Source organism: Planomonospora sp. ID67723 (assembly GCF_015711605.1).
GTDB lineage: Bacteria > Actinomycetota > Actinomycetes > Streptosporangiales > Streptosporangiaceae > Planomonospora_A.
The window spans coordinates 400,001-456,505 of record NZ_JABTEZ010000001.1 but is presented as its reverse complement, the minus strand read 5'-3'; the positions used below and the strand labels follow the sequence as shown (position 1 = coordinate 456,505).

The following is a 56,505-nucleotide window of genomic DNA, read 5'->3' as shown; positions in this document are numbered from 1 at the left end:
CCAGGTCCTCGTTGACCCCCCGGTCGTTCGCGCCGATGGTCGTGGTCTCCAGGACCTTGGTGATCAGTAGTCCGACGCCGATCGTCAGTGCGGCCATGAGGGCCAGCGGCACCAGGATCAGGCGGACGGCGCCCTTGAGATCAACCGGCATTCTCGACATGGAGCGCCAGCTACCCCAAATGCCGCTCAAGGAACGCCTTTCGAGAAGTATGTGCCGCATGCCATGACCTGAGGGTCCGAGAGCGTTTCCGTAAACGACCGGGAGCGCCGTCCCGCCCGGCCCCGGACGTCCGCGCGAGAGCCGCCTCGCGGGGAGGTTCCACCGCGTGCCGGGAGCGGGCCGCAGGCGCGGTGGCCTCACGACGCCTCGGAGGGCGGTGCGAGACGCGGCGGTCTCACGACGCCTCGGGCTCCACGCCCTCCTCGTACGGCACGGCCGGCCTGCGGCCCTCGTCGCGGCGCCAGGTCTCGTACCCCGAGGCGGTCGCCGCGACCATCGCGAAGCCCAGAGCCACACCGGCGACCACGTCGCTGACCCAGTGGACGCCGAGCGCGACCCTGCTGTAGGCGACGAAGACGGTGATGACGAGGGCGACCGCCCAGGCGATCAGGCGCGGGCCCCGGCGCTTGAGGACCGGCAGCAGGAGAAGCACGAGCATGCTCGTCCCCGTCGCCGCCGCCATCGCGTGGCCGGAGGGGAACGAGGCCCCCGGCGCCCACGTCACCGGGTCGGGCAGGATGGGGCGGGCCCGGTCGACGAGCTCCTTGACCGCCAGGTTCAGCAGGCCGCTGGCGGTGATCGTGACGACCGACCAGATCGCCAGGCGCGGCCACCCCCGCGCCCAGAGCAGGACCGCTGCCAGCACCGCCAGGACGCGCCAGGTCCACGGGCCGAACACCTCGGTCGCCACGCTGAGGAAGTCCGTGTAGCCGGGGATGGACAGCGCGTGCGCGAAGAAGCGTTCGGCCATGCTCTGGTCGAAGTCGTTCAGCGGCGTGAAGGAGGACATGACCAGCACCAGCAGCACGACGAACGGCACCGAGAACAGCGCGACGGCGACCGTGGCCAGGGTGAGCCGCACTCCCAGGCGGCGATCTGAGTGCTGACGATCGAGCATGGTGACCATTACTGATGGCTACCCGAAACCACGCATTCATGCGTCGGAGGATGAAAGTGCCGTGCGTTCACGCGCCTGGCAGGCGACCGGTGCGACGGTTCGGACGTCCCGGGCGGTGACGCGAGGGTTCCGGGCGGATGCGCGGACGCTCCGGGGAGCTCCTTCCCGGCCGGCGGCGCGGGCCTCTCAGGCGGCCGGGCGGCACTCGCGGCGGGCGGTCCAGCGCAGCACGTCGCAGTGGCGCCGCTCCGCCTCGGCGAGCGCGGGTGAGCCGGCGTAGGAGTCGAGCACGGCCCGCAGCTGCGGCAGCTGCTCGCTCAGGTCGCGCCATGCCTGGCTGGGGCCGCCCGAACCGAGCTCGATCAGCGCATCCAGGTGCGCGGCGTAGGCCGTCCACCACTGGCGGCTCAGTTCGGCCAGGAATCCGTCCAGCCCGCCGAACTCCCGCTCGATCTCCGGCTCCCACCAGGACGGGACGGTGGTGTGCCCGGTCTCAGCGAGGTCGCGGAGTACGACGTGCGCCAGGGTGCGACGGCGCCGGACGGCGGTGGAACGGGAAGGAGTGTCCATGACGGCAGCTTGCCGATCTTCGCTTGACGAATGTTTAACAAGGTATTGACGGTGATATGCGAACTTCGTGAGACCACCCGCTCCGGGAACCGCTTGGCGGAGCCACCGGGCAGCACTACGCTCTCCATACAGATGATTCCGCCCTGTGTCCGCGGAGCTGCCCCCTCATGGAGGAAGCCCGTTATGACCCACGGCGCCCATTTCACCCATGTCGTCGACCGTACCCTGAACGCTCTCGCCGAGGTCCTCGGCGCCGACGGGGCGGCCCTCATGCTCATCGACGACCACGACCGGCCGCGCGCGGTCGGCGGCACCGACGCCGACGGCCGGCGGCTGGAGCTGGCCCAGGAACGGAGCGGTTCGGGCCCCTCGATCGAGAGTCTCGCGCGAGACGAGGACGTCTTGATCAACGATCTGTACGCGGAGCGGCCCTCGGGCTTCCCCGGCGTGGCCGCGCAAACCTACGGGGTACGGGCGGTGCTCTCGGTGCCGCTGCGCGCAGACGATCGGGTGATCGGCTCCCTGGACTTCTACGACCGCGTCAGCCATGAGTGGCAACCCGCGGAGGTCCGGGCCGGAGGACGGCTTGCGGAGCTGATGGTCATGGTCCTGAAGGCCCTCGCCCATAAGTCCCCGTTCTCAGGGCAGTCGTAGATCCTAGGTCAGCAATCGGGTAGACGCTGTGAAAGGCGCCACACATATGACGCACATTGACCAGGAAGCGCTGGTCGCCAGTCTCAGAGGACTTCAGATGACTGTCCCGGCCACGGGGATCGTCCACCAGCTCGAGCGGGCGGTCGAGGTCGTGGACACGTTGTTCGGCTACGCGGGAGCGGGCCTGATGTTCGTCGGAGAGAGCGGAGAATTGCGCTATCTGGTCGCCACCGACGACGCGGGCCGGAGCCTTGAGGGGGCCCAGCTCCATGTCGGTCAGGGGCCGTGCATGTCCACCTACGAAAACGACTCCGCGGTGACCTCGTTCGACGTTCAGACCGACCCGCGCTGGCCGAAACTGGCCGAGCTGCTCCACCCCGAGGTGCGCGCGGTCGCCGGCGTGCCCGTACGGCTCGGCGGAGAGCCCGTCGGCACGCTGAACGTCTACCAGTCCGCCCCCTACCACTGGAACGAGTCCGACGTCCGGACGCTGCAGGCCTACGCCCACGTCATCGAGCAGATCCTCACCGCCGCGATGGCGGCCGAGGAGAAGAGCGCTCTGGCCGACCAGCTCCAGTACGCCCTGGACTACCGCGTGGTCATCGAGCGCGCGATCGGCTACCTGATGGGCAAGCACGATCTCACCGCCGCGCAGGCCTTCACCGGCCTGCGAAAGAAGGCCAGGGACAGCCGTCGAAGGGTCTCCGACCTGGCGGCCGAGGTGCTCGCCGAAGGAGCGGGCGAGCCGGGGTGATCACCGTCTTTTCGGAGGAGACCCGTCCGCGCGTCGTGAGGATCACCGCCGAAGGCGACCTCGACGCCGCGACCTCCGGCGTGCTGCGACGCGCGCTGGACGAGACCTGCGCGGCCAGGGTGGAGCTCGACCTCTCCCGGGTGGCCTTCCTCGACTGCGCGGGCGCCCGGAGCCTGCTCTGGGCCGACACGCGCGTGCGGAAGAGAGGCGGGACGTTCGCCGTCGTGGACCCTTCCACCCCGGTGGTGCGGCTGCTCGGGCTGCTCGGTCTCGACCGGTACCTATCGATCGAAGGGGTGGTCGGCGCGGGCCGCGCCGGCCAGGGGGACTAACCTGGCCGGTGATGTATCGATTCGTTTTCACGCAGATCCTCAGCCGCCTCGACGCGGAGGACGTGCACCACCTGACGGTCCGCGGACTCCGCCTCCTGTCGGTGACGCCGGTGGTCAAGAAGCTGCTCCACCGGCGCCTCGCTCCGCGCGACCCGGCGCTCCGGGTGCAGGCCTTCGGCGTGCACTTCCCCAGCCCGTTCGGGCTCGCGGCCGGCTTCGACAAGGACGCCGGATGCGTGGAGGCGATGTCCGCGCTCGGCTTCGGCCACGTCGAGGTGGGCACGATCACCGCCCACGCGCAGCCCGGCAACGCCAGGCCCCGGCTGTTCCGGCTGCCCGGGGACAGGGCGGTCATCAACCGGATGGGATTCAACAACGCGGGCGCCGCCGCGGCGGCCAGGACACTGGCCAGGACCCGCGGCGTTCCGGCGATCGTCGGGATCAACATCGGCAAGACCAAGGTGGTGCCCGAGTCCGAGGCGGTTCACGACTACGTGGCCAGCGCCAAGGAGCTGGCCCCGCTCGCCGACTACCTGGTCGTCAACGTCAGCTCGCCGAACACCCCCGGCCTGCGCGACCTCCAGGCCGTGGAACTGCTGCGCCCGCTGCTCCAGGCGGTCAAGGAGGTCGCCGACGGCACCCCGAGGCGCACCCCGCTGCTGGTCAAGATCGCTCCGGACCTGGCCGACGAGGACGTGGACGCCGTCGCCGACCTGGCCCTGGAGCTCGGACTCGACGGCGTCATCGCGACCAACACCACGATCAGCCGCGAGGGCGTGGCCAGCACCGAGACCGGCGGCCTGTCCGGGCGCCCGGTGAAGGCGCGCTCGCTGCAGGTGCTCCGCCGGCTGCGCGCCCGGGTCGGCGACCGGCTCACCCTCGTCTCCGTCGGCGGCGTCGAGGACGTCGACGACGTCTGGGAGCGCCTGCTCGCCGGGGCCACGCTGGTCCAGGGCTACACCGCTCTGATCTACGAGGGGCCGTTCTGGGCCCACCGCGTCAATCGGCGGCTCGCCCGGCGCATGCGCCGCCACGGCGTCACCGATCTGCGCCAGATCATCGGCCGCACCGCGAACTGAGTAATACCCTGGGTGGGTAACTCAGGGACATTGGAGGGGCACGATGAGCGTGACCACATACACCGTCACCGGCATGACCTGCGGCCACTGCGTGAGCTCGGTCAAGGAGGAGGTCGGCGAGGTCGCCGGCGTCACCGCTGTCGAGGTGGACCTGGAGTCCGGCCGCGTCGACGTGACCGGCGACTCCCTCGACGACGCGGCCATCCGTGCGGCCATCGAGGAGGCCGGCTACGCGGTCGCGGGCTGACCCGCCCGTACGGCTCCGCCCCGGTCGTCGCCACCCGCCGACCGGGGCGCGGCCCGTCACCCCACGCTCCCCGGCCGCGACGGCCCCCCGCCGCCACGCCGCCCGGCGAACCGGTCCCACCCGTTCACGGCCGCGGGAGTCAGAGGCTGGGACGGGTGGAGTCGGCCGTGAGGGCCAGTTCCTCCACGTGCTTCATGGCCTCGTCGACCCTGACGACTCCCGGGCGGTGACGGCGCCATCCGGTCCCGCCGCGCTGCCAGGGCCGTGGCCCGTCCAGCGGGCGGTACTCCACGCCCAGTGCGTCCAGCCGCCGCAGGTGCCGCTCCAGCCGTACGGCGAACGAGGCGTCGGCGGAGCCCGACCAGGCGACCTCCGCCAGCGCGCACCCGCGCGGCCAGGCCCGGTAGTCGACGGCCCGCCCGTCGGGCAGGCGCTCGCTCCAGAGCTGGAACTGCGCGCCCAGCACGTGCCCGCGCTCCTCCTCCGTCCACGCCCCGGGCACCGGCTCGAACCCCGCCACGTCGGCCAGCGTGATCGCGTCGCCGATGGCGACCGGCTCCTCCGCCGAGGACGCCTCGGCGTAGTCGAAGTAGAGCGGGAAGATCGGCGTCTGCACCACGTCGTGCCCGGCCCCGGCGGCACGCCTGGCCACGTCCATCCCGCGCCACGGCATCACGATCGTGTCGGGCCGCAGCATGCCGCTGACGAACGCCTCGTCCCAGACGACCGCCCTGCTGCCCCGCTCGGCCAGCACGTCCGCGAGCCGCCGCAGGAACCACGCGTGCACCTCGGGCAGGCTCGACAGCCCCAGCTCGGCCTGGAAGGCGGTGATCTCCGGCGAGGCGGCCCAGTCGTCGAGCACGCACTCGTCGCCGCCGACGTGCACGTACGGTGCCTCGCCCAGTGCCCCGAGCAGCTCGTCGATCACGACGGTCAGGAAGCCGACCGTCGGCGGCAGCGGGGAGAGGATCGCCGGGGAGATGCCCCACCGTTCCAGCACGGGGAACGGCTCCGGCGTCCGCCCGCCGGTCGCCCGCGCGTCGAACTCGGGATAGGCGGCGAGGACGGCCGAGGCGTGCCCGGGAACGTCGATCTCCGGCACGATCGTCACGGCCCGCGCCCTGCCGTAGGCGGCGATCTCCGCCAGGTCGTCCAGCGTGTAGTAGCCGCCGTGCGGGACGCCGTCGTAGGCCGGTTCCTCCTTGTAGTAGGTGGTGATCGTCTGCGGCCGGTGCGAGGCCACCTCGTGCAACCGGGGGTAGGCCCTGCTCTCGAACCGCCATCCCTGGTCGTCCACCAGGTGCAGGTGGAGCCGGTTGAGCTTGTGCGCCGCCATGAGGTCGATCATCCGCAGCACCTCCCGCTTGGGCAGGAAGTGCCGCGCCACGTCCAGGTGCACCCCGCGCCAGGAGAACCTCGGCGCGTCCTCCACCCGTACCAGCGGCACGCTCCCCCCTGCCGGGACGCTCCGGAACGCCGCGTCGGGAAGGAGCTGCCGCAGCGTCTGCCCGGCGTAGAACGCGCCGGACCGGTCCGCCGCCGCGATCCGCACGCCCTCGGCGGACACCTCCAGCCGGTAGGCCTCCGCACCCAGCGAGGCGTCGGCTTCGACCTGAACGGTTCCGGACGCGGCGGGCCGCAGGTCGAGTGCGGCGAGCGCCCGCCGTACGGCCTCCACCAGTCCGGCGGGGCCGGAGATCGTGTCTCCGGGGGAGAGAGCGAGGGAACCGGGCCCGGTGGAGACGGCGGACAGGGGCCGGGGCAGGAGGTCGTTCATGGGCAAATCATCCCAAACCATCCCGGAAACCCCTCGGGAACATCCCAAGTGTTGTGCATACCGGAACCGCTCCGCCGTCCCCGCGTACCGTGACTCCTGCGCGGGTCCCCCTGCTCCTGCCGGAGCCCCGATGCCGGGCGACGGCCTACCGGAGGTAGTCCTGCACCCCGTTGGCCAGGGCGAGCGCGATCCGCTGCCGGAAGTTCGCGTCCTGGAACTTCGCCGCCTCGGTGGGGTTCTTCATGTTCCCGCACTCGATGAAGACCTTGGGCACCGCCGAGAGGTTGAGCCCGCCCAGATCGTCGCGGAAGTTCAGCGCCCGGTCGCCGATGTAGGTGGAGTACGGCAGGCCGGTGCCCTTGCGGAAGGCGTCCCGTACGGCGAGGCCGAGCTTCCTGGACTCGGTCACCATCCGGCTCGTCTGGCTCCTGATCTTCTTCGGCATGATCACATGGAAGCCGTGCTCGCCGGCGCCCGCACCGTCGGCGTGCACGGAGACCGCGGCGTCCGCCGGGGGCCGGTTGCCGATCGCGGCGCGCTCGGTGATGCACGGGCCGTACGGGGTGTTCCTGTCGCGGGTCAGCTTCACCGTCGCGCCCCTGGCCCGCAGGATCGCGGCCATGCGCCTGGAGACGTCGGTGGCGAACGCGGCCTCGGTGTAGCCGTCGGCGGTGGTCGTGCCGGTGGTGTCGCAGGCCTTCTTCTGGGTCAGGACGTCGACCTGCTTGTTGATCTCCGCGGTGTGCCGGTAGTTGCGCTCGTTGTGCCCCGGGTCGATGACCACGAGCTTGCCCTGCAGGGGCTTGGCCCCGGGGGCTCCGCCCGTCGCGGGCGTCTCGCCGGCGCCGGAGGCGGTGGCCGTCGAGGGGTCCGTGGGGGTGGCCTCCGGGGAGCCCTCAGCGGTGTCGGGGGCCGGAGAACCCTCGGGATCCGGGGGGCCCTCGGGGTCCGGGGGGCCGGGGGAGGTCACCGCCGGAGCCGGCGCGGACCCGGTCGTCTGGTCCGGGCCCGCGCCGACGTCGTCCGGGGAGCCGCCGCAGGCCGCGGCGGTCAGGCCGCACAGGACAAGGGCCGCCGCGAGTGCTCTGCCAGTCACGTTCATTCCCCCCGTGGTAACCGTCGGCCCCCAATTTACGCGTCCGGCGGCGGGCCCGGGGTCAGGTCACCAGACGTGTTCCCCGATGTCCTGCCGCTGCAGGAGCGCGGCCAGTTCACGGGCGTCCTCGGCGTCCACGCCGAGGACCACGCGCGGGCGTCCCCACGGATGGTCGATCGAATGGGCCACGTAACTGGCCACGGACTCGGCCGTGGCTTCTTCGCTCCGGCCGCGGAAGGCGCGCCACTGAGCCCACGCCCGCTCCAGCTCGGAGGCGGCGCGCTGAGCGCATGACACCAGTTCTGGATCACGCATAGTTACCCCCTTATCACGACCAGAGTCAACACCTGCGACCCACCGCGCCAGAGGGGGTTTGCCCAAGCCTTGGCGCCCGCCTGGAAACGGTGTAACGCTCCAGGCGGGCCGTTTACGCTTCGATGGGGCCGCTGCTGCGCCGTACGACGAGCTGGGGGGTCACCTGGCGCAGCCGGGAGGCCTTGCCGGGCTCGCCGATCCGGTCGCTGAGCAGCGCCGCGGCCGAGCGGCCCATGGCCCGGCGGGGCTGGTCGACGGTGGTCAGCGAGATCGGGGCGGTCCCCGACAGCCGGGAGTTGTCGTAGCCGACCACCGACAGGTCCTCGGGCACCCGCAGGCCGAGTTCGGCCGCGGCGGACAGCACGCCCACGGCCACCCGGTCGTTGACGGCGAAGATCGCGGTGGGCCGGGGGTCGCGGGTCAGCAGACTCCGCGCCGCCCTCGCGCCGCCCTCCTCGGTGGCCTCGCCCTGCTCGACCGTGATGTACGGCGCCAGCGCATGCCTGCGCATCGCGACCAGGTAGCCCTCGCACCGGAACCTTCCGGAGGAGGAGCAGGAGCTCTCGATGTGGGCGATCCTGCGGTGGCCGAGCTCCACGAGGTGGTCGACGGCCAGGCGGGAGCCGAGCTGGTCGTCGTCGACGACGATGTCCACGCCGCCCAGGAGGGCGCTGTCGATGTCGCGCTCGCCCACGACCACGGTCGGGGTGTACGCGGTCGCCTCGATCAGGGTCTCGCTGGTGGGCGGGATGCCGAGCAGGACGAGCCCGTCCACCCGGAGCTCCAGGAACGCCTCGACCGCCTCGTCCTCGAAGGCGGGGTCCCACTGGCTGTTGCCGATGAGCAGCCGGAGCCCGTCGCCGTGCAGGCTCTCCTGCAGACCGTCGAGGAACTCGGCGTAGAAGGGGTTGTGCAGGTCGGCGACGAGCGCCCCGACCAGGTGGGTGCGGCCCTCGACCAGGCTCCGCGCGACCGCGTTGGGCCGGTAGCCGAGGTCTCTGGCCGCCTCCAGCACGGCCTGCCTGCGGTGCTCGCTGACGTGCGGTGATCCGCGCAGGACCAGCGAGACCAGCGATTTGGAGACGCCTGCTCGCTCGGCGACGTTGCGGATCGTGGGCCGTGGTCGCGGCCCGGAACCGTCCGGCGGGACGGTGACGGCGAGCTCGCGGGCCCGGGTGACGGTGGTCTTGACCGGCGGTCCTGACATGGCCTCTCCCCCGTGGATGGTGGGTGGGCACCGGTGCGGGTGTCTGGATGCCCTCTCACTCAAAACGATCGAGTTCCGAATGGGGTACGGCTTCGGCGGAACGGACCTCAAGATCTTGACGGGCGGCTCCCGGGGCTTGACGCGCGTGTCTCGGACCGCCGCGCCGACGTTATTGGGCACCGACTCCGATAGTGTGCGAGGCGTGGGTTCGACATCGGGAGCCGCCAAGCAGGAGAAACCTGCGGCGGGTGACGCGCGGCCGGCGCGGCGCAGACTCAGCGTGGACCGGCGTCGCGAGGAGCTGATGGCGGCCGCGCTCGAGCTGTTCAGCAAGCACGACGCCGAAGACGTCTCCATCGACGATGTCGCCTCGGCCGCCGGGGCGTCGCGCGCGCTGGTCTACCACTACTTCGGCGGCAAGCAGGAGCTCTATGTCGCCGCGCTGAAGAGCGCCGCGACCCAGTTGGAGGCGCGGCTGAGGCCGCAGGGCAACGGCCGCCCGCTGGACGAGCTGGCTCTGGGGCTCGGACGTTACTTCGACTTCGTCGAGGAGCACGCGGCCGGATTCGCCGCGCTGCTCAAGGGGGGCCCGGCCAACCGCAGCGGCGAGATCGGGGAGATCGTCGACAGCGTCCGGCACCGCCTGTTCAACCTCATAACCAAGCAGATGCGGGTCGAGGAGCCCTGTCCCAGCCTCCGCATCACGCTGCGTTCGTGGATCGCCTCCGTCGAGACGGCCGGTCTCGACTGGCTGGAGCATCGCGACATCGAGCGGCCCGTGCTGGAGCGCATGCTGGTCGACCACATGGTGGCACTGCTCGGAGTGGCCGCGAACCACGATCCGCAGGTCGAGAGCCTGCTTGAGGACCTCGTCCGCGATCAGCTGCTGTAGCGCGGCCGGAGCCGCACGGGAACTGCGGGAACCCGGTGGGGCGGCGCCGGGCGGGCGGCGCCGCTCCCCACACAAGTCGTCTGACCTGCGCGCTCGCGCGGAACGCGCATCTGGCTCCCCCGGGGATCGGCGTGGCGATCCCGACTCACTCGGAGCGCTGCTGCGGAATACCCGCGAGCAGCGCGCGAACCTCGGTCTCCCGGTAGCGGCGGTGTCCACCCAGCGTGCGGATGGACGTCAACTTGCCGGCCTTCGCCCACCGGGTGACGGTCTTGGGGTCGACGCGGAACATGGTTGCGACCTCCGCCGGGGTGAGCAGCGGCTCGGCCTCAGGTGTACGAGCTGACATTTGTGCGGCCTCTCCTCCGTGTGGACCGGCGACAGCGATCCTGCGACTTGACGCTTGTCACGGATGTCCTTCTATGGCCCTTTGCGTGCGGCTGTTGGGACCATATGCGGCATCACCCGATGTGACCATACAGCCACGCAGAGCGATTGGCGAGTCTTTGTGCGACTCATCTCTCTTGTGTACGCGCTGTAGTCACGCTCGGTGATTCTAGCGACACGTTTCGTGGTATCGCAGTGAAAACGGCAAACTACTCAGTTCGCAGATGCGTCACCGGACGTTGACAGCCCCACTTATGCAGGTCAGAGGGGTGATATGCGACTCAGTTTGCTGATTCGAGAAGTTGTATTGACTTCCAGCGGAGGGTCACCCGCTGATACATGGCGAACGCGAGCTCTTCCTGGCCCGTCTCCAGACCGGTCAGCGCCGCCGCCAGCTCCGCCACGGACTGGTCGGCCCGGAGCTTCTCGTCGTCCATGAGGTGGACGATGCCGCCGTAGTCCAGCTCGACCAGCGAGTGGGGGTGGAACTCCTCCAGCCACCGTGCGACGTCCTCGACCTCGATGGTCACCCCGGCGTCGCCCATCTGGCGGCGGATGATCTGCAGCGCGCGGGCGGTGCGGCGCCGGGCGTGTCCCATCGAGGTGACGTAGATGAGGTTGCGGGTGGTGGTCGCGCCCGCGGGGGTGGGGTCGCCGTCCAGGACCAGCCAGCGCTCGTTGCCGTCGAAGGGGACGAACCAGGAGGCCGGAACGTGCCAGGTCGAGGTGCGGATGTGGGTGCGCAGGGCGGCAGAGCTGCTGCGCCGCTTGAACCGGTCGAAGTCGTCGGCGGTCTGCTCGACGACGGAGATCGGCACGAACCGCTCCACCAGCCTGGCGGGGGTCGTCCCCCGGAACCGCGAGAAGGCCAGCCACGAGCGCAGCCTGCTCTGCCAGGGGCAGACGTAGAGCACGTCCTCCACGCGCCTGAGATAGGCGTTGGGGCTCTCGTGCGCGGGCGCCGGAGCCGGGGGGACCCCCAGCAGCCGCGCGACGGCCTCCCCGTGCTCGGCGTGCAGCGCGCTCGCCCGGCGCGGCCGGTCACGTGTTTCGGCGTAGGCCTCCCAGGAGACGCGCTCCGAGGGGCTGAAGGCGGCCAGAGGTTCGTAGACGCGGAGATACGCGGCATAGGGCAGCACGCACGCATCGTGCCACGAAGAGCCCTTCCCTGTCCGGTATGGCCCCCGTTTTCCCTCACCGGTGGCACGTTCCCGGGTCCCGGTGCGGCCGGCCCGAGGTGTGGCGCGCCGGTTCGTACGGCGGCCGCGCCCGGCGTGTCGCGACGCGCCGGATACGGCGTTGTGTCCCAGCAGGTGAGAAGGGAGATTATCCCTCCTCCGCACCGGCGGGTTGTGGCTACCCTGAGAGTGATCTCCGCCGCGACGGCGCGGCGGACCTGACGACCAGGAGTCACCACCGTGACGGACGTCTTCGGGCTCTCCCACAAGGACGACAGCCCAGTGAGCGGTCAGGCCAGGCACGAGCAGGTCATCTTCTGCTCCGACGAGCGCAGCGGCCTCCACGCGATCATCGCGATCCACAACACCGCCCTCGGCCCCGGCCTCGGCGGCACCAGGTTCTATCCCTACGAGAGCGAGCAGGCCGCCCTGGCGGACGTGCTCAACCTCTCGCGGGCGATGGCCTACAAGAACGCCCTCGCCGGCCTCGACCTCGGCGGCGGCAAGGCCGTGATCATCGGCGATCCGGAGAAGGACAAGAACGAGGCGATGCTCCGGGCCTACGGCCGGTTCATCCAGTCCCTCGGCGGGCGCTACGTCACCGCGTGCGACGTCGGCACCTACAGCGAGGACATGGACATCGTCGCCCGCGAGACCTCCTACGTGACCGGGCGGACCCTCGCCCAGGGCGGCGCGGGCGACTCCTCGATCCTGACCGCCTTCGGCGTGTTCCAGGGCATGCGCGCCGCGGCCGAGCACGCCTTCGGCACGCCCTCGCTGCACGGCAGGCGGATCGGCGTCGAGGGTGTGGGCAAGGTGGGTCACCGGCTGGTCGACCACCTCATAGAGGACGGCGCCGAAGTCGTGATCTGCGACGTCAGCGAGCAGGCGGTCGAGCGCGTGCGGCAGCGCCACCCCCAGGTGGAGGTCGTCGCCGACAAGGCCGAGCTCACCGCGGCGGAGGTCGACGTCTACGCGCCGTGCGCCCTCGGCGGGGCGCTGGACGACGAGACGGTCGCCCGGCTGCGGGCCACGATCGTCTGCGGCGGGGCCAACAACCAGCTCGCCCACCCGGGTGTGGAGAAGCAGCTCGCCGACCGGGGGATCCTGTACGCGCCCGACTACGTGGTCAACTCCGGCGGAGTGATCCAGGTCGCCGACGAGATCCAGGGATTCGACATGGAGCGGGCGAGGGCAAAGGCCGCCAAGATCTACGCCACGACTCTCAAGATTTTCGCCACGGCGGCGGAGGATGGCGTCCCTCCGGCGGTCGCAGCGGATAGGCTAGCCGAGCGCAGAATGTCGGAAGTCGGGCGAATTAGGGGCATTTGGCTAGGCCAGTAGCTCCGCACGACCATACGACGTACCGAGCCGGGCGCAAAACAGGTACGGTTGTAGTCGAACGAGAGCTGACGCCTCAAGTCAGGCGGCGTCAGTGCGTGGTGCGTTAGCGACGAGGGGTCAAAGCGACCCCACACGAGGGGGTCGAGCCAATGGGGCGCGGCCGAGCAAAGGCCAAGCAGGTCAAGGTTGCTCGCCAGCTGAAGTACAACAGCGGTGGCACTGATCTTGAGCGTCTTCGTGACGAGCTGGGGGTCAGGGATGACCCCAACCACAATGACGACGCCGACGACTCCTACGACGAGCTGGCGGATCGCTATGCCGATTACGCCGACGACTTCGGTTCCGACGAGGACCGGGACGAGGGCCCGCCCGGCCGCCGCTAGGCCGGTTTCAGCTTCGACGTGAAAAGGACACCCGGGGGCCGTGAGCCTCCGGGTGTCCTATCCGTATGCCTGGATTCTTCGTACGGGCTCCGAACGCCCCGAGGCCCTCTCCACACGTGCCCGGCGGCTGGTCCTCCGTCGCCGGGCACGGTGGGCGGACCTACCGGTAGCGGGCCCGGCCGGTGCCGGCGACGACCTCGCCCAGCACCCAGGCGGGCAGGTTCCGCTCCTTGAGCAGGGCCAGGGCCGGGTCGACCGCGTCCGGGGGAACGATCGCCGCCATGCCCACACCCAGGTTGAAGGTGCGGTCCATGTCGGCCTGCTCGACCTCGCCGTGCCGGGCGAGCACCCCGAAGACGGCGGGCGGGGTCCAGGACGAGCGGTCCAGCAGCGCGTCCAGCGTGGGCGGGAGCGAGCGGGACAGGTTGCCCTCCAGGCCGCCGCCGGTGATGTGCGCGTAGGCGTGCACCTCGACCGAGCGGGCCAGCTCCAGGCAGTCCAGCGAGTAGATCCTGGTCGGCTCCAGCAGCTCCTCGCCCAGGGTCCGGCCGAACTCGGCGACTTCCTGCTCAAGGGAGAGTCCGGCGAGCTTGATGATGTGCCTGACCAGCGAGTAACCGTTGGAGTGCACGCCCGAGGAGGCCAGCGCCAGCACCACGTCGCCCTCGCGGACCCGGTCCCGGCCGAGCAGCTCGTCGGCCTCGACCACACCGGTGGCGGCGCCCGCGAGGTCGTACTCGTCGGCGCCCATGGCACCCGGGTGCTCGGCCGTCTCGCCGCCGATCAGCGCGGCGCCCGCCAGGCGGCAGCCCTCGGCGACCCCGCCCACGATCTCGGCGATCCGCTCGGGGACGACCTTGCCGCAGGCGATGTAGTCGGTCATGAACAGCGGCTCAGCGCCGCAGACCACCAGGTCGTCCACGACCATGCCGACCAGGTCGATGCCGATCGTGTCGTGCTTGCCCAGCTTCTGGGCCAGCATGACCTTGGTCCCGACGCCGTCGGTCGAGGTGGTGAGCAGCGGCCGGCGGTAGCTCAGCAGCGCCGAGGCGTCGAACAGGCCGGCGAACCCGCTGGGGTCGTCGACGACCTCGGGCCGCCGGGACCGGGCGACCTTCGACTTCATCAGCTCGACGGCGCGCTCGCCCGCGTCGATGTCCACGCCCGCGGCGGCGTAACTGCTCATGCCTGTGCCTCCAGGACGTACTTGCCCACGTTGTCGCGGTCGATGGCGATCGGGTACTCACCGTCGAAGCAGGCCCGGCAGAGCCGTTCGGAGGGGATCGTGGTGGCCTCGACCAGGCCCTCCTGGGAGATGTAGCCGAGTGAGTCGGCGCCCAGGGAGTCGCGGATCTCCTCCACGCTGAGCGAGCCCGCGATCAGCTCGGCCCGGGTGGCGAAGTCGATGCCGTAGAAGCACGGCCAGGCGACCGGAGGAGAGGAGATCCTGACGTGGACCTCACGCGCGCCCGCCTCGCGCAGCATCTTGACGATCGCCCGCTGGGTGTTGCCGCGCACGATCGAGTCGTCCACGACGACCAGGCGCTTGCCGGCGACGACCTCCTTGAGCGGGTTCAGCTTGAGCCGGATGCCGAGCTGGCGGATGGTCTGCGACGGCTGGATGAAGGTCCGGCCGACGTAGGAGTTCTTCACCAGGCCCTGGCCGTACGGGATCCCGCTCGCCTCGGCGTAGCCGACGGCGGCCGGGGTGCCCGACTCCGGCGTGGGGATGACCAGGTCGGCCTCCACCGGGTGCTCGCGGGCCAGCACGCGGCCGACCTCGACGCGGGTGGACTGCACGCTGCGCCCGGCGATCGTGGTGTCGGGACGGGCGAGGTAGACGTATTCGAACAGGCAGCCCTTGGGCTCGGCCAGCGCGAACCTGCGGGACCGCACGCCGCGCTCGTCGATGGTGATCAGCTCGCCGGGCTCGATCTCGCGGACGAACGCGGCGCCCACGATGTCCAGCGCGGCGGTCTCGGAGGCGACCACCCAGCCGCTCTTCGTCTCGCCGTGGCTGTGCCCCTCCGCCCCCGGCAGCCGGCCGAGGACCAGCGGGCGGATGCCCTGCGGGTCACGGGCGGCGTAGAGGGTCCGCTCGTCCATGAAGACGAGGGAGTAGGCGCCCTTGACCTGGGGCAGGAGCTCGGCGGCCGCGTCGTCGATGGGCTGGCTGCGGTCCTGGGCCAGCAGCGAGGTCAGCACCTCGGTGTCGGTGGTCGCCCGGGTGACACCGGGCGCGAGGCGCTGGGCCAGCTCCCTGGTGTTGATCAGGTTGCCGTTGTGGGCGAGCGCGAGCCCGCCGACCTCGGTCGAGCTCAGCGTCGGCTGGGCGTTCTCCCAGACGCTCGACCCGGTGGTCGAGTAGCGGCAGTGCCCGATGGCCAGGTGGCCGCGGAGGGTGCCCAGCACCGACTCGTCGAAGACCTGGGCCACCAGGCCCATGTCCTTGTAGACGAGGATGCGGCTGCCTTCGCTCACCGCGATACCCGCGGATTCCTGGCCACGGTGCTGTAACGCGTACAGCCCGTAGTAGGTGAGTTTGGAGACTTCCTCCCCTGGGGCCCATACGCCGAAGACGCCACAGGCGTCCTTCGGGGGTCGGTCGTGGGGGTCAAGGTCATGGCTCAGCTGGCCGTCGCCCTTCAGCACGGCTTCAGTGTAGGTCGGCCCCTGTGCTGCTCGTACCCCGGGTCGGGAGTCTTCCTCGTGACGGCAGGCTGACCGAACATTCATCGGCGTTTTGCCGTGGCCTCCCCGTTTCGTTGGGGAGGGTCGGGGGATGGTGGGGTATCCGGCATATCGACCCGTCGGGAGAGCAGACGTGACCTCACCTGTTGACCCATCCCAGCCTGGCCCGTGGCGGGAACCGGGGGGCCGGCCGTCCGAGCCGGAGGAGCCCGCTCCGCGTCCGCGGGACACCGCGGACCCCTCCGGCCCCGGGGAGGCGCCGCCCGTCGCGGACCCCTCCGGGCCGGGGGAGATGCCGCCGCCCGTCGTGGAGCCCTCCGGGCCCGGGGAGGCGCCGCCGGGTGGTCCCGGTCCCGAACCGGGGGAGACGCCGCCGAGCCCGCCCGAGCCGGCTCCGAAGGAGCCGGTGCCGCCTCACCCGGACCTGCCGAAGGCGCCGGAGGTACCCCGGCCGGTCCAGGCGGAACCGCCGTCCCACCCCCTGCCCGGGGCCGCGCCGCCGGTCTATCCGGGGTGGGAGGGCGCCGCGGAGCAGTCCGCGGACGAGCAGGAGGTCCCGCCGGGCGCCTCCCAGCCCTCGCGGTACGACCCGCCGACCCCCGGGGGCGCCACCACCGTCCCGCCCCGGGCCACCGAACCCGTCGCCGGAGGGTTCCCGCCGGACCCGCCGCCGCCCGGCGTCCCGCACGGGGCGCCCGTGCCGGGAGACTTGTACGGCGCCCCCGGCCCGGGCGGTCCGCACGGCGCGTCCGCCCCGGGCGGTCCGTACGGCGGGCCGCCCCCCGGTGCGTACGCCGGGCAGGGCCCGGAGCCCGGCGGAGCGCATCCCCACGGGGCGCCAGGAGCGCCCGGAGGCCAGCCGTACGGGGGGCAGCCGTACGGAGGCCAGCCCTACGGGCAGCAGCAGGCGCAGCCGTCTCCCGCGGGCGGTCCCGCCTACCCGGGACCGGCGGGCTACCCGGCGCCGCCCCAGGGGGACTGGCCCAAACGCGGGCAGGGCGGCGGGCTCGGCACCGCGGCCCTCGTGCTCGGCATCGTCAGCCTCGTCCTGCTCTTCGCCTGCGGAGCCGGCGTGCTGACGGCGATCGTCGGCGTGGTCATCGGCATCGTCGCGGTGGTCAAGGACTCCAACCGCGGCCGGGCCTGGGTGGGACTGCTCCTGAGCGCCCTTGCGCTGATCATCGCCGCGGTCTTCCTGGCCTGGTTCGTCAACAAGGTGGGCGGTTGCCTGGAACTGCCCCGCGACCTCCAGCAGCGCTGCGTCGAGGAGAGGTTCGGCATCGACATCCGGCCCCCGGGCTGACGCGGCGGTTCACGCGAGCGGCAGGTACTCCGCCAGGTCGGCCCGGGCGCCGCTCGCCGCGACGCTTCCGGCCGCCATCGCCTCGGCCCACGCCAGCCGCCCGGTGGCCAGCTCCAGCCAGGTCCGGGCATCGGTCTCCACCACGTTCGGCGGGGTGCCCCGCGTGTGCCGGGGGCCCTCCACGCACTGCACGGCCGCATACGGCGGGACCCGCACCTCGACGGTCCGTCCCGGAGCCGCCGTGGCGAGCCGGTCCAGCAGGTGCCGTACGGCGAAGCGCGCCGCCTCCCGCTCCGGCCGGAGTCCTCGCTCGTAGGCCCGCAGGACCACCGTGACGCAGGCCCCCAGCAGCGAGCCGAGGGCCTCGGGACCGTCGTAGGGCGGCTCGCCGAGGGCGGTCAGCTGGGCGTCCAGGGCGGCCTGGACCTTGGCGGCGTCAGGTTTGTACGGCGGCACGCGTCCCATCATGCCCGCCCGTGCCGTACCGGCGGACGGGGCGCCCCGGTGAGGGGATCGGCTCGCGCCCTCCCGCGCCGGCGGACGGGGAGGACGCCACCGGACCGGACCCGGCCGATCCCGCCGCCCCGTGCCGGTGGAGCGGCTGATCGGTCATTGGCGACGAACGGTTCATCGGCTGGGCAAACCTCGTTCACCTCCGGTTCGGCCGGCCTCCGTAGCGTCCCGGCCGGAACATCTGTGCACCACCTTGGAGGCCCCTGTGGCGAACCCGTCGCCGCGCCGAACGCTCCCGCTGCTCACGAGCCCTCACAAGGGCGGGCGCTCCGCGCTGACCTGTGAATTCCGCTGCGGTAACGCCTGCGCCCACGACGTCTCGAACACCAGCGACAACGCCTACTTCGGCGACGTGGTCGCCTCGGCCCTCTCCCGCCGCGGAATGCTGCGCGCCGGTGCGCTCGGCGTGCTGGCCGCCGGTGCCGGGGTGGCAGGGGTGGCCGGGGCCGTGCCCGCCGCGGCCGACCCCGACCCGCAGGTCCAGTCCTTCGGCCACGGGAACCGCGGCGGCCGGGGCGGGCTCCGCTTCGCCGCGGTCGCCCCGAACAGGGAAGACCGCGTCATCGTCCCCGAGGGGTACGCGTCGGCGCCCGTCGTGCGCTGGGGCGACCCGGTCCTGCCCGACGCCCCGGCGTTCGACTTCGAGAACCAGACCGCCGCGGCGCAGGCCAAGCAGTTCGGCTACAACTGCGACTACGTGTCGTTCTTCCCGCTCGGCGGCCGCCGCGGCCTGCTCTGGGTCAACCACGAGTACTCCGACGAGGCGCTGATGTTCCGCGGCTACACCGGGGGGGCCGCCGCGACCGAGGAGCAGATCCGGATCGGCCTGGCCGCGCACGGCGGCTCGGTCGTCGAGATCGAGCGGGTCGGGGGCTCCGGCCAGTGGAAGCTGGTCACCACCGGCCGTCGCCGCTACAACCGGCGCATCACCGCGCAGACCCCCATCAAGCTCACCGGCCCGGCCGCGGGCAGCGACCTGCTGAAGACCGCCGCCGACCCGGCCGGCACCACCGTCCTCGGCATGCTCAACAACTGCGCCGGAGGCACCACCCCGTGGGGAACCGTGCTGAGCGGCGAGGAGAACTTCAACCAGTACTTCGCCATGGGCGGCGGCGCCCCCGCCGATCAGAAGGCCGCCCTCGCCCGGTACGGCATCGACACCGCCTCCACCGCCCCGAGCGGGCGCGGGTGGGAGCGCGTCGAGGAGCGCTTCGACCTGTCCAAGCACCCGCACGAGGCCAACCGCTTCGGCTGGATCGTGGAGATCGACCCGTTCGACCCCGACTCCACCCCGGTCAAGCGCACCGCCCTGGGCCGTCTCGCCCACGAGGGCGCCACGACCACCCTGGCCAGGGACGGCCGGGTCGTGGCCTACATGGGCGACGACTCCCGCTTCGAGTACGTCTACAAGTTCGTCTCCAAGAAGCGCTACATCCCCGGCTTCGACCGCCACAACCGCACCCTCATGGACGAGGGCACGCTGTACGTGGCGAAGTTCACCGGCGACAGCCCGGCCACCGAGATCGACGGCTCGGGCAGGCTCCCCGCCGACGGGCGGTTCGACGGCTCCGGCGAGTGGATCCCGCTGGTCACCGGGAACGTCTCGCACGTGCCCGGCATGACCGCCGCCGAGGTCCTCGTGCACACCCGGCTGGCCGCCGACAAGGTCGGGGCGACCAAGATGGACCGCCCCGAGGACATCGAGCGCAACCCCGTCACCGGCGGCGTGTACCTGGCGCTGACCAACAACACCCGCCGCGCCCCGGCCCAGGTGGACGAGGCCAACCCGCGCCCGGCCAACAAGCACGGCCACGTCCTGGAGATCGCCGAGCAGCGCAACGACGCCGCGGCCACGGCCTTCGCCTGGTCGCTCCCGCTGGTCTGCGGCGACCCGAACGACTCCGCCACCTACTTCGCCGGATTCGACAAGACCAAGGTCTCGCCGATCTCCTGCCCGGACAACGTCGCCTTCGACCGCGACGGCAACCTGTGGATCTCCACCGACGGCAACGCCCTCACCTCCGGCGGCGAGCGCCTGAACGACGGCCTGTTCGTCATGCCGGTCACCGGTCCGGAGCGCGGCTACCTCCGTCAGTTCCTCACCGTGCCGATCGGCGCGGAGACCTGCGGCCCGCTGATCACCCAGGACCAGCGCAGCGTCTTCGTCGCCGTCCAGCACCCGGGTGAGGTCGACGGCGCCTCGCCCGAGGCCCCCGCCAGCCACTGGCCCGACGGCGGCGCCGGCCAGCCGCGGCCCTCGGTCGCGGTGGCCTGGCACACGCAGGGCAAGAAGATCGGTTCCTGAGCCCGGCTGCGGCCTGCGTCCCCTTCGGGGAGGCCCTGGGCGGGGCCCGAGGGGGAACGCAGGCCGCAACCGCCTCCCTGGGACACCGGCACGGCGGGGCGTCCGGCGGCGGACTCCGGCACCTCCGCGTCGATCATCGGCTCCCGGCTCCGGATTCCGGCCGCCGCGGACGCCGGCTGCGGGCGAGCGCGGCCAGCAGGGCGCCGGCCAGGGCGACCGCGAACAGCATGCCGTACGTCTTCTGGAATCCGTTCATGAGCTGCTCCACCGCCACCGGGGACATGCGCGACAGGGTGCCGGCGTAGACCTGGGCGCGCAGCGCCGGGCTGACCGCGCTGGTGAGCACGCTCAGGGTGAGGGCGACGCTGAGCACGATGCCGACGTTCATCACCATGAGCCGGAAGCCGTTCACCACGCCGAGGCTCCCGGCGGGCAGGGCCTTCATCACCTGGGTGGTGTTGCCGGTCAGGAACGTCCCGCTGCCGCAGCCGCACAGGAACAGCCCGACCCCGATGACCCAGTACGGCGTGGCGGGGGCGGTGTTCAGCATCAGGACCCCCAGCCCGGAGGCGCTCAGGAGGGAGCCGCCGACGGACAGGGCGTAGGGGGAGATCCGCCGGCCGAGGGCGCCGGCGATCGGGGAGGCTAGGGCCATGCCGATCGGGACCGGCAGCACGCCCAGGGCGGCGGTGACGGCGTCGACGCCCCTGGCGGCCTGGAAGTAGAGGGCGACCAGGAGGATCAGCGCCGCACGGGCCAGCGCGTTGCAGAACGAGGCGAGGTTGGCGAAGGCCAGCATGCGCTCGCCGAACAGCCGCACGTCGAGCACCGGATGCGCGGCTCGGCGCTCCACGACGATCAGCACCGGGACCAGGACCGCCGTGACCGCCGCGCCGGCGATCACGGCAGGGCTGCCCAGGCCGCGCGAGCCCGCCTCGGAGAGAGCGACGAGGGCGGCCGACAGGGCGGCGAAGACGATGAGGTTGCCCAGGGCGTCCACCGGCTTACGGGGGCCCCGTGCGACCTTCCGCAGGGTGAACGCCCCCCAGACGAGGGCGATCAGCCCGGCGGGCACGTTCACCCAGAAGATCCACTGCCAGCCGGCCGTATCGGCGACCAGGCCGCCCAGCGTGGGCCCGGCGAGCTGGGCGACCGAGAGCGTGCCGATGTAGACGCCCATGCCCTGGCTGAGCCGGTCGGGCGGGAAGGCGTCGGTGATGATCACGGTTCCGTTGGCGAGGATCATCGCCGCGCCGACCGCCTGCACCGCCCGCATCGCGATCAGGAACCAGACGTTCGGGGAGAGCCCGGCGAGCAACGAGGCGGCGGTGAAGAGGGCGAATCCGGCCAGGTACACCTCCCGGCGGCCGAGGAGGTCGGCCACCCGGCCGAAGAACACCAGGGTCGCGGTGTTGACCAGCAGGAACGACAGGAGGATCCAGCCCGAGGCGAACGCGTCGGCGCGGAAGTGCCTGACCACCTCCGGCAGGGCCACGTTCAGCGTGCTCCCGGAGATGCCGATCAGCACCAGGCCGAGGCTGGTGACCGAGCAGACCCGCCAGGCGTAGCGGAGCCTGGAGGCGTACTCCGGCGAGCCGGGCAGGTCCTGAGGGATCGCGACCATGGGGTCCAGTCTGACGTACGGCGTACGCCCGTTCTGTCCGGGGTGCTCGGCGCCGGTCCGGGACGCCGCGCCGGTCCGGAGCCCACGCGGCGGCTCGCCCGGCCGCCGAGACCGGAGCACGGACTCCCGGTCACCTGGCCCGCTTGCGCAGGCCCTCCAGGTCGTGGACGATCACGCGGCGGCGGCCGGTCTCGATCAGGCCCCGGTCCCGGAGCGAGCGCAGGGCCTTGCTGACCGCCTCGCGTGAGGCGCCGGTCCACCCGGCCAGCTCGTCCTGGGAGAGCGGCAGCTCCACCCGGATCCCTCCGTTGGAGGGCTTGCCGTACCGCTCGGCCAGCTCCACCAGCCGGGTCGCCACCCGCCCGGTGGTGTCGAACGCGCCGTACTCGATCCGCTTGCGGTCGGCGTCGCGCACCCTGCTCGTCACCATCTCCAGCAGCAGCACCGCGACCCGGCCGTTCTCCTGCAGGAACGCGGTGAAGTCGCGGACGGCGATGCCCTCGACCGGCTCCAGCGCGGTGACCGTGGCCGACCGGGGCAGCCCGTCGATGACCGAGAACTCGCCGAGCAGCGCGCCGGGCCCGCGCACGGCGAGCACGACCTCGGTCCCGCTCTCGGTGTGCGAGGAGACCTTGACCCGGCCGGAGGTCAGGACCAGGACCCAGTCCGACACGTCGCCCTCGGTCATCAGGGTCGCCCCCCGGTCCCAGCGCCGGATCCGGCCCGCCGCCCGCAGTGCGGCGATCTCGTCGTCGGTGAGCAGGGCGAGGAACTCCCCGGGTTCGGACACAGGACTCACAGGAACCTCCAGGCGGTGCGGCGCCGTGCGGATGCGCTGTCGATTATGTCGGTCCTGTCCTCGGACGAGAACGGATTCGTCCTCTCGCGGATCCGCAGACCGTACGGCGGGTGCGGATCCGCGAGGGCCGTCACGCCAGCGCGGTGAGCACGTAGGCGTGGACGGGCTTCTCCTTGCCCTTGAGGCTCAGCTCGCCCAGGGAGCGCGCGTCGGCACGTGGGCCGATCAGGTCGAGGGTGCTCTGCCCGATCACGACGGTGCCGGGCTCGGCGACGCCCTCCAGGCGGGCGGCCACGTTCACGCAGTCGCCCATCGCGTTGAACCCGCGCAACTGGGGACTGCCGATGTTGCCGACCAGAGCGGGCCCGGTGTTGATCCCGATCCTGAACAGGGGGTAGCCGGGCGTCTCGGCGGCGATCCGCGCGGCGGCCTCCTGCATGGCCAGGGCCGCGCGGGCCGCGGCCTCGGCATGGTCGGCCTGCCGGGCCGGGGCGTTGAACAGCGCCAGCAGGGCGTCGCCGACGAACTGCACGATCGTGCCGCCGTTGCCGAGGATGATCGGCACGGCCGCCGTGTGGTAGCGGTTCAGCATCTCCACGATCTCCCCGGGCTGGACCCGCTCGGAGAAGCTCGTGAAGCCCTTCAGGTCGGCGAAGAGCGCGGTGAGCTCGACCAGCTCGCCGCCGAGCTCGGCCGTCCTGGGGTCGGCCAGCAGCGACTTGGCCACGTCCGGGGACATGTACTGCCGGAACAGCGTCTCCAGCTCCCGGTAGAGCCGGGCGTTCTCCAGCGAGATGGAGAGCTGCCCGGCCAGCGTGGCCGCGAGCGCCTCGTCCTGCGGGGTCGTGCCGACGGGCACCCGCAGGGCTCCGGCGAGCAGTCCTTTGACCGTCAGCGGATGGATCACCGAGTCGCCGAGCCGGATCGGCCCGTCCGCGGAGAAGTCCTCCTGGCGGTACTCGGCGGAGCCGAGAGTGACCCGCTCGTCGGAGACCAGCGCGATGCGCACGTCCCCGTACGCCTGCCGGGCCCGGTCCAGGGACTGCACGAGGAGCTCGTCCTCCGGCAGGCCCACCCGGGCCCGGTTGCCCAGGTCCACCAGGGCGGCGAGCCGGTCCGACAGCTCCCGCTCGTTGGCCAGCGCCTCGCCCGCCCGGTCGAGCACGGCGGCCTGCGCCTCGGTGAGCCCGAACTTGCCCGACAGCCGGGTCGCGACCGGGACCCGGCTGTCGGCCCTGCGCCGCAGGTGGCCGACGAGCTCCTCCAGCGCCTGCTCGTAGTCCGCCCTGATCCTCCGGACGGTCGCCGTCAGCGCGACCGAGTCGAACAGCCCCGAGGTGGAGCCCTCCCGGCGCGACTGGATGTGGGCGCCGTAGGCGACGAAGACGAAGGCGAAGGTGAGCAGCAGGTGCCACAGCCACCAGGACAGGTGCCAGTTGAGGCGGTACATCCCGGCGATCATCGCCTCGGCGAGGAGCGCGTAGGCGGTGATCATGCTGATCAGCATCGCCGCCGGGCGCCTGCGGTGGAGCCGGAAGAGCATCACCGTGGCGGTGCCGTACAGCAACAGGCCGAGCAGTTCGGCGCCGCCGAGGCCGGCCCCCAGCTCGGGCGGCCTGGAACTGAGCGGGGTGAGGCCGTCGACGAGCGAGAGCACGCCCCAGACGGCCAGCAGCAGTGCGAGCCCGCCGCGGAGCCAGGCCTGCGAGCGCAGCACGGCGGCGGCCGCGCGCTCGTTCAGCGGGAGCGCCGAGGCGAAGGCGAACCCCGAGGCGACGAGGAGTCCGATCGGCTGGGACAGGTCGAACCCGTAGCTGCCGGACGGGAGGATGACCTTCGGGGTGGCCAGGCCGTGCATGAGGAAGAACCCGGAGCTGCTCAGGAAGACCAGGGAGAGCAGCAGCAGCCTGGCGTCCGACCGCCGGGCCGACGCCTGGCTGATCATCGCGCCCAGGATCAGGTTGACTCCCGCGACGATAATGATCATCCAGAAGTGGCTGGGATTGTGCTGCCACTTGACGTTGATGACCTCGTGGTGGGCGAGCAGCAGCCAGAGGCCGAGCATCGGCAGCGCCAGGTGGATCACCCAGACCACCGCGCGGACCGGCTGCGTCGCCGGGGGGAGGTACGGCTCTCGCCCGGCGCCGCTCACGCTCGTGATGACCGTCGGGTCGTTCGTCGGCACAGTGGCCTCCGTATTCAGCGGGGGCCGCGTGGCCCCCTGTCGCGTCCGCCCCCGTCCATGGGACAGGGCTCCCCCGAACGCTCCGATTATTCCGGTCCACCGCCGGTGCTGCCAACGGCGTGGCGGCGGGGTGATCCGGTGGGAGGAGCGGATTCCGGATCCGGCGGTCACTCCTGTGACGCCGGATCGTTAGTAACACCGCGGTCGCTGTCGAATCACTGCAGTTTTCCACAGGTCACGGGACGGTCTTCCTGAGCCGGACGCCGGCGGGAGACGGCGGAGCGAGCCGGAGACGCCTCCGTCCGATCCGTGCGGGACGCCCCCTCGGCCGTGTCGCCGAGTCCATGGACGGGAAATGCAGGACGGCCGTCCGCGTCGGCTGCGACCGCCGAGCCGGAGTCCGGGAACGGATGAATGTAATCGTTCGCCGGGAATGAGAAGGTGGGCGGGAGAGGCGTTCGTGGAAAGACCTGAGGTGAACGGAGGTGAACCGTAAAGTGGGGACGGATTCGGAGGGGGACGAGATGACCGCTGAAGCGCTGCCTTCCTGGTTCTACCCGCCGGCTGACGGCTGGGTCGCCGAGGACCTCGACAGGCTCCCCCCCGAAGCGCCGCGCCGCCTCGAACTCGTCGACGGAGCCCTCATCGTGATGTCCCCCCAGACCAAGTTCCACATGAGGGTCATCGACAACCTCATCCGGGTTCTGCGGTCTGCAGCCCCCGAGGGATTCGACGCGGTACGTGAGATGACGGTCACGCTGGGAAGACGCCAGCGGCCGGAGCCGGACATCATGGTCGTCCGGGAGACTCCTGGGGCAGGGCTGGACCGGACGACGTATCAGCCCGACGAGGTGGTCCTCGCGATCGAAGTGGTCTCACCGGACTCGGAGGAGCGCGACCGGAAGGTCAAACCGGAGCGATACGCGCAGGCCGGTATCCGTCATTTCTGGCGGATCGAGAACGAGAACAGTCATCCTGTTGTGCACGTGTACGAGTTGGACCACACCACCGGTGCATACGTGCCGACCGCCATCGAGAGGGAGAAGCTCCGGCTCACGGTGCCCTTTCCCATCACCGTAACGATGCGGGAGCTGCTCTCCTGAGATCCTCCGGGTGACTTCGGCGGAGGCGGGGACCGCTCACCCGGCCGGACACCGTTTGATGGAAGAACTGCGAAGGGGTACGGCCCGTGCGGGAGCCGTACCCCTTCTTGCGTTCGCGGATCAGCCGAAGATGGCCGGCAGGGTGCCCGTGTGGACCTCGCGGAGCTCCGCGACCGGGATCTCCAGCACGTCCTCGACCGTCAGCGAGACGCCGCCCGTGGTGCCCAGGCCGTAGCAGGGGACCTCGTGGGCCCCGCAGAGCTCGGCGAAGGCGTCGAAGGACTCCGGAGCCACGGTCACCAGTGCACGGGCCGACGACTCGCTGAACAGGTCGACGAAGGCGTCGTCGCCCGGCAGCGAGACCGTGCAGCCGACGCCCCGCGCCAGGCAGGCCTCGGCCAGGGCGATGGCCAGGCCGCCGTCGGACAGGTCGTGGGAACCGGTGAGCAGACCGCGGGAGGCCGCCTCGGTGAGCACGAGCGCGAGGGCGCGCTCGGCCTCCAGGTCGGCCGCCGGCGGCAGGCCGCCGAGGTGGCCGTGGGCGACGTGGGCCCACTCCGAGCCGCCGAGCTCCTCGCGGGTCTCGCCGAGCAGGACGACCCGGTCGCCCTCGCCGGTGAAGCCGCTGCGCACCCGCTTCGCCACGTCGTCGATCACGCCCAGCACGCCCACGACCGGGGTCGGGTGGATCGCGGTGGACCCCGTCTGGTTGTAGAAGGAGACGTTGCCGCCGGTCACCGGGACGCCGAGGGCCTTGCAGGCGTCGGCCAGGCCGCGCACCGCCTCGGCGAACTGCCACATGACCTCCGGATCCTCGGGGGAGCCGAAGTTCAGGCAGTTGGTCACCGCCAGCGGGGTGGCGCCGGTCACGGCCACGTTCCGGTAGGCCTCGGACAGGGCGAGCTGGGCCCCGGCGTAGGGGTCGAGGCGGGCGTAGCGGCCGTTGCCGTCGGTGGCCAGCGCGATGCCGCGGGTGGTCTCCTCGGCGCCCGGCATGGCCTCGCTGATCCGCAGCACCCCGGCGTCGGCGGGCTGGGCCAGCACGGTGTTGCCCCGGACGTACCGGTCGTACTGGGAGGTCACCCACTCCTTCGAGGCCAGGTTCGGCGAGCCGAGGAGCTGCAGCAGGGTGGCGCGCAGGTCCTCGGGGCGCGGCAGCTCCGTGGCGGAGGCGGCGTTGAGCGCGGCCTGCCCGGCGGGTTCGGCGAAGGGGCGTTCGTACACCGGGCCCTCGTCGGCCGCGGTGCCCGGCGGGATGTCCACGATGGTCTCGCCGTACCAGGTCATGACCAGGCGGCCGGAGTCGGTGACCTCGCCGATCACCGTCGCGGGGATGTCCCACTTGGCGCAGATCGCCATGAAGGCGTCGATGTCGTCGGGGGTGACGACCGCCATCATGCGTTCCTGCGACTCGCTCATCAGGATCTCTTCGGGCCGCAGCGACGGGTCGCGCAGCGGCACCAGGTCAAGCTGGACGTCCATGCCACCGGTGCCCTTGGCGGCCAGCTCGGTGGTCGCGCAGGAGACGCCGGCCGCGCCGAGGTCCTGGATGCCGACGACCACGTCCGCCTGGTACAGCTCCAGGCAGCACTCGATCAGCAGCTTCTCCATGAACGGGTCGCCGACCTGCACGCTGGGCCGCTTGGCCTGAGACTCGTCCTCGAACGTGGCGCTGGCCAGGACCGACGCGCCGCCGATGCCGTCGGGGCCGGTCAGCGCGCCGAACAGCACGACCTTGTTGCCCGGGCCGGGCGCGGTGGCCAGCTTGATCTGGTCCTTGCGCAGCAGGCCCACGCAGAGCGCGTTGACCAGCGGGTTGCCGATGTAGCAGGGATCGAAGACGACCTCGCCGCCGATGTTGGGCAGGCCCAGGCAGTTGCCGTAGTGGCTGATGCCCTCGACCACGCCGGGCAGCACGCGGCGGGTGTCGGCCTGGTCGGCGCCGCCGAAGCGCAGGGCGTCCATGACCGCGACCGGCCGGGCGCCCATCGACATGATGTCGCGGACGATGCCGCCGACGCCGGTGGCCGCGCCCTGGTGCGGCTCGACGTAGGACGGGTGGTTGTGGGACTCGATCTTGAAGGTGGCGGCCCACCCGTCGCCGACGTCCACCACGCCGGCGTTCTCGCCCATGCCGACGAGCAGCGCCTCGGACTTCGGCGCCTTGGTGCCGAACTGGCGCAGGTGCACCTTGGAGGACTTGTAGGAGCAGTGCTCGCTCCACATGACGCTGTAGATGGCCAGCTCGGAGCTCGTCGGGCGACGGCCGAGGATCTCGCGGACCCGGTCGTACTCGTCGCGCTTCATGCCCAGCTCGGCGTACGGCTGGCGCTCCTCGGGGGTGCCCTCGGCGCGCTTGACGGTGTCGAGGGCGGGGGCCGTCCTCTCACTCATGCGTTCACCAGCTTCTTCAGGATCGACGTGAAGAACCCGCGGCCGTCGGTGCTCGGGGCGCCGGTCAGGTCCTCGAGGGCGTGCTCGGGGTGGGGCATCAGGCCGACGATGTTGCCGGCCTCGTTGCAGATGCCGGCGATGTCGTTCAGGGAGCCGTTGGGGTTGCCGCCGGAGTAGCGGAAGACCACCCGGCCGGACGCCTCCAGGGCGGACAGGGTCGCCTCGTCGGCGACGTAGCGGCCCTCGCCGTGCTTGATCGGCAGTACGAGCTCCTGGCCCTCGGCGAAGTCGGACGTCCAGGGGGTGGCGGTGCTCTCCACGCGGATGCCCTGGTCGCGGCAGACGTAGTGCAGTCCGGCGTTGCGCATCAGCGCGCCCGGCAGCAGGTGGGCCTCGCAGAGGATCTGGAAGCCGTTGCAGGTGCCCAGGACGGGGAGCCCGGCCTTGGCTGCGGGGATCAGCTCCTCCATCAGCGGCGCGAACCTGGAGATGGCCCCGCACCGCAGGTAGTCCCCGTAGGAGAACCCACCGGGCAGGAAGACGGCGTCCACACCCTTGAGATCGGGGTCCGCGTGCCAGAGCGGGACGGCCTCGCCGCCCGCGTAGCGCACGGCGCGGGCCGCGTCCTGATCGTCAAGAGTTCCGGGAAAAGTGACGACGCCCACGCGGGCAGCACTCATGGCAGCGTTCCCCTCCACAAACGAGCGCCGCGCCGACGTCTCACACGGCGGACGGCGGTCTGCGGCGGTGCGCCCAGGCTATCCGCTCCCCGGAGGCGAATCGCACCCGGGACCCGTCGGATCGCACAGGTCGCCGTCGCGCGACCGGCTCCGTCTTTGGAGGATCGTACGAACGGCATGGCGGAAGCGGCGCGACGGGTCAGACCGAGGCGAGCTGCCGGGAGCGGGCCCGGACGGCGTCCTCCTCCAGGTCGAGGCGCTTGCGCAGGTGCACGGTGGTCCCCCGGCCGGGGGCGGCGTCGAAGGAGATCTCGTCCACCACGGCCTGCATGATCAGGATGCCGCGGCCGTTCTCGACGTCGGGGGAGGGGTAGCGGTCGGGCATCCGCACCTGGCCGTGCCCCGCGTCGATGACGCGGACGTCGCAGCGGCCGTAGCCGATCGCGGCCTCGACCTGGTAGCGGTTGGCCGGACCGCCGTGGCGCACCGCGTTGCCGCAGGCCTCACTGACCGCGAGCAGGATGTCGGAGACGCAGGTCTCGGTGACGTGGAGCGAGCGGAGGGAGTCGCCGAGCACTCTGCGGACCATGGGAATGCCGACGGCCTCTCTTGGCAGAGCCAACGAGAACTCGATATCCACCGGATCCCTCCCGGGGCCAGACGTCACCTTGTGAAGGTTTCCCGCCTGCAATCCGGCCTAACCGCAAAATAACTGTGATGTTATCTACCGTTGGTCAGGGCATGGCGTTTGGCGCGCGTCATCAATGAATCGGCGCGTGACCACGGGAAACTCGTGTGTCCTGTGTGACGGTTCATTCCGCCACGGTGACCGTGAAGTCCTCGATGACCGTGTTCGCCAGGAGAGTCTCGGCCATTTTTCGGACGTCCGAAAGTGCCGCCTCGTCGGCCGGGCCGTCGAGCTCCACCTCGAACCGCTTGCCCTGCCGCACCGCGGAGACACCGGAGAAACCGAGCCGAGGGAGCGCGCGGGCGATGGCCTGGCCCTGCGCGTCGAGAATCTCGGGCTTCAGCATGACGTCGACGATGACGCGCGCCACGGTGTTCCTCCAGGTGTGAGCGGGACGGTCGGGCGCCTCAAGCGTAACGGTCGCGCGCGGCCGCCCGTCGCCGGGTCCGCGTCCGCGGCGGAGACCCGGCCCGTGCCGGCGAAAGGGCCGCCGCCCGCGCCTTTCCGGAGCGGAGCCGTACCCCTGCGGAGGGGGTGAAAAAGGGCGGAGAGGGAACGGGGAGGACATGGAGGTCTCGCAAGGGCTTGCGCACGGGTATGTGACCTCTGCCACGATGTCCACAAACGCAGACGAACCACTACCACAAGGATCGGATGCGTCGCTAACCGGCCGGACAAGAGTGGCCAACCCATTCGGACGGCCCCGAGCACACAGGAGCGGCACGTGACAGCCGACGCCTCTCGTGGTGCGCAAGCACCCCCCGAACTCGTCCAGTTGCTGACCCCCGAAGGAGAGCGGGTCGAGCACCCCGACTACGACATCGACCTGACGCCGGAGGAGATCCGCGGGCTCTACCGCGACCTGGTCCTGGTGCGCCGCGTCGACCTTGAGGCCGTGGCCCTGCAGCGCCAGGGCGAACTGGGCATCTGGGCCTCCCTCCTCGGCCAGGAGGCCGCGCAGATCGGCTCCGGCCGGGCGCTCACCGATGCGGACATGGCCTTCCCGACCTACCGCGAGCACGGCGTGGCCTGGTGCCGCGGGGTCGACCCGGTGAACCTCCTCGGCCTGTTCCGCGGGGTCAACCACGGCGGCTGGGACCCCGCCGAGCACAACTTCCACCTCTACACGATCGTCATCGGCAGCCAGACCCTGCACGCGGTCGGCTACGCCATGGGCATCCAGCGCGACGGCGCGGTCGGCGAGAACGGCGCCGCCACGATCGTCTACTTCGGCGACGGCGCCACCTCCCAGGGCGACGTCAACGAGTCGTTCATCTGGGCGTCGGTGTTCAACGCGCCCGTGGTGTTCTTCTGCCAGAACAACCAGTGGGCGATCTCCGAGCCGCTGGAGAAGCAGTCGCGCATCCCGCTCTACCGCCGGGCCAGCGGGTTCGGCTTCCCCGGCGTCCGGGTCGACGGCAACGACGTGTTCGCCTGCCTCGCGGTGACCCGCCAGGCCCTGAAGAACGCCCGCGAGGGGCAGGGCCCGATGCTGATCGAGGCCTTCACCTACCGGATGGGCGCGCACACCACCTCCGACGACCCGACCCGCTACCGGGTGCAGGACGAGCTGGAGGCGTGGAAGCTCAAGGACCCGATCGAGCGGGTCCGGGCCTACATGTTCAAGAACCAGCTCGCCGACCAGGAGTTCTTCGACAAGATCGAGGCCGAGGCCGACGAGCTCGGCAAGGACGTGCGCAGGCGCTGTCTGGAGATGCCCGACCCCGAGCCGCTGGCGATCTTCGAACACGTCTACGCGGAGCCGCACCGCCTGATGGACGAGGAGCGGGCCCGCTTCGCCGCCTATTTCGCCGGGTTCGAGAGCGAGGAGAGCAGCCGATGACGACGCTCACCCTGGCCAAGGCCCTGAACGAGGGCATGCGCAAGGCGATGGAGGACGACTCCAAGGTCCTCGTCATGGGCGAGGACGTGGGCAAGCTCGGCGGCGTCTTCCGCGTCACCGACGGGCTGCAGAAGGACTTCGGCGAGGAGCGGGTGATCGACACCCCGCTGGCCGAGTCGGGTATCATCGGCACCGCCGTCGGCCTGGCGCTGCGCGGCTACCGCCCGGTCTGCGAGATCCAGTTCGACGGGTTCGTCTTCCCCGCCGCCGACCAGATCATCACCCAGCTCGCCAAGATGCCGCTCCGCTCGCTGGGCACGCTCAGGCTGCCGGTGGTCGTGCGCATCCCGTGCGGCGGCGGCATCGGGGCGGTGGAGCACCACAGCGAGTCCCCCGAGGCGTACTTCACGCACACCGCGGGCCTGCGGGTGGTGGCCTGCTCCAACCCGGCGGACGCCTACACGATGATCCAGCAGGCGATCCGCTGCGACGACCCGGTCATCTTCTTCGAGCCCAAGCGGCGCTACTGGGAGAAGGCCGAGGTCGACACCTCCACTCAGGAGGGCTGGCACCCCTTCGACCGGGCCCGGGTCGTACGGCCCGGCGCCGACGTCACCCTGCTCGCCTACGGGCCGATGGTGAAGACCTGCCTGGAGGCCGCGACCGCCGCAGAGGAGGACGGCCGCTCGCTGGAGGTCGTCGACCTGCGCTCGCTCAACCCGCTGGACACGCCCACGGTCGTGGAGTCGGTACGGCGCACCGGGCGGTGCATCGTGGTGCACGAGGCGCCCGTCTTCGGAGGGTTCGGCGCCGAGCTCGCCGCCCGGATCACCGAGGAGTGCTTCTACAGCCTGGAGGCCCCGGTGCTGCGCGTCGGCGGCCCGTCCACCCCGTACCCGCCCTCCCGGCTGGAGGAGCACTACCTGCCCGACCTGGACCGGGTCCTCGAGGCCGTCGACCGCGCGTTCGCGTTCTGAGAGAGGGATGGATGAAGGAGTTCAAGCTCCCGGACGTGGGCGAGGGGCTGACCGAGGCCGAGATCGTCCGCTGGCACGTGAAGGCCGGTGACCCGGTCAAGGTCAACCAGACCATCGTGGAGATCGAGACCGCCAAGGCCATCGTCGAGCTGCCCTGCCCGTTCGAGGGCGTGGTCGCCGCGCTGATGGTGGAGGAGGGGCAGACCGTCGACGTCGGCACGCCCATCATCGCGGTCGACGACGGCTCGTCCCCCGTGCGGGCCCAGGCCGGTCGCGCGGGCGGGGAGGCGCTGTCCGGCGGGGAGGGCGAGGCGGCCGCCGAGCCCGCGGACCGCGGCCAGGCGCTGGCCGACGACATGGTCCCCGCACCTCCCAAGGAGGAGCGTCAGCCCGTCCTGGTCGGGTACGGCGTCAAGATGGGCGCGGCCAAGCGCCGTCCCCGGAAGCAGCCCCCCACGGCTCCCGGCGGCCACACCTCCCCGGCGGGCGCGCGGGTCGCCGGGGGGAACGCGCGGCCCGGCGCCGGAGGGCAGAGCGCCCCCGCGACCGCCGGGCCGGCCGCATCCGGCACGCCGGGAGTCGCGGTGCTGGCCAAGCCGCCGGTGCGCAAGCTGGCCAAGGAGCTCGGGGTCGACCTCACCGTGCTGAGGGGGACCGGGCCGCAGGGCTCGATCACCCGCGACGACGTGCACGCGGCCGCGAACGCCGCGCCGGACCGGGAGACCGCGGCCGCACGGCCGGCGGTGCGCGCCGTACCGGCCGGAGGCGAGGAGCGGATCCCGGTCAAGGGCGTGCGGAAGGCGACCGCGCAGGCCATGGCGGCCTCCGCGTTCACCGCGCCGCACGTCACCGAGTTCCTCCAGGTCGACGTGACCGCGACCATGGAGGCGGTCACGCGGCTGCGCGCCCTGCCCGACTTCGCCGAGGTCAAGGTCTCGCCGCTGCTCCTGGTCGCCAAGGCCGTGCTCGTCGCCGCGCGGCGCCATCCGATGATCAACTCGATGTGGGACGAGGCGGCACAGGAGATCGTGGTCAAGCACTACGTGAACCTCGGCATCGCCGCCGCCACCCCGCGCGGCCTGCTCGTCCCCAACATCAAGAACGCCCAGGCCCTGTCGCTCCCCGAGCTGGCGGCGGCGCTCGGCTCGCTGACCGAGACCGCGCGGGCGGGCCGCACCCAGCCCGCCGACATGTCCGGGGGCACGTTCACGATCACCAACGTGGGCGTGTTCGGGGTGGACGCCGGAACCCCGATCCTCAATCCCGGCGAGTCTGGCATTCTGGCGTTCGGCCAGGTCAGAGAGCTTCCGTGGGTGGTGGACGGGCAGATCGTGCCGCGCAGGGTGTGCACGCTCGCGCTCTCCTTCGACCACCGCGTCGTGGACGGTGAGCTGGGCTCGCTGTTCCTCCGCGATGTCGGCGCCATGCTGGAGGATCCCCTGCGCATGCTCGCCTGGGGCTGACCCGGTCAATCGCGGGGGCGGGAGCCTGCCGCTCCCGCTCCCGCCGTACGCTGGCGGGGCACCCGAACAGAAAGGACGGCCATGTTCCGCCACGTCGTGCTGTTCACCTGGGCCGATGGAACCACCGACGAGCAGAGGACCGCGGTGGCGACCGAACTCGGCAGGCTGCCGGAGATCATCCCCGAGATCCGCGCCTACACTCTCGGCACCGACGCGGGAGTGAACCCGGGCAACCACGAGTTCGCGCTCATCGCGGATTTCGACAGCGTCGACGACTATCTCGTCTACCGCGACCACCCGGCTCACCAGGCCGTGATCGCCGAGCACATCAAGCCGATCCTGGCCTCCCGCGCCGCCGTCCAGTACACCGTCGGGGGCTAGGTTGCGCTGATGGGGCGTGCTCATGGGCTGTGGTGATGGGCCGTGCTCATGGGCCGTGCTGCGCACGGCCGGCTCGGGGGCTGGTAACCGGCTCCCGCCCTCGTCACGTCCTCGCTCGTCCCTCGCTGCGGGCGTTCCCCGGTCGGTTCACCGGCGCCCCCGAGCGGGCTGAGGGCGTTCCTGCGTCGGTCAGGCGGAGATCCCGTGGCCGGGCGGTTCGGGGCAGGGGTGGGGCCGGGATCCCGGCAGCTCCCGAAGCGATCGGGCGCTCACCATCACGTGCAGGCCCTTGCGGCGCGTCGGGGTCGAGGCGATCAGCGCCTTGGCCGCGGCGGTCGGACCGGAGGAGCCGAGCCAGACGCGCACGCCCAGGGCCTCCGAGACCGCCGAGGGCCAGTCGGTGATCCCGTCGGTGTAGTGCGGGCGGGCGCGGCCCAGCCGGGCGGTCAGCTCGGCCTGGCCGTCCAGGTCGCCCTTCCTGCCCACCGGCAGCTCGCCGATGTCGTAGGAGTCGCACAGCCGCGACACCGGCGCGTCCAGGTGGGTGAGGGCCAGGGCGTCCACCCCGCCCGCCGCCGCCAGCGCGTAGCGGTGGGCGACGGCGTCGAAGTGCCCGGTCCTGAACGGGCCCTGCCAGCGGCCCGTCCTGTTGTGCGGCTCGGGAAGGCGCAGCCGGGGGTCCTCGGTGACCAGCGGGCCCGGCCCGTGCCGCGGAGTGTAGGTGCGCAGCACGCCGAGCCGTACGGCGTGCGCCCCCTCCAGCAGGGAGAACGCGTTGTCGAAGGTCGTCGTGCTCCAGGTCGTGTGGGGGTGGAAGCCGTGCCACTCGTCGAGCAGGACCCCCTGGGCGCCCTCGAAGACCACGGGCCGCCTGCGCAGCAGCTCCGTGACGTGGGACGGGTCGACCAGGGTCGCCCGGTCGGCGAACGCCCGGTAGGCGGCCACGCAGTCGGCGACCGGCGGTCCCGTCACCCCGAGCCGCTCGCGCAGCAGGCCGAGCTTCTGCGCCAGCAGGCCGGGCCGCTCGCAGTCGCCGACCTTGGGCGCCACGAACGGGTTCTCCAGGGCGTAGGCCATCACCTCGCCGACGCCCATCCCGCAGGATCCGTGCCGGCCCTCGCCGCGCTCCAGCTCGCGGGCCCGCCCGGCCTCGATGTGGTACGGCGTGGCGAGCAGGGCTTCGCGGTCGATGGTGATCATGCTGTAGGGATGCGGGACGCCGATCCGGCGCAGGTGATCGGCCTCGGCCGAGAGGGCGAAGGGATCGACCACCACATACCGGGACAGGTGCGTCGGCACGCCGCGCAGGGTGCCGGAGCCGAACTGGGAGAAGGTGTGGTGCCGCCCGTCGGGCAGGACGACGTTGTGGCCCGCCTGTGCTCCTCCGTTGAACCTGACCACGGCCGTCACGCCGCCCTGCGCGCAGAGCCAGTCCACGACGCCCCCCTTGCCCGCGTCGCCGTACCCGAGGTCGACGACGATGACGTGGTCTCTCATAGCCGTGTCACCCCGCTTCCGCCGTGGTCGTGCTCGTGGCCGAGGCCGTCGCCGACCACGAGCGTGCCGCGGTCCAGCTTGGCCAGCGCCCTGCCCACCGAGGCCCCGGCGGCTGAGCCGAGCTCGTCCAGGTCGCTGAGGCCCTCGTCGAGACCGATGGCGTCCTCGCCGAGGCCGACGGTGAGCGCGATGGTCTCGCAGACCGCTCCCAGGTCGTCCAGCTCCAGCACGTTCTGCCCGAGCAGCCTGCGCCAGACGGCGAGCACGTCGCCGTTGCCGGCGTGGCAGGCGCCGGCGGGGATGATGTAGTAGACGTCGTACATCCGGGTCAGCTCGGTGACGATCTCCTCGATCGGGACGTCGCGCTCCAGCCGGTCGCCGATGACGCCGCCGGCCTCCTGCCGCTTCACCCTCGGGTAGGGCAGCTCGTCACCGATGATGAACAGGTAGCCCCGGCGGCCCCGCTTCTCGAAGCAGTCGATCGAGGTGTGCCTGGCCATGAAGTACATCGCGAGCTCGTAGGACTCTCTCATCTGGCCGCCGCCCCCGCCCTCCAACAGGATGTTGCCCAGGTGCTCGTCCATCCGGTTGTCGGACTCGAACTGCCCGATCTGCAGCGGCGCCCGGTCGCAGGTGGCGTCGCCGATCGCGCCGAACAGGATCTGCGGGTCGGTGGCATATCCCTTGCGGAGCAGCAGGCCGAGCAGGTCCGGGAGCCTGCTCTGCAGCGCGCGGGGCACGCCGCCCATCGAGCCGGTGACGTCGAAGAGGACGGCGATGGCCAGGGAGACCGGGTGCTCGGCGGAGTCGCGGCTCTCGCGGACCGCCACGCCGTAGGGATTGAGATCGTCGTGTACCGTCCGGGCGCCGCTGTCGCTGTGGGCGAAGGCGCTGGCACCGCTGGCGTCGCGGAAGTGCTTGGCGGCGGAGTAGACGTCGGTGGACCAGATTCCGCTTCCCATTGGGGAACTCCCTTTCGGGGTGGAGGGGATCGCTACAGGTCGAGGGGCCGGTACTTCCGGGGGCCGTAGAGGTCGCCGAGGAGCTCGTCGAGCTCCTCCAGGAGCCGCCAGGCGTCGCGCGGAGGGCTCAGCATGCTCCCCCGGACGAAGGCGCGCATCCGCGAGGGGACGCGGCCGGTCCCGGCGGTGGCGCCCGCGCCCGCACGGACGCCCATGAGCGCGGCGACGCATCGGGTGGCGAGCCGGATGTCGAGGGCCTCGGCGGCCGGCTCACCGGTGAACACGCCGGGCGGGTAGTCGTCGCGGTGCCGGGACACCAGGGCGGTCAGCGGGGTGCCGAGCGGGACCGACTGGCTCCAGTCGACGAGGATCAGACCGTGCTCGATCGGGTGGACCAGCACGTGGTGGCCGAAGACGGCGCCGTGCACGACCCCGGCCCGGTGGGCCGTGCCGATCGCCACCAGCAGCCGCCGCCAGATCCACGCCGCGTCCCGGGGGTCCAGCGGTGAGCGCCGCCGCGCGATCTCGGCCAGCGTCAGGAACCCGTCCGGTGCCCGGCTGACCACGTTCGCCTGCCGTTCCGCCCCGTCCGAGCGGTAGCGGAACGACTCCACCAGCCGGGGCACGTACGGCAGCAGCCGCGGATCGCCCTCGCGCTCGACCGTCCTGAGCGCTTCGGCCTCGCGCCGCATGAGGTCGTTGTCGGCCGGCCGGAGGGGCAGCTTGAGCAGGGTGTCGCCGCCGCTCTCGTACAGCACGGCCGTGGCGCCCCTGCGGAAGACCCCGCCGATCCGGTAGGTCCCCCGCCGGGTGGTGATGACGCTCCCGGCTCCCGGGCCCCCGCTCCGGTGGCCGCCGGCATGCTCGCGTCCGCCGTCCGCGCTCCCGTGACGGGCGGCGGCGCCGCGGGTCGCCCACAGCTCGGCCAGCCTGACGAAGGCCGCCGCGGCTTCCGCCCCGGGGGCGAGGTCGGGGTGGAGGAGCCGCGCGAGCCGCCGGTAGACCCGTTCTGGGGTGTCCCCGCCGAACAGGTCCCCCGGAGTCGCGGCGGCGTTCACGAGGGCGATCGCCTGGGCCGTGGTGGTCACCGGATCTCCTCCTCCCGCTCTGGTCGCAGCAGAGCGGGATGGAGGAGCCGGGCGTCTCCCGCGCGGTAGAGCTTGGCCCGGGGGCCGCCTCTGCTCCCGCCGCTCTCGGTGGTCTCCCCGGTGCTCTCCACGAACCCCGGAACCGAAAGGATCTTGCGGTGGAAGTTGCCCGCGTGCAGCGGGAGCCCCCACACCGCCTCGTAGACCCGGCGGAGCTCGGAGATGGTGAACGTCTCGCCCACGAACGCGGTGGCGAGCGGGGTGTACTCCAGCTTGGCCCGCGCGCGCTCCAGGGCGTGGCCCAGGATCCGCTCGTGGTCGAAGGCCAGTTTCGGCAGGCGGTCGATGCCGTACCACGCGGCGTCGGCGGCGTCGGATCCCGCCTGCGGGTCGGGCAGGTCGGGTGCGAAGGCCAGGTAGGAGACCGAGACGATCCGCATCCGCGGATCCCGGTCCGGCGCCCCGTAGCTGGCGAGCTGCTCGATGTGCACCCGCTGGGTCATCCCGGTCTCCTCGGCCAGTTCCCTGGCCGCGGCCCGGTCGAGGTCCTCGCCGGGCCGGATGAACCCGCCCGGCAGCGCCCACCGCCCCGCGTAGGGCGGTTCCCCCCGCTCGACCAGAAGCACGTGCAGAACGCCCCCGATGATCGTGAGCGCCACCACGTCGACCGTCACGGCGACCGCCGGGAAGGCGCGCGGGTCGTAAGCCGCCAGGTACTCACTCTCACTCATCGCCCGTCCTTCTCAGATTGAGATAATCTCAGTATGAGAATAACGAGGGGGTGTGTCAACACTCTGCATCGCGGCCCGGCCGTACGGGAGGGGCGGGAACGAACGAGGGGCGGTCCCGTGACACGGGACCGCCCCTCATCGCTGACCTGCCGCGGGAGCAGGTGGTCTGTCCATCCGCCCTTCCGGACCCCTAGAAGGCGTCCTCCGGAAGCTCCATCAGGTCCTGGCCGGTGGCCGCGAGGATGCGGCGCTCGGCGGACAGGCGGGGAAGGACGGTCTGGGCGAAGAAGGACGCGGCGGCCACCTTGCCGGTGTAGAAGGCCTTGTCCTCATCGGAGGAGCCCAGCGCGGCCAGGGCGATCTCGGCCTGGCGCAGGAGCAGCCAGCCGATGACCAGGTCACCCAGGGCGAGCAGGAACCGGGTGGTGTTGAGGCCGACCTTGTAGACCTCCTTGGCGTTCTCCAGCGAGCCGAGCGCCCAGCCGGCCATGGTGTCGGCCATGGCCTTGACCTCGTCGGCGGCCTCGCCGAGGAGCTTGCGCTCCTCCTTCAGGCGGCCGTTGCCCGCCTCGGAGGCGGCGAAGGCCTTGATGTCGGTGTAGAGCGAGCCGAGGGCGGCGCCCTGGTTGCGCAGGACCTTGCGGAAGAACAGGTCCAGGCCCTGGATCGCGGTGGTGCCCTCGTAGAGGGAGTCGATCTTGGCGTCCCGGATGTACTGCTCGATCGGGTACTCCTGCAGGTAGCCGGAGCCGCCCAGGGTCTGCAGGGAGCGGGCGAGCATCTCGTAGGAGCGCTCGGAGCCGACACCCTTGACCAGCGGGAGCAGCAGGTCGTTCATCGCCTCCGCGTGCTCGTCGCGGCGACCATCGAACTCGGCGATCTGCACGGAGTCCTGGTAGGTGGCCGTCAGCAGTACCAGCGCCCGCATGCCCTCGGCGTAGGCCTTCTGGAGCATGAGCTCGCGGCGCACGTCCGGGTGGTGGGTGACGGTCACGCGCGGGGCGGACTTGTCGGCCATCTGGGTCAGGTCGGCGCCCTGCACGCGGGACTTGGCGTACTCCAGCGCGTTCAGGTAGCCGGTGGACAGGGTCGCGATGGCCTTCGTGCCGACCATCATGCGGGCCTGCTCGATGACCATGAACATCTGCTTGATGCCCTCGTGCACGTCGCCGACCAGCGTGCCGATCGCCGGGTGCTTGTCGCCGAAGGTGAGCTCGCAGGTCGTGGAGACCTTAAGGCCCATCTTCTTCTCGACGTTGGTGACGTAGACGCCGTTGCGCTCGCCGAGCTCGCCGGTCTCCAGGTTCACGTGGTACTTGGGCACCAGGAACATCGACAGGCCCTTGGTGCCGGGGCCGTGGCCCTCGGGGCGGGCCAGCACCATGTGGAAGATGTTCTCGGCCATGTCGTGCTCGGCGCTGGTGATGAAGCGCTTGACGCCCTCGATGTGCCAGGTGCCGTCGGGCTGCTGCACGGCCTTGGCCCGGCCGGCGCCCACGTCGGAGCCCGCGTCGGGCTCGGTGAGCACCATGGTGGAGCCCCACTGCCGCTCGATGGCCAGCTCGGCGAAGCGCTTCTGCTCGTCGTTGCCGATGGTGTGCAGGATGTGGGCGAAACCGGGGCCGCTGGAGTACATCCAGATCGCCGGGTTCGCGCCGAGTACCAGCTCGGCCAGCGCCCACGCCACGCTGCGCGGCACACCCGGGCCGCCCAGCTCGACCGGCAGGTCGAGGTTGGTCCAGCCGGCGTCGCGGAAGGCGGCGAAGGACTTCTTGAAGCCCGCGGGCATGGTCACCGTGCCGGTCGCGGCGTCGAACACCGGAGGCGTGCGGTCACCCTCCTCGAAGGAGTCGGCGAGCACGCCGGTGGCCATGCGGTTGAGCTCGTCGAGCATGCTGCGGACGATGTCCTCGTCGAGCTCGGCGAAACGGCCGGTGCCCAGGATGTCCCGGCGTCCGAACATCTCGAAGAGATTGAACTCCAGGTCACGGATGTTGCTCTTGTAGTGGCCCATGGGCTCTGCTCCTTGAAACCGGGGAACCGGGACTCGGGACGTACTGGTCAGTAACCTTACCGACAATGCTACCCGTCAGTAACCCCTGAAAAACAGCGCCGATGGGGACGTTTGTCACATCGGCCAGGGGAACGGGATTCTTATGACAATCCCTGGATTACGTCCGGCTGATCTCCCCGAACCCCAGCCGCTCCGGAGGGTTCTCGGCCCGGGGGTCATCGCGGCGGGCGTCGGTCTCGCCTCCGGCGAGTTCGTCATCTGGCCGTACATCTCCGCCAACGTCGGCCTGGTCTTCCTGTGGGCGGCGGTGGTCGGGGTGGTCGCGCAGTACTTCCTCAACATGGAGATCGAGCGCTACACGCTCGCCACCGGTGAGACCGCGCTGACCGGGTTCAGCCGCCTGTGGCGGCACTGGGGCCTGGTGTTCGCCCTCCTGGCGGTGCTGGCCAACATCTGGCCCGGCTGGGCCACCAGCTCGGCCACCGTGCTCACCTACGCCGTCGGCGGAGGGGACATCACCGTCATCGCCGTGGTCGAGCTGCTGGTGATCGGCGCGGCGCTCACCCTCTCGCCGGTCATCTACCGGACCGTGGAGGCGACCCAGTTCGTCAAGGTCGGCGCGGTCCTGGTCTTCCTGGTGATCGCCCTCTTCCTGGCCATCACCGGGGACGCCTACCGGGGACTGGGCGAGGCGGTCACCCACGTCGGCCAGGTCCCCGCCCAGCTCGGCGCGGCCCTGGTGCTGGGGGCCATGGCCTTCGCCGGTGCGGGCGGCGGGCAGAACCTCGTGCAGAGCAACTGGATCCGCGACAAGAACATGGGCATGGGCGCGCGGATCCCGCGCCTGGTCTCACCGGTGACCGGCGAGGACCAGGCCGCCCCGGCCACCGGCTACTCCTTCGAGCCCGACGAGGCGAACATGGCCCGCTGGCGCGGGTGGTGGCGGGTGGCCAACATCGAGCAGCTCGTCTCGTTCGTGGCCATCACCATCTTCACGATCTTCCTGATGTCGATGCTGGCCTACTCCACGGTCTTCGGGGCCGACACCGCGAGCAACGTGACCTTCCTGCGGACCGAGGGGGAGGTGCTCAACCAGCGGCTGTCGTGGTTCGGCACCTTCTTCTGGGCCATCGGCGCGCTCTCGCTCTTCGCGGCGAGCATGGGCATCTGCGACTACGTCGCCCGGATGGTCGCCGACAACGTCAAGACGGTCTACCTGCCGGGCAGCGCGCGGTGGACCGAGAGCCGCATCTACAGCCTGGTCGTCTGGTTCATCGTGCTCTTCGGCATCGCCATGCTCACGATCGGCTTCGACCAGCCGATCACACTGCTGGTGATCTCCGCGAGCGTCGGCGGGATCATGATGTTCCTCTACTCGGCGCTGCTCGCCCTCCTCAACCGCAAGCTGCTGCCCGAGCCCATCCGGGTCCGCGGCTACCGCCTGGTGATCGTGCTGCTGACCTTCGCGTTCTTCGGGTACTTCTCGGTCCTGACACTGATCGACCAGTTCGGCAAGCTCTTCTGAGGCCGTCCGTTCTAGGCTCGTCCTCATGGACGGGCCGGGCGGACTGGAAGAGCGCTGGCGGGCGGAGCTCGCGCAGTGGGGCATACCCGACGAGATCGCCGCGAGAGCCCCGGCCGACCCGTGGGAGCACTCGCCGGCCCGGTTCGCCGGGCGGACCGATCGCGCGCTGGCGGACCCGGAGGGCCCGACCCTGGCCCGGATCGCCGAGGCCCTGCCGGACAACGGCGACGTCCTCGACGTGGGAGCGGGAACCGGCGCGGCCTCGCTTCCGCTGGCCCGGCTCGGCGGGGGCGGCGCGCCGGGAGACGGGCGCGGAACCCTCGGGGGACTGGTCGCGGTGGACACCTCGGAGGCGATGCTGGCCGCGCTGGTGTCCCGGGCCGAGGCGCTGGACGTACCCGTGCGGACGATCAGGGGCCGCTGGCCCGACGTCGCGGGGCGGACGCCCGCGGCCGACGTCGCGGTCGCGGCCCACGTCGTCTACAACGTGCCCGACCTGGCGGACTTCCTGACCGCGCTGACCGGTCACGCCCGCCGCCGCGTCGTCCTGGAGCTGCCGTACCGGCACCCGATGAGCTGGCTCAACCCGCTCTGGGCCCACTTCCACGGCATCATCCGCCCCGAGCGGCCCACGGCCGACGACGTGGCCGCCATCGCGGAGCGGCTGGGGTACGGCGTCCGCCGCCAGGAGCGGCCGGCTCCGCTGAGCAGGTTCGCGGACGTGGAGGAGCTGGCGGAGAGCGCCTGCCGCAGGCTCTGCCTCGATCCCGCCAGGGCGGAGGAGGTCGTCGCGGCCGTCGCCGAGCTGGACATGTGGCCCGTTCCCCGGGACCACTGGGTCACGCTCTGGTGGGACCTGCCGTGACCACCGGGCCGGCCTGACCGGCGCGGGAGCAGGATAACCGGCTTAGGTTCATAGAGGGTTACGAAACCTGCTTGACGGTTTTGGTGGTGTCGCGGTTGGCTGTCCCCATGATTGACATCCACTATGTGACCTTCGACTGCGCGCAGCCGTACGAGCTGGCGGCGTTCTGGAGCGAGGCGACCGGGCTCGGGTTCCACCCGGCGACGGAGAAGGACGACGACGAGGTCCTGCTGGTCGGGGAGAAGACCAACCTGCTCTTCATCAGGGTCCCCGAGGGCAAGACCGTGAAGAACCGCGTGCATCTGGACGTCACCGGCTCCGCGGGCACCACCCGCGACCAGGAGGTCGAGCGGCTGCTCGCGCTGGGCGCCACGGTCCAGGCCGACCGGCGCGAGGCCGACGGCGGCGGCTGGGTGACCATGCTCGATCCGGAGGGCAACGAGTTCTGCGTCTGCCGGAGCCAGGCCGAGAGGGAGCAGGGCTGACCCGCGGGGCGCGGCTTCCGCTCCGGCCGGGTGCGGAGGAGGCGCGGACCGGGCCCTTGCCGGAGTGATGTCCCGGCGGTCATGCTGCGGTCATGAGTGTCCCCAGCGCGTCGGCGAGCATCGAGATCTCCGCGCCGCCCGAGGCGGTGTACGACCTGGTCGCCGATGTCACCGGCATGAGCGGCTGGAACGTCGAGTGCGAGAGGGTCCGCTGGGTCGGGCGGATCAGGGAGCCGCGTCCCGGAGCCAGGTTCCGGGGGAGCAACCGCAACGGACGGCGGCGCTGGTCGACGGTCTGCACGATCACCGCCGCCGAGCCAGGCCGGACGTTCGCCTACCACGTACGGGCGGGCGGTGTGGTGGACGTGGCGATCTGGAGGTTCGACATCACGGCGACGCGGGGCGGCTGCCTGGTGGAGCAGAAGACCTGGGACACCCGGGGGCGGTTCGTCCGCGCCGCGGGGCGCCTGGCCACCGGCGTGGCGGACCGGGCGGGCCACAACGCCGCCAACATGCGCCGGACCCTGGAGAACCTGAAGGCCGTGGCGGAGCGCCCGTGAGGGTCGCCGCAGGGAGGCCGCGGCGCCGGAACCGGCCCGATGCCGGTCGCGCCGCCGCCAGGTCCCGAGCCGGGGCCTGGCGGTCAGGGGCCGATGGTCAGCGGCCGGGGGGAAGGGACGACTGGCCCCGTCCCTTCATGGTCAGCGCCAGCACCGCGGTGATCAGATAGACCACGACACCGCCCTGGAGCGCGTCCAGGGCCGCGCTGAACGGACCCTCGCCGTCGATGACGAGCTGCACCGGATACATGAGCGCGGCGGAGCCGAGCGCCGGATAGAGGGAGAAGCGCCACGGGTGCCGCAGCGCCCAGAGCCGGGCCTGCCGGGTGACCCGGTCGCCGGTGCCGGGCCTGGCGACCGAACCGACCGTCGCCACCAGCGAGAAAAGGCTGATCCCCAGACAGAGCGCCCAGGTCAGGTCGGGGCTTCCCGGCAGGATCCAGCCCAGGCCGAAGCTGGTCGCCGCCGCCACGCCGCCGGTCGCCGCGGCGGTCTTCCAGGGCGCCCCCTGCAGGGCCGCCCCGGCGAGGGACACCTCGTCACGTCGAGTCAGTTCGTCTTTCATGACATCCACAGTGCCCTCCGAGAGCCCTTGTCCACATCGGGGAGCAACCCTGACGCACCCCTGACCCCCGACCCCGGCTAGGTTGATCGGCATGCCCGTCGACTTCCGCATCGCCCGCCTGGACGACCTCCCGGCCGTCGTCGCCATGATCGCCGATGACTCCATCGCCGCCGCCCGCACCGGCGCGTACGGCCCGGAGCACCGCGCCGCGTTCGAGGCCATCGCGGCCGACCCGAACAACGAACTGGTCGTGGCCGAGCGGGACGGCGAGGTGGTGGGCACGATGCAGCTCACCTACATCCCCGGGATCTCCCGGCGCGGCGCGCTCCGCCTGCAGATCGAGGCCGTACGGGTCACCGCCGCCCTGCGCGGCAGGGGGATCGGCCGGAAGATGATGGAGTGGGCGATCGAGCGGGGTCGCGAGCGTGGCTGCGCCGTGGTCCAGCTCACCACCGACAAAAGGCGCAAGGACGCCCACCGGTTCTACGACTCCCTCGGCTTCGCCGCCTCCCACGAGGGGTTCAAGCTCGCGCTGGACTGAACGGGCCCGCGAGCTCAGACCGGCTCGATCTCCACGAGGTTGTCGTGGTAGACGGCGCCCCGCCCCAGGTCGGCGTCGCGCTCCTCCACCACCGCGTTGACCCCCGCGCCCCCCGGGCTCAGCTTCGGCCAGTGCCCCTTGGGAGCCGCCACCACGCCGGGCCGTACCCGCTCGCTGACCTCCACCTCGGCCTCGAACGCGCCGCCCGCGTTGAACACCCGGGCCCGCTGCCCGCCGGTCAGGCCGCGGGCCGCCGCGTCAGCCGGGTTGACCAGGACCCGCGGGCCTCCGGATCGGCGCAGCAGCTCGGGGTTGTTGCCGAAGGTCGTGTTGAGGAAGGTGTGGGAGGCCGGGGTGACCAGGGCCAGCGGGTACGGCTCCCGCGCCGCCGTCGCCGTGTGCGGCGGGGCGTAGGCGGCCCCCCGGGGGAAGCGCAGCCTGCCCGACGGGGTGGGGAACCCGTCGGTGAACGGCACGAACGGCCGCGCCACGTTGAGCCGGACCCAGCCCTCCTTGCGCAGGCGGTCCACCGTGATCCCGTCCAGGGACGGGTGGCCCGAGGAGAGCAGCTGCTCGGCCAGCTCCAGGTCGGAGTCGTACAGCGACGGCTCGGTCAGGCCCATGTGCCGGGCCAGCCTGCGGAAGGTCTCGGTGGTGGACAGGCACTCACCCGGCGGCTCGACGGCCTGCTCGTTCCACATCAGGTACATGTGGCCGTAGCCCGCGTGCAGGTCCAGGTGCTCGGTCTGCATGGTCGCGGGCAGCACGATGTCGGCGTAGTCGACGGTGTCCGTCGGGAACTGCTCCATCACGACCGTGAACAGGTCCTCGCGCGCGAGCTTCTCGCGGATGCGGTTCTGGTCGGGGGAGGAGCCCGCCGGGTTGGCGGTGTAGACCCACAGGCACTTCACCGACTCGTCCAGCTCGCCGGCGAGCCGGGTCATGGTGAGCGTGCGGACCGGCCGGGCCAGCAGGTCGTCGCGGGTGTCGATGTTCAGGTGGATGTGGCCGCTGGTGGAGTAGGCGACCCCGCCGCCGGGACGGCGCCAGTCGCCGGTCACTCCGGGGATCGCGGCGATCACGCGCATCGCGGCGCCACCGCCCGCGTGCCGCTGGATGCCCATCGTGGCGCGGATGCCGGTGGGCCGGGTGTGCGCCAGGCGCAGGCCCAGGGCCCGGATGTCCGCCTCGGGCAGCCCGGTGAGCTCGGCGACGCGCGCCGGGGGGTGCCTGAGGATCTCCTCGCGGAACGCCTCCCAGTTCTCCGTGTGGTTCTCCAGGTAGTCGCGGTCCTCGGCGCCCTCGGCCAGCACGACGTGGAGAAGCCCGAGCGCCAGGGCCGCGTCGGTGCCCGGCCGGATCGGCAGGTGTTCGTCGGCCTGCTCGGCGGTGCGGGTGCGGATCGGGTCGATCGCCACCACGTGCGCCCCGGCTGCGCGGGCGTCCTGGATGAACTTCCACAGGTGGTGCCCGCTGGTCAGGGTGTTGGTGCCCCACAGCAGGATCAGCTTCGACAGTGCGAAGGTCTCGGGGTCCATCCCGCCCGGCGTGCCGTTGGTCTCCGTCAGGCCGGTGTTGCCCGCCGTGGAGCAGATGTTCAGGAAGTGCCGGGAGGCGCCCAGGACGTTCCAGAACCGCCGGCCCGCGACGCCCTCGCAGCCCTGCAGGTAACCCAGGCTCCCGGTGCCGTTGTAGGGCCAGATCGCCTCGCCGCCGTGCTCGTCGACGATCGCGCGCAGCCGTACGGAGATCTCCTCCAGGGCCTCGTCCCAGGAGATCCGCTCGAACCGGCCCGAGCCCTTGGGGCCGACCCTGCGCATCGGGTGGAGGATGCGGTCGGCCGCCCCGGTGTGCTCCAGGTAGCGGTTGACCTTCACGCACAGCGCGCCGCGGGTGTACGGGTGCTCGGGGTTGCCGCGCATCTTCACGGCCCGGCGGTCCTCGACCGTGACCACCCACGAACACGTATCCGGGCAGTCCAGCGGACATGCACCCAGAACTCGCAACTCACCCGTCATGGTCTGACTTTACCGGCGCGTGCGGAGGGGACAGGGCCGGTCGCACACGGGAAGGGGGTACGGCCAGGCCCGGCCGTACCCCCTCGTCACTCCCTCGTCACAGGGCGGTCGTTACATCGGAACGCCGACGTGGTCGTGCTCGTGGTCGTGACCGCCGCCGCCGGTCCCCGGCTGGTTGGAGCCCGGGGTGCCGCCGCCCGGCAGCTCCGCGCTGTAGGCGTAGACGAACGTCGCGGTGGCGATCGCGCCGGTGTTCACGGCGAGGGCCTTGTCGTTGACGTTGGCGATGGTGTCGCACTCCAGGTGGTAGCACTTGTCGTAGGCCACCCCGGCCTCACCGCCGAACTTCGCGGCCTCCTCGGGGGTCTTGATCCCCTCGGCGCCGGTGAACAGGCCGCCGGCCGGGATGCCGACCTCGATGAAGGGCCCGTAGTCCGAGCGGCCGGTGAAGTCGGTGCCGGTGTACGGCTGGCCGACGGCCTTGAAGTACGACTCGAAGAGCTTCTCGATCTGGTCCGAACCCGCCGGTCCGGCCGGGGCGCCGACGCCGTCGGAGTCGTCACCGTCGTAGATGCCGAAGGTGTAGTTCGGGGACGCGATCATGTCGAAGTTCAGGTACAGCTTGATCTTGGCCTTCTCCTCGGCGGAGAGGTTGGCCACGTAGTGCTCGGAGCCGAGCAGGCCCAGCTCCTCGGCTCCCCAGAAGGCGAAGCGCAGCTTGTTCTTGGTGGGGAACAGCCCGGCCTTCAGGGCCGTCTCCAGCACGCCCGCGCTGCCCGAGCCGTTGTCGTTGATGCCGGGGCCGTCGACGACGCTGTCCAGGTGCGAGCCGGCCATGACGACCTTGTCCGGGTCGCCCCAGCGGCTCTCGGCCAGGACGTTGTGCGTCTTGCGCTTCGGGTCGCTCTCGGTGTTCGTGACGAGCGTGACCGTCGTCCCGGCGGCGGCCAGCTCCTCGCCGATGGCGTAGGTGGTCCCGACGACCGGGATGTTCGTGGTGGGGGCGCCGAGAGTGCCGCCGAGCAGGACGCGGCGGTCGGCCGGGCCCTCGCCGGGCTGGCCCTCGTTGAAGATGATCACACCCTTGGCCCCGGCGGCCTGGGCGTTCTCGGCCTTGATCTGGAAGCTGCAGGTGCCGCGCTGCAGGAGCGCGATGTTGCCCGCCGTGAACCCGGCGAAGTCGCTCGCCTCGCAGCCGGAGGTGGAGCTGTTGGGCGCCGCGCCCGGCGGGATCATGACGTCCACGGGCTGCACGGCGGCGGTGACGCTGCCCGAGCCGGAGTAGGTCATCGTCCTGAAGTCGGTGTTGCGCACGTAGGTCTTCGGAGCGGGGGCGACCCGGTCCATCGTGGACTTGGTGACCTCCCGGAAGAACGGGAACTCGAACTCCTGCAGGGTGACCTTGTATCCGGCCCTGCGGAGCTTGCCGGCGACGTAGGCGACCGAGGCGTCGTAGCCCGGGGTGCCGGAGGCGCGGGTGCCGCCGTTGGCGTCGGCTATCTCCTGGAACTTCAGGAGGTGTCGCTTGGCCGCCGGGCCCTTGACCGTCTGGCTGAGCCTTTTGGGGTCAGGGTCGGCGCTGGCCGGGGTGGCGGAGATGACGGGCAGGACCATGGCCGAGGCCGCGGTGACGGCGGCCAGCAGGCCCTTGTACGCGCGTGCGCGCATGCGAAACTCCTCTAACGCCATTGGAGCAGGAAAATCCCCCGTGATCGCGATGAAACGGAACCTATAGGGGAAGAATGTGACCTTGTAAGACCTTTCCGACATTTGTTATCGAGCAGAGTCGAATCAGCGTTCCGGGTGTTCTCCGGGCCTACTTGACCTCTGCGGTGTCCCTGGCGTAAGGACCCCGGTCGCGATACCCGCAGCGGGATGGGCGGAAGGCGGCACCCGGAGACGGCCGGACGGGGGCGCGCGGCGGGCGGGCGGCGCGCGGCGGGACGCGGGGCGGGCGGGCGGCGCATGAAGCCCAGCTTTCCAGCCGCCGACCCGCCCGAGCCGTCATCACCGCGGACCGGAAGGTCAATTCTCCATCTCGGGGATATACGCGATGTTGGCGATGTCCGCCTCGTCGGCGCTGACGCTCCCGCCGAACCACGCGCCCAGGATCTCCTCCGGCGGCGGGACCGAGGTCAGCCTGAGGCTGAGCGCCAGCACGTCGGCGTCGTTGATCAGAATAGGAGCTATGCCGTCAAGACTGTCGGAGGCCAGTGAGATGCGCATGACTCTGATTGTGGACACTGGACGGAAAGATCGGTGACGCACTTGTAATGCGAAACAGGCAGAATCACTGGCGGTGAAGGACATCAAGGAACGCGACGACACGACGTCGGCCGGCGGCACGCCGCGGGCCGGGCGTGACCCCGTCGTGCTCGTCGTCGAGCCGCTGCTCCCGCAGCGCATCCGGCGCCCGTCCGACGCGCTGCGCTTCCTGGTCACGCTGCTGGGCCTGGCGGCGGTCATCCTGCTCGCGCTGGTGGCGCAGAAGACGCTCAACGGCCTGGAGGCCGACGTCGCCGACGGCACCAGGCGGGTCCCGTTCCTGTTGAGCGGTCTGGTCGGCGTGCTGGGCGGCGTCGCCATGCTCGCCATCCCGGCCGCCTACGCGGTCGAGCGGGTGCTCCACCGCGACGGCCTGCGCGTCGCGGAGGGGTTGTTCGCCGCGATCGCCGGCATGGTGCTCTCCTTCGTCCTCGGCGAGTGGATCCTCACCACGGGCCTCGACGACCTGCGGCTGCTGCTCACCGGAGGCAGGGCCGGGGTCGAGCCGATCAACACCCTGCTCACCTCGGTCATCGCCTACGTCACCGCGATGCGGATCTCCCGCCGCCCCACCTGGCGCGTCGCCCTGTGGAGCGCGGTCGCGGTCAACGCGGTCGCCCTGTTCGCCGGGCTGGCCGCCACGATCCTCGGCATCGTCGTCTCCATCGTCGTCGGGCTCGCCGTCGGCTACGCCACGCTGTACGGCGTCGGCAGCCCCAACACCCGCCCGCCGGGCAGCGCGATCGTCACCGCGGTCCGCAGACTGGGCTTCCACCCGGTCAAGGCCCGCCGGCTTGACGACGACCACCAGGGCAGCCGCAGATACGCGATCGGGCTGAAGGACGGCAGCCGGCTCGACGTCACCGTCCTCGACCGAGACCGCCAGGTCGCCGGGCTGCTCTACCGCCTCTGGCGGCGGATCCGGCTCAACTCCGAGACCCGCCGCAAGGCCATCCGCTCGCTCCGCGCCGAGCTGGAGCGCGAGGCCCTCATGGCCTACGCCACGCACGCCGCCGGAGCGGGCACCCCCCGGCTGGTCGGCACCAGCGAGATCGGCTCCGAGGCCGCGCTGCTCGTCTACGAGCACATCGCCACCCGCGCGCTCGACGACATCCCCGACGAGGAGATCGACGACGACCTCCTCGCCCAGATCTGGGAGCAGGTCCTGCTCCTGCAGGTCCAGCGGCTCGCCCACCGGCGGCTGACCGGCGACAGCATCCACGTCGACGGCGAGGGCCGGGTCCTGCTGATGGACGCCCGCAGCGGCGAGATCGCCGCCGGCGATCTGCTGCTCCGCCTGGACATCGCCCAGCTGCTCACCTATCTCGGCCTGCGCGTCGGAGCCGAGCGCTCGGTCCGCGCCGCGGCGGCCGTGACCGGGCCGAACATGCTGGCCGGCGCCCTCCCGCTGCTCCAGCGGATCGCGCTCACCCGCGAGACCCGGGCCGCCCTGAACAAGCAGAAGGAACTGCTGACCGCGATCCGGGAGCAGATCGTCGAGCTCGAACCGAAGGTCGAGGCCGGCGAGGTCCGGCTGGAGCGGTTCCGCCCGCGGACCCTCGTCACCATCATCGCCAGCGCCTTCGCCGCGTACTTCCTGGTCTACTACCTGACCCAGATCAACCTGGACATGGTCACCTCGGCGAAGTGGGGCTGGACCGGCGTGGCGCTGGCCGCCGCGATGCTGAGCTACGTGGCCGCCGCGCTGATGCTCATGGGCTTCGTGCCGGAGAAGCTCCCGCTGAGCCGCACCATCCTCGTGCAGTTCGCCGGATCGTTCGTCAAGCTGGTCGCCCCGGCCGCGGTGAGCGGTGTCGCCATCAACACCCGCTACCTGCAGAAGCGCGGCGTCCCGCCGGGCCAGGCGGTGGCCAGCGTGGGCGCCTCCCAGGTCACCGGGCTGGCCTTCCACATCACGCTGCTGCTGCTGTTCGCCTACATCACCGGCTCCAGCACGGCCGCGTCCTTCACCCCGTCGCGCACGCTGGTGTTCGTGCTGCTGGCCGTGACGGCGGTGTTCGTCATCGTCCTGGGCATCCCGCGGCTGCGCCGCGTGGTGACCGCGCGCCTGCGCTCACTGTTCTCCGGCGTCCTGCCCCGCCTGCTGGACGTGCTCCAGTCCCCCCGGAAGATCGCCGAGGGGTTCAGCGGCACCCTGCTGCTGACGATCTTCTTCGTGGTCTGCCTCGACGCCTGCGTCCGCGCCTTCGGCGGCTCCCTCAACTTCGCCGCCGTCGCGGTGGTCTTCCTCGCGGGCAACGCCATCGGCTCCGCCGCCCCCACCCCCGGTGGCCTCGGCGCGGTGGAGGCGGCCCTCATCGCCGGTCTCAGGCTCGCGGGTCTGTCCCCCGACGTCGCCACCTCGGCGGTGCTGCTGTTCCGGCTGCTCACCTTCTGGTTCCCGGTCCTGCCGGGCTGGGCCTCGTTCACCTACCTGCAGCGCAAGGAGGCCCTGTGACCTCCCGCCCGGCCTGACGGACACGGAGGCCGGAGCGGAGCCGTACCCGGACGGATACGGCTCCCGGGGCGTTTAGACGGCCCAGAGGTCGACGCCCGCCTCGACCGCGTCCTTGTCGATGGCCGCCAGCTCCTCCGGGGTGAAGGAGAGGTTCTCCACCGCCGCGAGATTGTTCTCCAGCTGCGCCACGCTGCTCGCGCCGATCAGCACCGAGGTCACCCGCCGGTCGCGCAGCGCCCAGGCCAGGGCCATCTGCGCCAGCGATTGGCCGCGCGCGGAGGCGATCCCGTTGAGCGTGCGGATGTGCCGCATGGTCTCGTCGGTGAGCATCTCCGGCTTGAGGAAACGCCCCAGCGAGGCCCGCGAGCCCTCCGGGACGCCGTCGAGGTAGCGGTCGGTCAGCATGCCCTGCGCCAGCGGCGAGAACGCGATGCAGCCCACGCCCTCAGCCTCCAGCACGTCCAGCAGGCCGCCCTCGATCCACCGGTTGAGCATCGAGTAGGACGGCTGGTGGATCAGGAGCGGAGTGCCCATCTCGCGCAGGATCCGCGCCGCCTCGGCGGTCTGCTCGGGCGAGTAGGACGAGATCCCGGCGTACAGCGCCCGGCCCGACCGGACCGCGTGGTCCAGCGCCCCCATCGTCTCCTCCAGCGGCGTGTCCGGATCGAACCGGTGGCTGTAGAAGATGTCGACGTAGTCCAGGCCCATCCGCTTCAGCGACTGGTCCAGGCTGGCCAGCAGGTACTTGCGCGAGCCCCACTCGCCGTACGGCCCGGGCCACATGTCGTAGCCGGCCTTGGTCGAGATGACCAGCTCGTCGCGGTGGCGCGCGAAGTCGTCGCGGAAGTGCCGTCCGAAGTTGCTCTCCGCGGAGCCGTACGGCGGGCCGTAGTTGTTGGCCAGGTCGAAGTGGGTCACCCCGAGGTCGAAGGCCCTGCGCAGGATGGCCCGCTGCACCTCGAACGGCTTGTCGTCGCCGAAGTTGTGCCAGAGCCCGAGCGAGACCGCGGGCAGCTTGAGCCCGCTCCTGCCCACCCGGTTGTACGGCTGCCGCCCGTCGTAACGGTCGGCCGCGGCCCTGTAGTCGCCGGAGGTCACTGCGTCACCTTCGCCGTGTCGAGGATCCAGGCGAGGGCGAAGGCCTCCTCGCGCCAGGCATCGTACCTGCCGCTGCGGCCGCCGTGCCCGGCGTCCATCTCCGTCTTGAGCAGGAACGGCCCGCCCTGCGCGGTGTCGCGGAGCTTCGCGATCCACTTGGCGGGCTCGTGGTAGAACACCCGGGTGTCGTTGAGGCTCGTGATCGCGAGGATCGGCGGGTAGATCCGCCCGTCCACGTTCTCGTACGGGGTGTAGGACTTCATGTAGTGGTACACGTCCGGGTTGTGCAGGGGATCGCCCCACTCGTCCCACTCGATGACGGTGAGAGGGAGTGACGGGTCGAGGATCGTGTTCAGCGCGTCCACGAACGGCACCTGCGCGACCGCACCCGCGAAGGTCTCCGGCGCGAGGTTGAGCGCCGCGCCCACCAGCAGCCCGCCGGCCGAGCCGCCCCGTGCGATCACCTCGGACGACCAGCCGTGCTCCTTGAGGTGCTCGGCGCAGGCGACGAAGTCGGTGAAGGTGTTCTTCTTCTGCTGGAACTTCCCGTCCTCGTACCACCGGCGGCCCATCTCGCCGCCGCCCCTGATGTGCGCGATGGCGAAGACGAAGCCCCGGTCGAGCAGGCTCAGCCGGGCCACCGAGAAGGACGGGTCGATCGAGATCTCGTAGCTGCCGTAGCCGTACAGGACGGTGGGCGCGGGACGCGGGCTCCCCTTCCTGACGGCGATGGAGATCGGGATGCGGGTGCCGTCCGGTGCGGTGGCCCACTCGCGGAACTGCTCGTAGTCGTCCGGGTCGTAACCGCCGAGCACCGGCTTGCGCTTCAGCAGGATCAGCTCGTGCGTCCGCAGGTCGTAGTCGTAGACCGAGGGCGGAGTGATCATGCTGGTGTAGCCGAGCCGGAGCCGCCCGGTGACGAACTCGGGGTTGCCCGAGGGCGCCGCGTCGTAGATCGGCTCGGGGAAGGAGATCTCGTACGGCTCGCCGCTCGCAGGCAGGACGCGGATGCCGGTGAGGCCGTCCCTGCGGAAGTGCACGACGGTGTGGTCCTCGAAGGCGTCGACGTCGAGCAGGCGGGTGTCCTCGCGGTGCTCGACGAGCGGAGTCCAGGCGGCGGGGTCGTCGATCGGTGCGGTGGCCAGCTCGAAGTTCTCGGCGTTCTGGTTGTGCAGGACCAGGAACCGGTCGCCCGCGTGGTCGATGCCGTACTCGACGCCGGTCTTGCGGGGCCGGACGACGCGGAACTCGCCGGCAGGGTCGTCCGCCTCCAGGATGCGGACCTCGCTGGTGACCTTGCTGCCCGCGGAGAGGACGAGGTAGCGCTCGCTGCGGGTGAGGCCGACGCCGATCCAGAACCGCTCGTCGGTCTCCTCGTGGACGAGCACGTCGTCGGCCGCCGGGGTGCCGATCACGTGGCGGTGGACCTTGTCCGGCCGCCAGGCCTCGTCGACCGTCGTGTAGAAGAACGTGGTGCCGTCGGCCGACCAGGCGCCGCCGTAGAAGATGCCGGGGATCTCGTCGGGGAGGGTCTCGCCGGTGACGAGGTTCTTCACCTTGAGGGTGAAGCGCTCGTCGCCGGTGAAGTTGACGGAGTAGGCCAGCAGGGTGCCGTCCGGGCTCACCGAGCTGGTGCCGAGGGCGAAGAAGTCGCTCTCCCCGGCGAGCTCGTTGCCGTCGAGCATGACCTGCTCCCCGGGAAGCGGCTCGCCGGCCTTCAGCTCGGGAGGGGTCTCCCCATCCGCGGCCACCCGGCACTGGATGCCGTACTGCTTGCCCTCCTCAGTGCGGGAGTAGTACCACCAGTCACCCTTGCGAGTGGGGACGGAGAGGTCCGTCTCCAGGGTCCGGCCCTTGATCTCCTGGAAGATCGTCTCCTGGAGGGATCCGAGGTGGGCGGTCATCTGCTGGGTGTAGGCGTTCTCGGCCTCGAGGTGGGCGATCGTCTCGGGGTCGTCCTTGACGGTCAGCCATGCGTAGTCATCGACCACGGTGTCCCCGTGGTGCACGCGCTCGCTGGGAACCTTCTTCGCCATAGGCGGCGTCTCGCTGCTCACCTCGCCGAGTCTATGTTTCCGGCCGCTTTCGGCCCCGGTTACTCCGGGCCTTCGCGTCGCGCGGCGGGTACGGGGCGGGGTCCGCGCGTACGGGACGAGGGATGGCACACCGCCCCGCACCGCTGTACCTCCTATGCTGAACCTCCTGTGCCGACGCCCGCCGTCACGCCCGCCGTCACGCCCGCCGTCACGCCCGCCGTCACGCCCGATGTCCGGCGCGGCCGACTCCGAGGTTCCGTCACAAGCGGTCACCAGGACTGCTAATCTTTTGTCGTCGGCAAGATCCGGCGCAAACCACTCCAATCACTAGGTGACCTTGGTGTGTGCTGCCCTGTGCTTGCCGGCATCCCCTTGAAACTAACGGTTTCAGAGATCGGTTCGCAGAACCGCTCAATGGCTGGTAAGTTTGAGGGGTTGCCCCGGAAACGGGGCGGTCAGAATTCCCGACAGATCGGTTCGAACGGGTCAAATTGACACGGAAAAGCCGGTCTGAAAGAATAAAGACACAACGAAGCGAACGAAACGCCCCGCAGGTCGGGAGCCGGTGGAACCCGGGTCCCGCGCCGACGGTGTACGCGTCCGTTTCTTGAGAACTCAACAGTGTGTTAAAAGCCAGTGCATGAAGCACAACCCCGTCCCACCCACCACGCGTGGGAGGACGGAATTCCTTTGGTTGATACACCCGCCGCGCGGCCATGACGGCTGCGGTGGCGGTGTGCTTTCAGCCGGGAACAACTCGAAAACATTGTTTGGAGAGTTTGATCCTGGCTCAGGACGAACGCTGGCGGCGTGCTTAACACATGCAAGTCGAGCGGAAAGGCCCTTCGGGGTACTCGAGCGGCGAACGGGTGAGTAACACGTGAGTAACCTGCCCCTGACTCTGGGATAAGCCTGGGAAACCGGGTCTAATACCGGATACGACCACCGGCGGCATCGCCTGGTGGTGGAAAGTTTTTCGGTCAGGGATGGACTCGCGGCCTATCAGCTTGTTGGTGAGGTAGTGGCTCACCAAGGCGACGACGGGTAGCCGGCCTGAGAGGGCGACCGGCCACACTGGGACTGAGACACGGCCCAGACTCCTACGGGAGGCAGCAGTGGGGAATATTGCGCAATGGGCGAAAGCCTGACGCAGCGACGCCGCGTGGGGGATGACGGCCTTCGGGTTGTAAACCTCTTTCAGCAGGGACGAAGTTGACGTGTACCTGCAGAAGAAGCGCCGGCTAACTACGTGCCAGCAGCCGCGGTAATACGTAGGGCGCAAGCGTTGTCCGGAATTATTGGGCGTAAAGAGCTCGTAGGTGGCTGGTCGCGTCGGATGTGAAAGCTCGGGGCTTAACCCCGGGTCTGCATTCGATACGGGCCGGCTAGAGGTAGGTAGGGGCAAGCGGAATTCCTGGTGTAGCGGTGAAATGCGCAGATATCAGGAGGAACACCGGTGGCGAAGGCGGCTTGCTGGGCCTTACCTGACGCTGAGGAGCGAAAGCGTGGGGAGCG

51 protein-coding genes and 1 rRNA gene (2 of these 52 only partly in view) are annotated in these 56,505 nt (G+C 71.1%); 22 read left to right on the top strand and 30 right to left on the bottom strand.

The annotated features are described in order from the left end of the window. The 3 genes from HS041_RS02020 to HS041_RS02010 form a co-directional block, all read right to left on the bottom strand. On the bottom strand, positions 1-151 hold the start of the coding sequence (locus HS041_RS02020) for a phosphatase PAP2 family protein (RefSeq protein WP_196438812.1). 548 nt of this gene lie to the left of the window's left edge; only the first 151 of its 699 coding nucleotides appear in the window; it begins with the start codon at positions 149-151; its stop codon lies off the left edge, out of view. Between the two features lie 244 nt (positions 152-395). Further along, the gene (locus HS041_RS02015; protein ID WP_230878386.1) at positions 396-1,118 is read right to left on the bottom strand and encodes a phosphatase PAP2 family protein; all 723 of its coding nucleotides are present in this window, start codon (positions 1,116-1,118) and stop codon (positions 396-398) included. Between the two features lie 186 nt (positions 1,119-1,304). After that, complete coding sequence (locus HS041_RS02010; protein WP_196438811.1) at positions 1,305-1,688, bottom strand: hypothetical protein; 384 nt, start codon at positions 1,686-1,688, stop codon at positions 1,305-1,307. Between the two features lie 183 nt (positions 1,689-1,871). Here HS041_RS02010 and HS041_RS02005 point away from each other — a divergent pair, with 183 nt between their 5' ends. The 5 genes from HS041_RS02005 (at position 1,872) to HS041_RS01985 (ending at position 4,754) form a co-directional block, all read left to right on the top strand. Then, positions 1,872-2,342 carry a GAF domain-containing protein gene (locus tag HS041_RS02005; RefSeq protein ID WP_196438810.1) on the top strand — a complete coding sequence of 157 codons (471 nt, stop codon included), beginning with the start codon at positions 1,872-1,874 and terminating at the stop codon, positions 2,340-2,342. A gap of 97 nt (positions 2,343-2,439) precedes the next feature. Beyond that, the gene (locus HS041_RS02000; RefSeq protein ID WP_196438809.1) at positions 2,440-3,096 is read left to right on the top strand and encodes a GAF and ANTAR domain-containing protein; all 657 of its coding nucleotides are present in this window, start codon (positions 2,440-2,442) and stop codon (positions 3,094-3,096) included. Continuing rightward, positions 3,093-3,428 (top strand): STAS domain-containing protein, encoded by a 336-nt coding sequence (locus tag HS041_RS01995; RefSeq protein WP_196438808.1) that lies wholly within the window; start codon positions 3,093-3,095, stop codon positions 3,426-3,428. The genes HS041_RS02000 and HS041_RS01995 overlap by 4 nt, the downstream gene beginning before the upstream one ends. Before the next feature lie 11 nt (positions 3,429-3,439). Then, the gene (locus HS041_RS01990; protein WP_196438807.1) at positions 3,440-4,507 is read left to right on the top strand and encodes a quinone-dependent dihydroorotate dehydrogenase; all 1,068 of its coding nucleotides are present in this window, start codon (positions 3,440-3,442) and stop codon (positions 4,505-4,507) included. Positions 4,508-4,550: 43 nt separating this feature from the next. Then, positions 4,551-4,754, top strand: a complete 204-nt coding sequence (locus HS041_RS01985; protein ID WP_196438806.1) for a heavy-metal-associated domain-containing protein — start codon at positions 4,551-4,553, stop codon at positions 4,752-4,754. Positions 4,755-4,893: 139 nt separating this feature from the next. Here HS041_RS01985 and HS041_RS01980 read toward each other — a convergent pair whose 3' ends face one another. From HS041_RS01980 to HS041_RS01965, 4 genes are all read right to left on the bottom strand, one after another. Further along, a complete protein-coding gene (locus HS041_RS01980) occupies positions 4,894-6,531 on the bottom strand; it encodes a beta-N-acetylhexosaminidase (RefSeq protein WP_196438805.1) in 1,638 nt (545 codons plus the stop codon). 145 nt (positions 6,532-6,676) lie between these two features. Beyond that, positions 6,677-7,633, bottom strand: a complete 957-nt coding sequence (locus HS041_RS01975) for an N-acetylmuramoyl-L-alanine amidase (protein ID WP_501224820.1) — start codon at positions 7,631-7,633, stop codon at positions 6,677-6,679. Positions 7,634-7,693: 60 nt separating this feature from the next. Then, positions 7,694-7,942: a hypothetical protein gene (locus HS041_RS01970; RefSeq protein ID WP_196438803.1), complete on the bottom strand. Its 249-nt coding sequence runs from the start codon at positions 7,940-7,942 to the stop codon at positions 7,694-7,696. A gap of 112 nt (positions 7,943-8,054) precedes the next feature. Continuing rightward, positions 8,055-9,149: a LacI family DNA-binding transcriptional regulator gene (locus HS041_RS01965; RefSeq protein WP_196438802.1), complete on the bottom strand. Its 1,095-nt coding sequence runs from the start codon at positions 9,147-9,149 to the stop codon at positions 8,055-8,057. A 202-nt stretch (positions 9,150-9,351) separates the two neighbouring features. Here HS041_RS01965 and HS041_RS01960 point away from each other — a divergent pair, with 202 nt between their 5' ends. Beyond that, a complete protein-coding gene (locus HS041_RS01960; RefSeq protein WP_307845131.1) occupies positions 9,352-10,041 on the top strand; it encodes a TetR/AcrR family transcriptional regulator in 690 nt (229 codons plus the stop codon). Between the two features lie 145 nt (positions 10,042-10,186). Here the strand turns inward: HS041_RS01960 and bldC are convergent, their stop codons facing one another. Both bldC and HS041_RS01950 read right to left on the bottom strand, forming a co-directional pair. Then, positions 10,187-10,390, bottom strand: coding sequence for a developmental transcriptional regulator BldC (gene bldC / locus HS041_RS01955; protein WP_013133571.1), 204 nt, complete (start codon positions 10,388-10,390; stop codon positions 10,187-10,189). 319 nt (positions 10,391-10,709) lie between these two features. Continuing rightward, positions 10,710-11,567, bottom strand: coding sequence for a DUF8083 family protein (locus HS041_RS01950; RefSeq protein WP_196438801.1), 858 nt, complete (start codon positions 11,565-11,567; stop codon positions 10,710-10,712). A gap of 279 nt (positions 11,568-11,846) precedes the next feature. Here HS041_RS01950 and HS041_RS39885 point away from each other — a divergent pair, with 279 nt between their 5' ends. Further along, complete coding sequence (locus HS041_RS39885) at positions 11,847-12,950, top strand: Glu/Leu/Phe/Val family dehydrogenase (RefSeq protein ID WP_196438800.1); 1,104 nt, start codon at positions 11,847-11,849, stop codon at positions 12,948-12,950. A 149-nt stretch (positions 12,951-13,099) separates the two neighbouring features. Next, a complete protein-coding gene (locus HS041_RS01940; protein WP_196438799.1) occupies positions 13,100-13,333 on the top strand; it encodes a DUF3073 domain-containing protein in 234 nt (77 codons plus the stop codon). A gap of 160 nt (positions 13,334-13,493) precedes the next feature. Here the strand turns inward: HS041_RS01940 and purM are convergent, their stop codons facing one another. Together purM and purF are read right to left on the bottom strand one after the other, a co-directional pair. Continuing rightward, the gene (purM, locus tag HS041_RS01935; protein WP_196438798.1) at positions 13,494-14,519 is read right to left on the bottom strand and encodes a phosphoribosylformylglycinamidine cyclo-ligase; all 1,026 of its coding nucleotides are present in this window, start codon (positions 14,517-14,519) and stop codon (positions 13,494-13,496) included. Continuing rightward, the gene (gene purF, locus HS041_RS01930) at positions 14,516-15,985 is read right to left on the bottom strand and encodes an amidophosphoribosyltransferase (protein ID WP_196438797.1); all 1,470 of its coding nucleotides are present in this window, start codon (positions 15,983-15,985) and stop codon (positions 14,516-14,518) included. Before purF ends, purM begins: the two co-directional genes overlap by 4 nt. Before the next feature lie 445 nt (positions 15,986-16,430). Between purF and HS041_RS01925 the strand changes: the two genes are divergently transcribed. Beyond that, complete coding sequence (locus tag HS041_RS01925) at positions 16,431-17,327, top strand: hypothetical protein (protein ID WP_196438796.1); 897 nt, start codon at positions 16,431-16,433, stop codon at positions 17,325-17,327. A 9-nt stretch (positions 17,328-17,336) separates the two neighbouring features. Here HS041_RS01925 and HS041_RS01920 read toward each other — a convergent pair whose 3' ends face one another. Continuing rightward, positions 17,337-17,792, bottom strand: a complete 456-nt coding sequence (locus HS041_RS01920; RefSeq protein ID WP_230878616.1) for a sterol carrier family protein — start codon at positions 17,790-17,792, stop codon at positions 17,337-17,339. A 253-nt stretch (positions 17,793-18,045) separates the two neighbouring features. On the opposite strand from HS041_RS01920, the gene HS041_RS01915 reads away from it, so the two are divergent. Continuing rightward, complete coding sequence (locus HS041_RS01915; RefSeq protein WP_196438794.1) at positions 18,046-20,145, top strand: PhoX family protein; 2,100 nt, start codon at positions 18,046-18,048, stop codon at positions 20,143-20,145. Between the two features lie 133 nt (positions 20,146-20,278). Here the strand turns inward: HS041_RS01915 and HS041_RS01910 are convergent, their stop codons facing one another. The 3 genes from HS041_RS01910 to HS041_RS01900 form a co-directional block, all read right to left on the bottom strand. Continuing rightward, complete coding sequence (locus HS041_RS01910) at positions 20,279-21,769, bottom strand: MFS transporter (RefSeq protein WP_196438793.1); 1,491 nt, start codon at positions 21,767-21,769, stop codon at positions 20,279-20,281. 130 nt (positions 21,770-21,899) lie between these two features. Next, positions 21,900-22,568 (bottom strand): Crp/Fnr family transcriptional regulator, encoded by a 669-nt coding sequence (locus HS041_RS01905; protein WP_196438792.1) that lies wholly within the window; start codon positions 22,566-22,568, stop codon positions 21,900-21,902. Positions 22,569-22,698: 130 nt separating this feature from the next. Continuing rightward, on the bottom strand, positions 22,699-24,753 hold the full coding sequence (locus HS041_RS01900) for an adenylate/guanylate cyclase domain-containing protein (RefSeq protein ID WP_196438791.1): 2,055 nt from the start codon (positions 24,751-24,753) through the stop codon (positions 22,699-22,701). 485 nt (positions 24,754-25,238) lie between these two features. Between HS041_RS01900 and HS041_RS01895 the strand changes: the two genes are divergently transcribed. Further along, complete coding sequence (locus HS041_RS01895; protein ID WP_307845130.1) at positions 25,239-25,856, top strand: Uma2 family endonuclease; 618 nt, start codon at positions 25,239-25,241, stop codon at positions 25,854-25,856. Positions 25,857-25,976: 120 nt separating this feature from the next. Here the strand turns inward: HS041_RS01895 and purL are convergent, their stop codons facing one another. The 4 genes from purL to purS form a co-directional block, all read right to left on the bottom strand. Next, the gene (gene purL, locus HS041_RS01890; RefSeq protein WP_196438790.1) at positions 25,977-28,250 is read right to left on the bottom strand and encodes a phosphoribosylformylglycinamidine synthase subunit PurL; all 2,274 of its coding nucleotides are present in this window, start codon (positions 28,248-28,250) and stop codon (positions 25,977-25,979) included. Beyond that, positions 28,247-28,930: a phosphoribosylformylglycinamidine synthase subunit PurQ gene (purQ, locus tag HS041_RS01885; RefSeq protein WP_196438789.1), complete on the bottom strand. Its 684-nt coding sequence runs from the start codon at positions 28,928-28,930 to the stop codon at positions 28,247-28,249. The genes purL and purQ overlap by 4 nt, the downstream gene beginning before the upstream one ends. A 199-nt stretch (positions 28,931-29,129) precedes the next feature. Further along, positions 29,130-29,552: an ATP-binding protein gene (locus HS041_RS01880; protein WP_230878385.1), complete on the bottom strand. Its 423-nt coding sequence runs from the start codon at positions 29,550-29,552 to the stop codon at positions 29,130-29,132. Positions 29,553-29,742: 190 nt separating this feature from the next. After that, complete coding sequence (gene purS, locus HS041_RS01875; protein WP_196438787.1) at positions 29,743-29,988, bottom strand: phosphoribosylformylglycinamidine synthase subunit PurS; 246 nt, start codon at positions 29,986-29,988, stop codon at positions 29,743-29,745. A 354-nt stretch (positions 29,989-30,342) separates the two neighbouring features. On the opposite strand from purS, the gene pdhA reads away from it, so the two are divergent. From pdhA to HS041_RS01855, 4 genes are all read left to right on the top strand, one after another. Next, the gene (gene pdhA / locus HS041_RS01870; protein ID WP_196438786.1) at positions 30,343-31,461 is read left to right on the top strand and encodes a pyruvate dehydrogenase (acetyl-transferring) E1 component subunit alpha; all 1,119 of its coding nucleotides are present in this window, start codon (positions 30,343-30,345) and stop codon (positions 31,459-31,461) included. Then, on the top strand, positions 31,458-32,438 hold the full coding sequence (locus tag HS041_RS01865; RefSeq protein WP_196438785.1) for an alpha-ketoacid dehydrogenase subunit beta: 981 nt from the start codon (positions 31,458-31,460) through the stop codon (positions 32,436-32,438). Before pdhA ends, HS041_RS01865 begins: the two co-directional genes overlap by 4 nt. An 11-nt stretch (positions 32,439-32,449) precedes the next feature. Next, positions 32,450-33,901 (top strand): dihydrolipoamide acetyltransferase family protein, encoded by a 1,452-nt coding sequence (locus HS041_RS01860; protein ID WP_196438784.1) that lies wholly within the window; start codon positions 32,450-32,452, stop codon positions 33,899-33,901. A gap of 81 nt (positions 33,902-33,982) precedes the next feature. Continuing rightward, on the top strand, positions 33,983-34,282 hold the full coding sequence (locus HS041_RS01855; protein ID WP_196438783.1) for a Dabb family protein: 300 nt from the start codon (positions 33,983-33,985) through the stop codon (positions 34,280-34,282). A 189-nt stretch (positions 34,283-34,471) separates the two neighbouring features. Here the strand turns inward: HS041_RS01855 and HS041_RS01850 are convergent, their stop codons facing one another. The 5 genes from HS041_RS01850 to HS041_RS01830 all read right to left on the bottom strand — a co-directional run bounded on the left by HS041_RS01850 (position 34,472) and on the right by HS041_RS01830 (position 40,574). Then, positions 34,472-35,779: an adenylosuccinate synthetase gene (locus tag HS041_RS01850; RefSeq protein ID WP_196438782.1), complete on the bottom strand. Its 1,308-nt coding sequence runs from the start codon at positions 35,777-35,779 to the stop codon at positions 34,472-34,474. After that, positions 35,776-36,741 carry a hypothetical protein gene (locus HS041_RS01845; RefSeq protein ID WP_196438781.1) on the bottom strand — a complete coding sequence of 322 codons (966 nt, stop codon included), beginning with the start codon at positions 36,739-36,741 and terminating at the stop codon, positions 35,776-35,778. Before HS041_RS01845 ends, HS041_RS01850 begins: the two co-directional genes overlap by 4 nt. A gap of 32 nt (positions 36,742-36,773) precedes the next feature. Next, the gene (locus HS041_RS01840) at positions 36,774-37,829 is read right to left on the bottom strand and encodes a lipopolysaccharide kinase InaA family protein (protein ID WP_196438780.1); all 1,056 of its coding nucleotides are present in this window, start codon (positions 37,827-37,829) and stop codon (positions 36,774-36,776) included. After that, positions 37,826-38,560: an NUDIX hydrolase gene (locus HS041_RS01835; protein WP_196438779.1), complete on the bottom strand. Its 735-nt coding sequence runs from the start codon at positions 38,558-38,560 to the stop codon at positions 37,826-37,828. Before HS041_RS01835 ends, HS041_RS01840 begins: the two co-directional genes overlap by 4 nt. Positions 38,561-38,750: 190 nt before the next feature. Continuing rightward, positions 38,751-40,574, bottom strand: coding sequence for an acyl-CoA dehydrogenase (locus HS041_RS01830; protein ID WP_196438778.1), 1,824 nt, complete (start codon positions 40,572-40,574; stop codon positions 38,751-38,753). A gap of 142 nt (positions 40,575-40,716) precedes the next feature. On the opposite strand from HS041_RS01830, the gene HS041_RS01825 reads away from it, so the two are divergent. From HS041_RS01825 to HS041_RS01810, 4 genes are all read left to right on the top strand, one after another. Further along, entirely contained in the window at positions 40,717-42,099 is a 1,383-nt protein-coding gene (locus tag HS041_RS01825) for an Nramp family divalent metal transporter (protein WP_196438777.1), read from the top strand. A gap of 25 nt (positions 42,100-42,124) precedes the next feature. After that, on the top strand, positions 42,125-42,964 hold the full coding sequence (locus HS041_RS01820) for a class I SAM-dependent methyltransferase (protein ID WP_230878384.1): 840 nt from the start codon (positions 42,125-42,127) through the stop codon (positions 42,962-42,964). A 107-nt stretch (positions 42,965-43,071) separates the two neighbouring features. Then, positions 43,072-43,449 carry a VOC family protein gene (locus tag HS041_RS01815; RefSeq protein ID WP_196438776.1) on the top strand — a complete coding sequence of 126 codons (378 nt, stop codon included), beginning with the start codon at positions 43,072-43,074 and terminating at the stop codon, positions 43,447-43,449. A gap of 92 nt (positions 43,450-43,541) precedes the next feature. Then, the gene (locus HS041_RS01810) at positions 43,542-44,009 is read left to right on the top strand and encodes an SRPBCC family protein (RefSeq protein WP_196438775.1); all 468 of its coding nucleotides are present in this window, start codon (positions 43,542-43,544) and stop codon (positions 44,007-44,009) included. Positions 44,010-44,106: 97 nt separating this feature from the next. Here HS041_RS01810 and HS041_RS01805 read toward each other — a convergent pair whose 3' ends face one another. Further along, positions 44,107-44,574 carry a hypothetical protein gene (locus HS041_RS01805; RefSeq protein WP_196438774.1) on the bottom strand — a complete coding sequence of 156 codons (468 nt, stop codon included), beginning with the start codon at positions 44,572-44,574 and terminating at the stop codon, positions 44,107-44,109. A gap of 91 nt (positions 44,575-44,665) precedes the next feature. Here HS041_RS01805 and HS041_RS01800 point away from each other — a divergent pair, with 91 nt between their 5' ends. Then, positions 44,666-45,115: a GNAT family N-acetyltransferase gene (locus HS041_RS01800; protein ID WP_196438773.1), complete on the top strand. Its 450-nt coding sequence runs from the start codon at positions 44,666-44,668 to the stop codon at positions 45,113-45,115. 14 nt (positions 45,116-45,129) lie between these two features. Here HS041_RS01800 and HS041_RS01795 read toward each other — a convergent pair whose 3' ends face one another. From HS041_RS01795 to HS041_RS01785, 3 genes are all read right to left on the bottom strand, one after another. Continuing rightward, positions 45,130-47,133 (bottom strand): molybdopterin-containing oxidoreductase family protein, encoded by a 2,004-nt coding sequence (locus HS041_RS01795; RefSeq protein ID WP_196438772.1) that lies wholly within the window; start codon positions 47,131-47,133, stop codon positions 45,130-45,132. Between the two features lie 111 nt (positions 47,134-47,244). Further along, a complete protein-coding gene (locus HS041_RS01790) occupies positions 47,245-48,801 on the bottom strand; it encodes a M28 family metallopeptidase (RefSeq protein WP_196438771.1) in 1,557 nt (518 codons plus the stop codon). Between the two features lie 357 nt (positions 48,802-49,158). Further along, positions 49,159-49,359, bottom strand: a complete 201-nt coding sequence (locus HS041_RS01785) for a hypothetical protein (RefSeq protein WP_196438770.1) — start codon at positions 49,357-49,359, stop codon at positions 49,159-49,161. A 73-nt stretch (positions 49,360-49,432) separates the two neighbouring features. On the opposite strand from HS041_RS01785, the gene HS041_RS01780 reads away from it, so the two are divergent. Beyond that, entirely contained in the window at positions 49,433-51,856 is a 2,424-nt protein-coding gene (locus HS041_RS01780; RefSeq protein ID WP_307845129.1) for a flippase-like domain-containing protein, read from the top strand. Between the two features lie 72 nt (positions 51,857-51,928). Here HS041_RS01780 and mgrA read toward each other — a convergent pair whose 3' ends face one another. Both mgrA and HS041_RS01770 read right to left on the bottom strand, forming a co-directional pair. After that, a complete protein-coding gene (mgrA, locus tag HS041_RS01775) occupies positions 51,929-52,954 on the bottom strand; it encodes an L-glyceraldehyde 3-phosphate reductase (protein ID WP_196438769.1) in 1,026 nt (341 codons plus the stop codon). Further along, positions 52,951-54,990: a S9 family peptidase gene (locus HS041_RS01770; protein WP_196438768.1), complete on the bottom strand. Its 2,040-nt coding sequence runs from the start codon at positions 54,988-54,990 to the stop codon at positions 52,951-52,953. The genes mgrA and HS041_RS01770 overlap by 4 nt, the downstream gene beginning before the upstream one ends. Before the next feature lie 767 nt (positions 54,991-55,757). On the opposite strand from HS041_RS01770, the gene HS041_RS01765 reads away from it, so the two are divergent. Further along, positions 55,758-56,505, top strand: a 16S ribosomal RNA gene (locus HS041_RS01765) (it continues 773 nt past the right edge of the window).

What these genes read in the sequence shown, in the direction of transcription:
- HS041_RS01965 (WP_196438802.1), bottom strand. Translation starts at nt 9,149, where the DNA reads ATGTCAGGACCGCCGGTCAAGACCACCGTCACCCGGGCCCGCGAGCTC.
- HS041_RS01825 (WP_196438777.1), top strand. Translation starts at nt 40,717, where the DNA reads ATGACAATCCCTGGATTACGTCCGGCTGATCTCCCCGAACCCCAGCCG.
- HS041_RS01810 (WP_196438775.1), top strand. Translation starts at nt 43,542, where the DNA reads ATGAGTGTCCCCAGCGCGTCGGCGAGCATCGAGATCTCCGCGCCGCCC.
- HS041_RS02005 (WP_196438810.1), top strand. Translation starts at nt 1,872, where the DNA reads ATGACCCACGGCGCCCATTTCACCCATGTCGTCGACCGTACCCTGAAC.
- HS041_RS01790 (WP_196438771.1), bottom strand. Translation starts at nt 48,801, where the DNA reads ATGCGCGCACGCGCGTACAAGGGCCTGCTGGCCGCCGTCACCGCGGCC.
- purQ (WP_196438789.1), bottom strand. Translation starts at nt 28,930, where the DNA reads ATGAGTGCTGCCCGCGTGGGCGTCGTCACTTTTCCCGGAACTCTTGAC.
- purL (WP_196438790.1), bottom strand. Translation starts at nt 28,250, where the DNA reads ATGAGTGAGAGGACGGCCCCCGCCCTCGACACCGTCAAGCGCGCCGAG.
- HS041_RS01970 (WP_196438803.1), bottom strand. Translation starts at nt 7,942, where the DNA reads ATGCGTGATCCAGAACTGGTGTCATGCGCTCAGCGCGCCGCCTCCGAG.
- HS041_RS01795 (WP_196438772.1), bottom strand. Translation starts at nt 47,133, where the DNA reads ATGACGGGTGAGTTGCGAGTTCTGGGTGCATGTCCGCTGGACTGCCCG.
- HS041_RS01910 (WP_196438793.1), bottom strand. Translation starts at nt 21,769, where the DNA reads ATGGTCGCGATCCCTCAGGACCTGCCCGGCTCGCCGGAGTACGCCTCC.
- HS041_RS01850 (WP_196438782.1), bottom strand. Translation starts at nt 35,779, where the DNA reads ATGAGAGACCACGTCATCGTCGTCGACCTCGGGTACGGCGACGCGGGC.
- bldC (WP_013133571.1), bottom strand. Translation starts at nt 10,390, where the DNA reads ATGTCAGCTCGTACACCTGAGGCCGAGCCGCTGCTCACCCCGGCGGAG.
- HS041_RS01855 (WP_196438783.1), top strand. Translation starts at nt 33,983, where the DNA reads ATGTTCCGCCACGTCGTGCTGTTCACCTGGGCCGATGGAACCACCGAC.
- HS041_RS01920 (WP_230878616.1), bottom strand. Translation starts at nt 17,792, where the DNA reads ATGGGACGCGTGCCGCCGTACAAACCTGACGCCGCCAAGGTCCAGGCC.
- HS041_RS01940 (WP_196438799.1), top strand. Translation starts at nt 13,100, where the DNA reads ATGGGGCGCGGCCGAGCAAAGGCCAAGCAGGTCAAGGTTGCTCGCCAG.
- HS041_RS01835 (WP_196438779.1), bottom strand. Translation starts at nt 38,560, where the DNA reads ATGAGTGAGAGTGAGTACCTGGCGGCTTACGACCCGCGCGCCTTCCCG.
- HS041_RS01865 (WP_196438785.1), top strand. Translation starts at nt 31,458, where the DNA reads ATGACGACGCTCACCCTGGCCAAGGCCCTGAACGAGGGCATGCGCAAG.
- HS041_RS01815 (WP_196438776.1), top strand. Translation starts at nt 43,072, where the DNA reads ATGATTGACATCCACTATGTGACCTTCGACTGCGCGCAGCCGTACGAG.
- HS041_RS02015 (WP_230878386.1), bottom strand. Translation starts at nt 1,118, where the DNA reads ATGCTCGATCGTCAGCACTCAGATCGCCGCCTGGGAGTGCGGCTCACC.
- purM (WP_196438798.1), bottom strand. Translation starts at nt 14,519, where the DNA reads ATGAGCAGTTACGCCGCCGCGGGCGTGGACATCGACGCGGGCGAGCGC.
- HS041_RS01805 (WP_196438774.1), bottom strand. Translation starts at nt 44,574, where the DNA reads ATGAAAGACGAACTGACTCGACGTGACGAGGTGTCCCTCGCCGGGGCG.
- HS041_RS02000 (WP_196438809.1), top strand. Translation starts at nt 2,440, where the DNA reads ATGACTGTCCCGGCCACGGGGATCGTCCACCAGCTCGAGCGGGCGGTC.
- HS041_RS01820 (WP_230878384.1), top strand. Translation starts at nt 42,125, where the DNA reads ATGGACGGGCCGGGCGGACTGGAAGAGCGCTGGCGGGCGGAGCTCGCG.
- HS041_RS01985 (WP_196438806.1), top strand. Translation starts at nt 4,551, where the DNA reads ATGAGCGTGACCACATACACCGTCACCGGCATGACCTGCGGCCACTGC.
- HS041_RS01770 (WP_196438768.1), bottom strand. Translation starts at nt 54,990, where the DNA reads ATGGCGAAGAAGGTTCCCAGCGAGCGCGTGCACCACGGGGACACCGTG.
- HS041_RS01785 (WP_196438770.1), bottom strand. Translation starts at nt 49,359, where the DNA reads ATGCGCATCTCACTGGCCTCCGACAGTCTTGACGGCATAGCTCCTATT.
- HS041_RS01830 (WP_196438778.1), bottom strand. Translation starts at nt 40,574, where the DNA reads ATGGGCCACTACAAGAGCAACATCCGTGACCTGGAGTTCAATCTCTTC.
- HS041_RS01980 (WP_196438805.1), bottom strand. Translation starts at nt 6,531, where the DNA reads ATGAACGACCTCCTGCCCCGGCCCCTGTCCGCCGTCTCCACCGGGCCC.
- HS041_RS02010 (WP_196438811.1), bottom strand. Translation starts at nt 1,688, where the DNA reads ATGGACACTCCTTCCCGTTCCACCGCCGTCCGGCGCCGTCGCACCCTG.
- HS041_RS01975 (WP_501224820.1), bottom strand. Translation starts at nt 7,633, where the DNA reads ATGAACGTGACTGGCAGAGCACTCGCGGCGGCCCTTGTCCTGTGCGGC.
- HS041_RS01800 (WP_196438773.1), top strand. Translation starts at nt 44,666, where the DNA reads ATGCCCGTCGACTTCCGCATCGCCCGCCTGGACGACCTCCCGGCCGTC.
- HS041_RS01845 (WP_196438781.1), bottom strand. Translation starts at nt 36,741, where the DNA reads ATGGGAAGCGGAATCTGGTCCACCGACGTCTACTCCGCCGCCAAGCAC.
- HS041_RS01990 (WP_196438807.1), top strand. Translation starts at nt 3,440, where the DNA reads ATGTATCGATTCGTTTTCACGCAGATCCTCAGCCGCCTCGACGCGGAG.
- HS041_RS01860 (WP_196438784.1), top strand. Translation starts at nt 32,450, where the DNA reads ATGAAGGAGTTCAAGCTCCCGGACGTGGGCGAGGGGCTGACCGAGGCC.